The following is a 57,671-nucleotide window of genomic DNA, read 5'->3' as shown; positions in this document are numbered from 1 at the left end:
CTTTTTGAATATGTATAATACTCAAACAAATAATTAATATCATTCTTATTAAACTCCTCAAAAAAAACATCTATAAATCGAGAGTATTTACATATCCCTTTTTGATATACACTTGTGGATATTCTTGATAACAAATAAACCATTTCCTGATTATTAAGAGTAATATTAACATTATTACCATCATCATCCTTAGTCTTATAACATCCATATTTTTTTATTTTTGTTTTCAATGCCTCTGATTCTTCAACCTCACTATCAGTAACAATCAAATATGGCAAACGCTTAGGCTTGTTTAAAAAAATATTCTGTAACTGGTAAACATACTTAAAAATGACCTCTTTTGGATATTCATAACTACCTACCAAACATGTGTTATCCTCACCATCTAGATTTGAAGATTGTATCAAATTAAAATCATAATTAAATTGATTAAAAACATAATCAATCTCTTCTGCTTCTTGAACATATTTATCATTATCAACGTCAAACATATCAACTACCTCTAAGGTTATTAATTACTAATAATATTAATAACCATAAATAAAACAATAAAAATGGACAAAAATTATTGACTCAATAATCATAAAACCCAGTTATTTAGCCAATAATTATCAATTTTCCTCGTATAAAGAGTGCTTTATCACGATAAAAATATAAATCACAAAAGTACAAGTTAGGATTAAATATTGTTGAAAAACTTAGGATTAGACTTTTTTTCAATCCAATCGTAAACTTCATCAGATCGCCATCTAACACCTTTCACACCAATTTTTATTTGTTTTGGAAAATCAGGGTCGTAATAGTTTGACTGAGCATTTAACTTATCATAGATCGTAGATCTTGATATACCTGTCACTTGTTCGACCTCTTTTCTAGACATAAAAGTAACCATTTCCGATAACCTCGAATAAACACAGCAACATCACATTAAACATCCATCTGGATTACCATTGACTCATTTAAAAACTCAGATAAATCCAAGCAATAGACAAGACTTCAGTAGTCCAAATAGAAACCAAAATTAATAAGTTTGCACGGATAGTCGGTCGTTAGTTATGACTAAAAGAATTAGGTCTTTTAAAGACTCAAAGAAGATAAGAATATGACTAATTAAAACAAAGAAAAGTATTCAGATAATTCACAAAAATAGTTTATTTAGATACACCTCTCTATAATGCTCACTAAGATGGAAAAGTAAAAAAGCTATGCTTAAAGCAGAATGATGCACTCTAGGGCAACATTAGGCCACAGTATCATTTTCTACGATTAATACGTTATCATTTAACGTCTGCAAAAGCACAAAGGCTTGGTCTTACTATGTTCAATTTATTAACAACTCGCACAACAACTTCGGTGCGATTCTCACACTTAATCTGCTTTATTAAAATAATAAATATATTAAGCCCCTCAAAAAAACAATCTTTTTTCATCAGTTGAAATCTTTTGTAACACACAAAGAATACTCTTAATCTTCATGCTGACTCAACTTAAAATAAAAACTATAATATTCAAAAAGTTAAACAATTTTAGACTCCAAAAAATCAGCCCAGTACTGCATCATTTTTCGGCGTTCAGGTAAATACTCTGCATGATTATAGGCTGCTCTCACACTATCCCTTTCACTGTGAGCAAGTTGACGCTCAATAACATCTGCTCTAAATCCATGCTCATTCAGAATGGTACTCGCCAATCCCCTAAAGCCATGCCCAGTCATTCGTCCATGATAGCCCATGCGATACAATGCAAAAAGTATAGTATTATTACTCATGTGTTTTGAAGGGACTCTTGAACTGGTAAACAAATATGTTCTTGCTCTTGTATAAAGAGCAAGCTCTTCTAGAAGCGAAACAGTTTGTTTGGCTAACGGAACAATATGTACAGTTCTCATTTTCATACGTTCAGCAGGAATACGCCATTCAGCTTTATCCAAATCAATCTCATCCCATTTGGCACCAATCATTTCGCTGGTACGTACAAAAGTTAAAGCCATAAACTGAATAGCCAACTTAGTGACTATTTCACCATCATAATTTTTAATTTTAGATAACAATTCAGGTATTTCTTTTTCATTGATGCGTGTCATATGTTGAACGGGACGTGTTTTTACTGCACCTCGGCAAGCTGGCGTAGGATCAACATCAGCTCTACCTGTAGCAATTGCAAAGCGAAAAATTGCACCAGTCCATTGATATACTTTACTGGCCGTTACGTAAACACCTCTTTCTTGAGTAATACGAATCATCTCTATTATTTGTAGTGCCTTAATGGTACGTATCGGATATTTTCCTAAGATTGGAAAAGCTTCTTTTTCTAATATTCTTGTTGTCTTAATCAAATGTTTTGAGGTCCATTCCTCTGACATATGGTTTAACCATTCACGAGCAATAGCTTCAAAAGTATCTTCTGTTAAAATGATAGTCTGTCGTTTTTGCTCTTTACGTTGCACAGCTGGATCAATATTATCAGCCAGTAATCGTTTTGCTTCGTCACGTTTTTCTCTTGCCGCTTTCAAACTTACATCAGGATATGTGCCAAGAGACAAACGTTTCTCTTTACCACCGAAGCGATATTTCCAACGCCACCACTTACCACCTTTGGCAGAAAGTTCGAGATACATACCGCCGCCATCTGTTAGACGCTCAGGCTTCCCGTCTTCACGAGTGTATTTGGCTTTTTTGATTTGAATGTCTGTGAGGGGCATGGGGGCAACTCTAACATGTGGGCAACTCTGTTGCCCCCAATGTTGCCCCCATTCACTATCGGATTGCAATAGTTAATCTCGGATTATGTCGGACACAAAAAAGCCCCAATCCCTTGAGAATTGAGGCTTTTTGGACTTCTTCGGATGACTTCGGAAGTGAATATGGTGCGCCAGGAGGGACTCGAACCCACACCCTTTCGGACTGGAATCTAAATCCAGCGCGTCTACCAATTTCGCCACTAGCGCAAGTGAATAGGTTTGTTATTGATAATTTTGGTAGACGTAACTGGACTCGAACCAGCGACCCCCACCATGTCAAGGTGGTGCTCTAACCAACTGAGCTATACGTCTAAAGAGGCGACAATTCTATGGTGACGCTCTCTGCGATGCAAGTCTTTTTTATAACAGCTGCGTCTTTTTTGGCCGATATGCGGGCCAATTGCGCACTAAATAATCCATTTCACGAATTTTGTATGACGCTACGTGCTGTGGCTGGTACCGAATTGCCGTATATTGCGCTAGTAACAGTGTCGTGACCTCTTGCCAATGTGGTTGTGCTTCGTTTAAACGTTGTAAATAAGCCAACACTCCCTCTCCATACTGACGCGCCAAACCACGTTTCTCCAATTTGCGTGATAACATAATAATTGCTTTATCTGCTGGATGAATGATTTTACGCGCACGATAAATCGTCCAAAAGGCTAAGCCTGCGACGATAAATAAGAGTACGGCAAACATGATACCCAGTCGTTTCCAGAGGTTATTATCCCCTAACAAACGATATAAGAAGGCTTCTTGCTGCTCTGAATCATAACCAATAATATCTTTTTGCCAACGATAGTTCAGATAATCCGCCATATTACGGAGCTGGCTGAGCCACTTATAATTGTTATATTTAATCACACTTAGGGGGGTATCGCCCCATACAGCTTGATTATTCGCAACGTTATTCATGCCTTTTTCAATGCGCTCTGGCGCAACGGCACCCGTTGGGTCTAAGGACACCCAGCCTCGTTGTGGTAACCAAACCTCAGCCCAAGCATGAGCATCTAACTGTCTAACTTGCCATGAATCCCCTGTGGGACTTAGCATGCCACCCTGATAACCAACAACCACACGTGCTGGAATCCCTGCTGCGCGTACAAGGAAGGTAAATGCCGACGAATAATGCTCACAAAAGCCTTTCTTAGTGCGAAATAAAAAGTCGTCAATACGATTAGCACCTAAGGGAGGCGGCTCTAGCGTATAGAAAAAATTGCTGGTTCTAAACCATCTCAATAAGGCATTCACGTAAGCCTCATCACTACCGTAATATTGACGCCATTTTGTCGCCATTGCATGGGCAATCGGATTACCTTCTTCGGGTAGTGCTAAGTTTTCTGCTAATAGCCATTTGGGTAGCTGCGGGTCGAGCATGACTGGGCTCAAACGAATGGCTTGATACTGAAATCGTTCAAAGATAGGTCTATCATGTACCAAGCGAAAGTCTTTGGTTAAGCCCACGTCAGAAGTAGAAGAATAAGGCACGATTAAACTGTATAGCCACTTCTGGTCTGTCGGCTCTAAAATCACTTTGTAACGCAGCGTATTTTGTTGGTTAATTTGAATCTGTGAGTTCACCCATAGAGGCAGTTGCATACCACTCCATGCCACAGCGGCTTCGTTGAATTGTGCACTTTGACTTGGTCGCCATGTTTGACCATCAAACTCCGAAAAGGTAAGTCCGCGCCAATAAAGCTCTGATTGCGGGGGTATTTGGTTATTCTCAAATTCTACTCTAAAAGCTAATTCGTTCGACTGGCTCAATGAGGCAATATCACCTGGCGACATACTATCTGACATGCCAGTTTTAGCACTACCCTGCGTGAGCTTCATTGTCCATAACGGCGGTAAGCGTGGAAAAAAGACATATAATACAATCATCAGTGGCAATGCTTGTGCCAACAAAATTCCTGCCTTACGAAAGGCAAGTGTCGTCTTCATCGTCGTATTGGTAATGCCAACATATGCGGCAATAATAATAAAGACACCTAAGATGGCATAGACACTCACCGCCAAGCCTTTGCCAAATAAAAAATTACTTGCTAAGACAAATAAAGCAACCGTCAAAACAATATAGTTATCACGGTCTGCTTTAACCTCTAATACTTTTAATAATACACATAATAATAAAAATGCTGTCCCCGCTTCAGGGCCAAAAATCGTGTTATAGCTTTTCTTTATCCCTACTAAACCAATCGCAAGCATCAGCGCCTTAACCCACGTATTGGGTAAGGGTAGACGCTGCTCGACGGCAGGAATACGCCATAAGATGACTAAAGCCAATAAGGCATTAAACCACCACGGCAAACGTTCTATATGAGGGATGAACGAAATCAACAGTGCGGCTAGCAACCAATAACGCCAATTCATATTCGTCATTGCGTTTCCTCAAACAATGCCAATGCTGTCAAACACGCTGTTTGATGACTGTGACCACTGCCAACACTGATGGTTTTGTGGGGTAATTTAAGCGCAAATGGCTGTTGGTTTTGGGTCAGTCGTAAGACCCACCATGTTAAATGCTGTAAACGCGTTTCCTTGTCTAATCCGACAAAGGCTTGATAATCCAAACAGTTACTACCTGTGACTGGCTCACTGTAGGTCTTGACTAACATCCCCTGCCCACGCGCTAAGTGTTTCCAAGATACATGCGCTAACGGGTCTCCTGCATGAAAGCTCTTTAAGCCTTCAAAATCCTCAATGCCGACGCGCCGTTTGTGGCCGTGTTCTGTGTCGTCTTTATCGCCTGCCCCTGCAGGTAATTCATCATATGGCATAGGTTGAGGATAAATAATGGCATTCATATCCAGTGCCAACCATGTCCAAGCACGTAAAAGTCCTAAGGGATAGGTGGTGACAATTTTAAGACGCGGCGGATAAAAACGTCCGCGCTGTTGACTACGTAAAAATAACGTGACTTCTTGGCCTTGTTCTAAGACAGCCACTCGCTCGCTGGCATCCGCCCATTCTAACAATAAATTATAATACGTTCGTCCATTAGGATTAGACAGCCGAATGGTAAAACCCGCCACTTCACCAGCAAAAGCAGCTTGCGTCGTCACCGTTGTAATGCGCAGTCCTGATAAATTAGCAAAGGTATGATGCATGGTAATGACTAATAAACTACTCAGAAAGAAGCATAACCCGAGTAGTAAATTATTCGCATAATTAATACCTGCAATAAATAACGACAATAATAAGCACGACATTAAGCCGCCGTGCGAACTTAGGAAGATAAAGACACGTCGTTGATTTAATACAATATCCTGTGTAGGCGGGATACGTCTATTTAACCATTTTATCCAACGACCGCGCGCAAAACCTTGAACAGCAGCAGAAATGGGCATGATTTATTCCAACACGTCAACCGCATTCAATAATTGACTGGTTAAAGAATGCATACGGTTTTGGTCTTCGATACTGCCACGTAAACGATGTTCGGCTACTGCGGGAAGCACGGCTTGTACATCCTCAGGCACGGCATAATTACGCCCTTCAATAAATGCCCACGCTTGGGTTGCACGTTTAAGTGCCAACAGACCACGGGGTGACAAACCGTGTGCAAAATCACGACTTTGACGTGTGTGTGTGACTAAGCGCTGTAAATAACTCAATACGGCATCGCTGAGATGCACTTTATCAATTTGCTGTTGCCATGCGGCTATTCGTTCATCATCTGCAAAGGCTTGTAGTGTCGTTAACATTTTTCGACGGTCTGTACCTGTCAATAACTCACGCTCTGCGCGGGGGTCAGGATAGCCCAACTGAATACGCATTAAGAAACGGTCTAACTGGGACTCAGGCAAAGGAAATGTTCCCATTTGATGACTGGGATTTTGTGTCGCAATGACAAAAAAAGGTTTAGGTAGTGGACGGGTTACGCCATCTATCGTGACTTGCCCTTCCTCCATGGCTTCAAGTAACGCACTTTGCGTTTTAGGGCTAGTCCTGTTGATTTCATCCGCTAACAAGACCTGTGTAAAGACAGGCCCTGCTCTAAAGACAAACTGTTGTTCCGCAGGATTAAAAATAGATACCCCGATGATATCGGCAGGCAACATATCACTCGTAAACTGTAAACGTTGATAACTTAAACCCAAGGTACGGGCTAGAGACTCCGCTAACGTGGTTTTTCCCATCCCAGGCAAATCTTCAATAAGGAGATGACCTTTTGCCAATAAACATGCTAATGCTAATTTTATTTGATTCGTTTTACCCAAGATAACCGCATTAATTGCCGTCAGTACGGGCTGTACTGCTGATGTCATTATATGATTCCTTATACTTATCAATAAAAAGCAGAGACGGTGTCATATCAGTGAAATACGCGCATTTTCATTAAAAACGGGGAATGCACTGTCTAAGCCCTAAATTATCAAATAGTTAGAGAACATAACATTGACTATCAATAAGCGGAATGAAACAACGGTTTTTTTTATTCGCTTTTTTAGAATATATACAAAAAATTACATTGAAAACACGTTGACCCTGTTTCAAACACGGTCAACTGACATCAAAAGTGGTCTAACCCATGTTAGCAAAGCCACGCTCGCAATCGGCTTTGAGGTCGGCAATATCTTCCAACCCGACCGCAATCCGAATTAAACCTTCCGTAATACCTGCGGCGGCTTTGGCTTCTGGACTTAAACGCCCGTGTGTAGTCGATGCGGGATGGGTAATTGTTGTTTTGGCATCGCCTAAATTTGCGGTAATCGACATGACTTGAGTGCCATCAATAAAACGCCATGCCCCTTCACGCTCGCCCTGTACGACGAAGGATAAAACACCGCCAAAAGCACGTTGTTGTTGTGCTGCTAACTGGTGCTGAGGGTGACTGGGCAAGCCCGTATAATTCACCGCTACGACTTGAGGTTGTTCAACTAACCATGTTGCTAAAGCCAAGGCATTGGCAGAGTGGGCTTCCATCCGCAAACGTAAGGTTTCTAAGCCTTTTAAGAATATCCATGCATTAAATGCACTCAGCGAAGGGCCACAGGTACGAATCACCCCATACACTTCTTCTAAGAGTTTATGGCTACCCACAACAGCACCACCTAAGGCACGGCCTTGACCATCTAAATACTTAGTTGCCGAATGTATAACCAAATCTGCGCCCAAGGCCAACGGCTTTTGCAAGGCGGGGGTACAAAAACAATTATCAACGGCCAATAAAATATGATGTTGACGGGCAAGTGCGGCTAAAGCTGCAATATCTGCAACTTCACACAAAGGATTACTGGGCGTTTCTAAAAAGAACAGTTTCGTCTTAGGCTGAATCGCTGCTTGCCATTCATTAATATCCGTCAAACTCACAAACGTCGTTTGCACACCAAATTTTTTTAAATATTTTTCAAATAAGACATTGGTTGTACCAAAGACGGCGCGTGAACAAACAACATGGTCGCCTGCACTGAGAAATGCTAGTGCAGTCGCTAAAATTGCCGCCATGCCTGAACTTGTGGCAACCGCACGCTCCGCGCCTTCGAGAGCCGCTAAACGCTCTTCAAAGGTGCGTACCGTTGGATTGGTAAAACGCGAATAAATATTCCCTGCTTCTGTACCGCCAAAACGTGCTGCTGCTTGTGCCGCACTACCAAAGGCAAAAGACGAAGTCAAAAACAAGGCTTCACTATGTTCTCCTTCTTGCGTACGCGTCATCCCCGCACGCACAGCAAGTGTATCAAAGGCCAAATCGTCCCATAACTCTTGCGGTAAAATAGACATAGTGAGTTTCCTTCGTTCTTAGCCCTGTACATTGGGCAAGTCAATCGTGACATTTTCAATTTTACGTTTAGCACCGTCATTGCGTGAGCGTTCTAGACGTTCTAAATACGCGTCATCAATATCGCCCGTCACATATTCACCGTTAAACACCGAACAGTCAAAACGGGTAATTTCGGGATTGCCTTCACGCGCAGAGGCAATTAAATCGTCTAAATCTTGATAGATTAAGCCATCCGCACCAATCAAATCACAGACCTCTTGTTCGGTGTGACCGTGTGCAATCAACTCACCTTTAGCAGGCATATCAATGCCATAGACATTTGGATAACGTACTGGCGGTGCGGCTGAGGCAAAAAATACTTTACGCGCGCCGACATCACGCGCCATTTGAATAATTTCTTTACAGGTTGTCCCCCGCACAATAGAGTCGTCAACTAAGAGTACATTTTTCCCCTTAAACTCTAACTCAACTGGGCTTAATTTTTGACGGACAGACTTCTTACGCTGACTTTGACCTGGCATGATAAACGTACGGCCAATGTAACGGTTTTTCATAAAACCTTCGCGATACTTCACATTTAAGTTGTTCGCTAACTCTAAGGCTGCCGTACGGCTCGTGTCTGGAATGGGAATGACGACATCAATACCGTGATTTTCGCCCCATTCACGTTTAATTTTAGCCGCTAGTTTTTCGCCCATACGCAAACGCGATTTATAGACAGAAATATTATCTATTCTAGAATCTGGACGAGCAAAATAGACATATTCAAAAATACACGGGGCAAACGTTGTGGCCTGTGCACATTGTCGCGTAAAGAGCTGGCCTTCGTTATTGATAAAAATCGCTTCACCTGGTGCTAAGTCACGCACGACTTGATAACCTAAAGAGGTAATTGCAACAGATTCTGAGGCAATAATGTACTCTTTGCCATTTGGGGTTTCACGTTCGCCATAAATAATGGGACGAATACCGTGCGGGTCTCTAAAACCCAATAAACCATAACCTGTAATCATGGCTACTACCGCATAAGCACCACGACAACGCTGATGTACGGCGGCCACTGCCTTAAAAATATCGTCTTCTGTGGGCTGTAATTTGCCTAAGTCTTGTAATTCGTGAGCAAATACATTGAGTAAGACTTCGGAATCGGAGTCGGTATTAATATGGCGCAAATCGGTACGAAATAAATCCTTAGCAATATCATGCGCATTGGTTAAATTACCGTTATGCGCCAAGGTGATTCCATAAGGTGAATTCACATAAAAAGGCTGTGCTTCCGCTGAGCTAGACGACCCTGCAGTCGGATAACGGACATGACCAATACCAAAATTACCAATCAAACGCAACATGTGACGGGTATGAAACACATCCCGCACCATGCCATTGTCTTTGCGTAAAAACAAACGCCCATCTTGGACTGTCACAATCCCTGCCGCATCTTGACCCCGATGCTGTAACACGGTCAATGCGTCATAAAGTTCTTGATTGACTGGCGACTTACCGGCAATGCCGACGATACCGCACATAATACACCTCAATGTAACGAGCTTTTACTCGACTCAACCGACGGTTGGGTCTGTGGATTAGGAAGTTGCACCTTGATTTTGGGCAAATCTTGCCGAATATGTTGTTTTATCTCATCGGTTAACTGATGAGCAACAGGCACATACGGTAATAAGGTATTTGGTAAACTGGCTTCATGCCACCACGTATCTTGCTGTAAAAATGGCGCTAACAAACCAATGGCCAACAAGACGATTAACACGCCGCGCACCACACCGAACATTGCGCCCATCAATTTATCGGCGGGGCCTAAAGCTAAGGCTTTTAGTAACTTTTCTAGCATTAAGGCGATTAAATAACTCAATACCACCATGCCCAAGCATAACATCACAAAAGCAGCGGCTTTTTGTAAAGAAGGTGTTTGAATAAAAGGTGCTAACACCGTTGCAAAACGTTCATACCCGTTAATGGCTAATACTAAACCGACAAGCCAGCCCATGAGTGCCATGGCCTCACGTACCAAACCACGACTTAGACCTTTCCACAACGAAAAGGCGATAACAATCAGAATAATAATATCGGCTAAAGGCATAAAAGTTGCTTGCGTAGCAGATGAGGTTTAGGTGCGCTATTGTAGCAAATCACTTGCTATTAAACAGACATTTACGGCCTATTTTTGCAGCTTTTAAGCCATCCTTGGGTCGAGTCACTCCACAACCTGCTAAATGCTGACTATTTTTAGCGCATCTCATGGTTTATGCCTGTACTGCTTGAATAGCCTGTACAGAATCCGCTATTAACTGTGGCCCTGCATAAATGAAGCCCGTATATACTTGTACCAAACTTGCACCCGCCAATATTTTGTCGGCCGCACTCGCACCATCCATAATGCCACCTACGCCTATCACAGGAATACGTCCATCTAAGGCTTGACACAAACGCGCTAAAGTATAATTAGCGAGAGATTTTAAGGGCTTACCACTCAAGCCCCCTGCTTCATTGGCTAGACTTAAACTTTCAATACCTGAACGACCAATGGTGGTATTCGTAGCAATTACCGCATCAATTTCGTAATCGACTAACTGTTCAGCAATGTATTCAATGTCTTCATCTTGCAAATCAGGTGCAATTTTGACGGCTAAGGGCACATAAAAACCATGCTGCTCGGCCAAGCGCTGTTGCGTGTTTTTTAATTGCTGTAACAAATCACTAAAAGCGCTACCTGTTTGTAAAGAACGTAAGCCTTGGGTATTAGGGGATGAAATATTGACAGTGACATAGTCCGCATATTCGTAGACACGTTCTAAACAGTAAATATAATCGTCAGCAGCATTTTCGACAGGCGTATCAAAGTTTTTACCAATATTGATACCGAGCACCCCTTCAAACTTCGCCTTTTTAACTTGGTTAACTAAGTGCTCTACGCCCAAATTATTAAAGCCCATACGGTTGATAATCGCTTGTGCCTCGGGTAAACGAAATAAACGCGGCTGAGGATTACCTGCTTGCGGGCGCGGTGTGATGGTGCCAATCTCAATAAAACCAAAACCTAAAGCGGCTAAGGCATCAATATAGTCACCATTTTTGTCCAGTCCTGCGGCCAACCCCACAGGATTAGGAAAATCAATTCCCATCACACGCACAGGTGCCTGTGGTGTACGATAAACCAATGAAGAGAGACCTAGTTTTTGACTAATGGCTAAACTGCGTAGAGCCGCATGGTGAGAGGCTTCGGGAGATAAACGAAATAAGAGCTGTCGAATGAGCGGATAAAACATAATACACCGTTGCAAATCGCAAGGCGCGAATTATACACATTTTAAGGCACTGACTCTGTGCTATGTGTTTAATTAGCTCATTTTATCGGCAAAAAGTGTAAAAAAGATGGTCTACGCTGTACGAATGCTGACTGTTTAATCTATAGACTGCCTCTATAGAGGCAAAGGGCACCGAGGAGATGCCCTTTGAAACAGATTTAGCTATTACGGCGACTCATAAACGCTAAGCGTTCCAGCAAATGTACATCTTGTTCGTTTTTTAATAAAGCACCGTGTAACGGTGGAATTGCACTGCGTGTATCGCGGTTACGGAGTACGTCCTCTGGCATATCGTCAGACATCAATAACTTCAACCAATCTATCAGTTCTGAAGTCGATGGACGTTTTTTGAGGCCTGGTACTTTACGTAAATCAAAAAATATATCCAGTGCTTCTTTAACCAAACTTTGCTGAATAGCAGGATAATGAACCCCAACGATTTTCTTCATCGTATCGGCATCAGGAAAGACAATATAATGAAAGAAACAACGACGTAAAAATGCGTCAGGTAAATCTTTTTCATTATTGGAGGTAATAATCACAATCGGACGGTGTTTGGTCTTAATGGTTTCACCCGTTTCATAGACAAAAAACTCCATTTTATCTAATTCGGTGAGCAAATCATTAGGAAACTCAATATCTGCTTTATCAATTTCATCAATCAATAAGACTACGCGCTCTTCACTCGCAAAGGCTTCCCATAGCTTGCCTTTTTTGATGTAGTTATTGATATCAAACACACGATTATCACCTAACTGTGAATCGCGCAGACGCGAAACAGCATCATATTCATACAAGCCTTGTTGGGCTTTGGTGGTGGATTTAATGTGCCATTGAATGAGTTTAAGCCCCAAAGAAGAAGCGACTTGCTCTGCTAACAAGGTTTTGCCTGTACCTGGCTCGCCTTTAATCAATAAAGGTTTTTGAAGTTGAATGGAGGCATTAACTGCCAACGTTAAGTCATCGGTGGCAACATAAGCCTCTGTACCAGCAAAACGCATAGGGAATATCCTCAAAATGAACGCTTGCGAGACATCCACCATGCCACAAAACAGGACAGGCTAGAGACCACAAGTATCGGAAACAAACTTTTTAATGCCGCCACCGTAAAGCCCGATAGTAAATGAAATAGACTCGCTACAATTGCAGGCGCAAGTATCCACGTTTCACTGTCAATTGGCCACGGTGTGAGCATCATCGTTAAAAATAATAAACCAAGTACTGGCCTAACGGACTCAGGCAAATAGGTCGCTAAACTTCGATGATAGAGTTTAAACAACGCATATACACTGACAATATAAACAATCCAAGCAATAAGATAACTAAACACAGGCTATACCATTTACTAGAGAAAAAAGGCTTACTGATATTTACTCTCATCAGGACGATATAAATCCAGCATGTAGTCTTCGCGCGGGGGTGGCATTTGTAAATAAAAGCCTTTTTCCGCAATATCCGACAATACTAACGCAACGTCTGCCCGTGCGAGTTTTTTCTCGGGGGTTAACAACAGTGTACCAAATAATTTTGGTGTGCCAAACATTGACAACAACACGGGCGGGACACGACTAAAGCCCTCTGCTTTACGTACATACAAATACATTTCATCTTTTTTAAGACTTTTGTAAATATTGCATACTTCTGGTTTTTGACTCATCTTAAACTCGCTGGCGTCAGACTGTCATCGTACGACGATGACGATAATCTCGCCATTTTAACAGTTGTGACTGCTGACTGGCTAATATTTGCAATAGAGGCTGCGTCAATATCTCATAACGCCAGCCTGTTAAAGCTGAAGGCAGTACTAACGCCTCGCCATCGTCAATATAGCCGAGCACTAAACTGTCTAACCAGCGTTTACGCAATAGGACATCCGCAGGAATCTGATGGGCGTGTGCGACTTGCTCTGTGGTTTGTCTTAATTGGTCAAATAACCCTTTTGCTTGTTTAGGCAAAGGTAAAGGCAATAGCGGTGGACATTGTGCGTCTGTTTTATCATTCGCTTGTTTGACAATTTCTAAAATCATCGCTCCATGTTTTTGATACGTACGGGGGTGCAAATCTTGGATACGTGCCAAACGGGCAAGCGTTTGTGGCGCCTCTTGCACAATCGCCAATAAGGTATGATTTTTGAGCACAAAGGTTCTAGGGATATTATGAATACGCGCTGAGCCTTCACGCCAAATGGCTAGCATTTGTAACAACGATAATTGCCGACGATTAAATTGCCATGCATTACTAAACTGTTGATAAATACTTTTTAAGACAGGCGACTCTGATGCCTCTACCAACATTTGTTGGCAGTCTTGCTGACAATAGGACAATAAATTGCGCGCCGCTAAACGTTCGACCACAAACTGATATAACTTGGGCAAATGTTCAACATCTGAGGCCGCATATTGCAGTTGTTCGGGGGACAGTGGACGAGCCAACCAATCTGAGCGTGTTTCCGCCTTGCTAATTTCGATATTCAGGCATTCTTTTAAGGCTTTTTGATACCCGACCTGTAAACCATAGCCCAAAAAAGCTAAACCAACTTGGGTATCAAAAATATGACTAATTTTATGTTGCGGGTATTGATGATAAAAAACTTCGATGTCTTCGGAACAGGCATGTAAAATTTTTAGGCTATTTTGATTAGCAAACACTGTCCCCATGGCCTTGGTATCTAAGGCAATCGGGTCGATTAAATAAATTGATTGATTAATATTTAATTGTATTAACGCTGTTTGCGGATTAAAGGTATTGACCCGAATAAATTCAGTATCGAGGGCAAGTACCTCTGCACTTGCCCACGTTGTTAATAACTCATTAAAACGGCGTTGATCGGTTATTAATTCCCAGCTCATCACAATCCCAGTTGTTTGGCAATCACCTCATTCATAATTTCATGGGTGCCGCCACCAATTGATAAAATTCGATTATCTCGATATAGGCGCTCAACTAAACTTGCGCGCATAAAACCCATACCGCCAAATATTTGTACTGCTTCGTAGGTTAACTTATCACTGACTTGCGTCGCAAAGTTTTTAGCCATCGATACCTCTTTAACCGCAGGGATACCGTCCGCAATCTGTGCCGCTACACGATACGTGAATTCTCGGCTAGCCTCAAGCTCTGTGGCCATATCCGCAAGTTTATGACGAATAACCTGCATTTTAGCGAGGGGTTTACCAAAGGCAACACGCTGCTGTACATAGCTTAAACATTCTTCTAGTGCTAATTGCGCTGTCATATTTGCCATGACGGCTAAGTTTAAGCGTTCTTTTTGAAAGTTACTCATGATAACAAAGAATCCTGCATTTTCAGCACCTATTAAGTTAGATTTTGGTACTAAAACATCATCAAAGAACAATTCTGCGGTATCACTTGCCCACCAACCCATCTTTTTTAAGGGTTGTCCTACGGAAAAGCCTGCACGTTCACGCTCAATTAACAATAAACTAATCCCGCCATATCCCTCACCGCCTGTACGCACAGCGACCGTGTAATAATCGGCACGATGTCCTGAAGTAATAAAGGTTTTACTGCCATTGACTCGATAATAATCCCCTTCGCTGACAGCTCGCGTTTTAAGATTCGCGACATCAGAGCCACCCGATGGTTCGGTGATGGCTAAAGCCGCAATTTTTTGACCGCTGAGTACACTCGGTACAATACGCGCTTTCATCTCTTGGCTACCCCAGTTTTCGATGGGTGGTAAACCAATATCTAAAGAACCTAAACTGGCGGCTAACCCACCAGAACCTGCGCGCATAATTTCTTCACTAGCGGCAATTTTCATAAAAATATCACTACCACTGCCCCCCAAATCTTCGGGATGGTCAATACCTAATAATCCTGCTTCACCTGCTAACAGATATAACTCACGCGGAAAAGTCCCCGCTTCTTCCCAGTCATTGATATAAGGACGGATGTGTTGGTCAACAAATTTACGTGCTGTTAAGCGAACTTGTTGGTGGGTTTCATTAAAATACGCAGTATAGAGTGACATGATGAGATAGTGCCTTGATTAAAAATTAAGTTTCGCTCAGGACTTCGGGTGGTATGGCGCAAGTCCAAATACGCGGCTTTTACGTCAGACAATACTGGCATATTTTCAAAAAACAACCAAGCGATTGCTTGGTATTTTTTGTACAATTGTATGGTAAATTAAATAAGATGATGTCTGTTGACGTTTTTATTGTGCTTGCAAAAGTCATTATTTTTTAGAGAATACAAGGTGTGAAGCGTGTGATTTGGTATGCCACACAAACGATGAACCACATATCGCTGGAGCTTTTAGTTATCTATCACATTGACGAGCACGGTTAGGCATAACGTTGACGTTGATTGAGCGCGCGTGCCAAGGTATGGCTATCTACCGTTTCTAGCTCGCCACCTAAGGGTACGCCGTGTGCAATACGGCTGACTTTGACACCAAAGACCTTACTAGATTCACGAATGTAATGTGCTGTTGCCTCGCCTTCGACCGTGGCATTGGTAGCCAAAATAAGTTCCGTCACTTCTTTATTTTTTAAGCGGTTTATCAGTTGCGGTATCCCCAACTCATGCGGGCCAATACCGTCGATGGGCGACAAATGTCCTCCCAATACAAAATATAAACCGTTAAAACTGCCACTTTGCTCAATGGCTAAAATATCCGCAGGTGATTCCACCACACACAATAATTGTGTATCGCGGGCGGTACTTGCACATAATTGGCAGAGGCTTTGTTCGCTGAAGGTTCGGCAAGATTCGCAGTGTTGCACGTCTAACATAGCGCGTGCCAAGACATCTGCCAGTTGTTGCGCACCTTGCCTATTACGCTCTAACAAATACAACGCCATACGTTGCGCCGATTTAGGCCCAACACCAGGTAATACGCGCAAACCTTGAATCAATTCAGCAACAAGAGGACTAAACATAGCGATTATCAATAATCTGTGTGGTCAGGCAGAAAATACGCTCTTAGGACGTATTTTCTGATAGGCATACTTAGAATGGCATCTTAAAACCAGGGGGTAGGCCTAAGCCTGAAGTTGCACCTGATAATTTCTCTTGCGATAAGGCTTCTGCTTTACGTACCGCATCATTGACCGCAGCAGCGATTAAATCTTCTAAAATTTCCTTATCTTCTTGCATTAATTCAGGACTAATGACGACACGTTTAACATCATGTTTACCAGTCATCGTAATTTTGACTAAACCTGCGCCTGATTCACCTTGCACTTCGGTATTAGCCAATTCTTCTTGCGCTTTTTGCATTTGCTTTTGCATTTGCTCTTGCATTTTTTGCGCCTGCTGCATAAGGGCATTAATATTCATCGTTTATCTCCTACGATTAAAGAGTCTGGCACAAGGTGTGCGTTAAAGGTATGTATTAAAGCCTTTACTGTTGGGTCGGCTAAAAATTCTTGCTCGGCACGTTGTTTTAATTCTGCCAACAAACGTTCCTCTATCTGAAGCGGTGTTTCCGCGACTGGTTCTACTAAAGTTAATTGTAACTCTAATTTAGGAAAATCTTGCAAAACACGCGCTTTGAGCGTGTCGTAAGATTGTGTCACCAGCACATCATAACGTGGTGATACTTCCAGTACTGCGACTCCTTGCTGCTGTCCCTGTAACAAAGCATGTTTGGCGAGTGTTAGTACCATACCCGTCAAACCACTCTTCATCACCCACGCATACCAGCGCTGCGGTGTCCATAATACCTCGGGGACGGGTGCGGGTTGAAAAGGCAGAATGGTTGCTGTAGTGGTCGGAGTGACAGGCGCTGGCAGGTCACTCTCAAGACTTGCAACCGAAGCCACACTGACAGGGTTGGCAAGCACGGTACTCACGACGGTCTGTGTTTCTTGTGCACGTACAGCTAATGATGCTGAAGGCACAGCATGACTCGCTTTAGGTAAACTGGCTTTAACCTGCGCTAACGCGGCAGAGGCACTGTGTTGGCTTTTGGCTAAACCTGTCGGCTTGGTTGGCACAGGCTTAAAGGTCAACATGCGTAGCAAGCACATTTCAAAACCTTGCCTTGGCGTGATGGCTAAGGGTAAATCTCGACGACCATGTAAAGCAATTTGATAATAAAGCTGTATATCTTCTGGACTAATGTCATCTGCCAATGCTAGCACGTGGTCTTTATCACCTTCACTATTGTCTATGGCATCGGGTAATAACTGAGCCAAAGCAATACGATGCAAATAACTAATCAATGCTGCTAATGCACCTTGAAAATCCACGCTTTGCTCGGCCAATTGCTGAATAACATGCAGAACGTGGCTGGCATCTCCCGTATGAATAGCCGTCAACACCTGATAGACCAACTGTCTATCAATACTCCCCAACATGTCTCTCACTTCGGACTCTAGCAACGCCCCTTGTCCAAAGGCGATTGCTTGGTCTGTGAGGGATAAAGCATCTCGCATCGAACCATTGGCCGCACGGCCTAGCTCCCACAATGCGCCCATTTCGAAATTTATCGTTTCCTGTTGTAACACAGACTGTAAGTGTGTCACTACTCGTTCGGGTGACATGGGTTTGAGAGCAAATTGCAAACAACGCGACAACACAGTGACTGGAATTTTTTGTGGGTCAGTTGTCGCCAATAAAAATTTAACATGGGCTGGTGGTTCTTCGAGTGTTTTTAAGAGCGCATTAAATGCTGCCTTTGATAGCATGTGCACTTCATCAATTAAATAGACCTTATATTGACCTCGCGAAGGCATATATTGTGCGTTTTCAATCACTTCGCGTACATCATCAACACCCGTATTACTGGCCGCATCAATTTCAATTAAATCAATATAACGCCCTTGGTTGATTTCTTGGCAGCTCTGACACACCCCACATGGCTGTGCGCTAATACCCGTTTCACAATTTAAGCATTTGGCTAAAATGCGAGCGATGGTGGTTTTACCTACGCCTCGCGTACCTGTAAATAAATAAGCATGGTGTAAACGATTTTGTATTAAGGCATTACTTAAAGCGCGGGCAACGTGTTCTTGCCCCACTAATTCAGCGAAGTTTTTGGGGCGATACTTACGGGCTAAGACTTGGTAACTCATGGTTTTTACAGGCACCCAATACGCTTAAATAGTCAGATGACAGACATCACTTAGTAGTTAACAGCAAGATTATTTTAATCCGTCCACACAGAATGTTATAGTGTTCTATGTTGCTTCTCGCTATGATGAAGCACAACAAATGTATTTACTGATGTTGTCCTGTTGTGGATGATAAAATAATTTTTATAAATTGCGCTATGTGCAAGCATATTTACAATTAAAACAGTGTAACAGCCCACAAACAGATAATCTATGGAACTGTCCTTTAAGACCGAATATTGATGAAAACTAAGACGATTTTAATTACAGGTGGTGAAAGTGGTGTCGGTGCAGCAACGGCACGGGCATTGGCTGCACAAGGTCACAAAGTGCTATTCACATGTCGTGATTTAGACGAAGGCAATCAACTTTGCCAAGATATTAAAACCGCTTTTCCACGCGCCAGTGTCAAAAACATGGCCCTAGACCTCGCCTCTTTTTCTTCAATTCGCCTGTTTGCCGATAAACTACAACGCGAATATGACCAAATAGATGTCTTAATTAACAATGCTAGCCTAGCACCACTGACCAAACAAAAAACGCGTGATGGTTTTGAGCTACAATTTGGGGCTAATTATTTAGGTCATTTTTTATTAACACAACTGTTGTTAGATGTCTTGAATGAGGCAGGCCGCGCACGGATTGTACATACCTCCTCGATGATGCACTGGTTAGGCGGAATAGACTTTGGTAGTTTTCATGGTGAAAAGTTTTACGACCCCATTCGTGCTTATGCGCAATCCAAATTAGCCATTTTATTATTTAGTAATGAGTTAGCACGTCGTTTACGACGCACCAAAATCACCAGTAATACTTTTCATCCTGGCGGCACACCCCAAGAAATATATTTTAACTTACCGCGTGCAGCCTATCTCACCGTTAAACCATTTTTGGCTGCTCCCGAAGAAGGTGCACGTACAGCCGTGCTGTTAGCAACCGCACCGCACTTAAGTGATAGCACAGGCAAACATTTTAGCAAAGGCGAACCCGTGTTAATGTCGCCACGCGCACGTAATGAAGATTTAGCATTGAAATTGTATGAAGTCAGTGCAGGCTTATGCCAAGTAGAAGCACTGTAATTTGAGAAAAGTACAGACAGGAGATTTAAGGTGGTGACTCTACCAGCTCACCCTCGGCACACGCATCATAGTTACCGTTGCTACCTTCCGGTCCTGGCGGGGTTTACTACTTAGCGTTGCGAGGAAACCGATAGAGTCACCATAACGCGCGCTTGAGAGCAGACAAGCTCTGTAAGCGGACGCGTAGTATAGGCTACTATTTTACCTTTTGGAACAGGGATTTAACACAATATGAGCACTATTTATACAAGTACTTTATCTAGCCCACTAGGATTGCTGTATTTAGCACACGCAAACGACATATTATATGCGCTCGATTTTGTTGAGTTTCCTGAACGTTTTTTGGCACAACGTGATAAATATGCCCATCAGGCTCATTTTGAGGATGGTGAACTGAGCACGCCCATTCGCCAACATTTGCAAGATTATTTCGCGGGCGAACTCAGTGTCTTAAATCAAATCCGTGTGCATACACAAGGAACTGCTTTCCAACAAGGTGTTTGGCATGGCTTACGTCAGATTCCTGTCGGTGACGCATGGTCATATAAACAGTTAGCACAGCAACTGCATCATCCCCAAAGTCAACGTGCAATTGGCATGGCCAACAGTAAAAACCCCATCCCTCTCGTCATTCCTTGTCACCGTGTGATTAATAGTAATGGCCAACTGGGAGGTTACAGTGGTGCGTTATGGCGTAAAGAATGGTTATTACGCCATGAGGGTTTTTATAGCAAAACTAAATCATCATACTAGGGGCTGTTGAAGTTGTGTCGTCAACCCTGCAGATACTTTTATTGTGTTTCAAGTTGCCGATACATGGGCGCAAGCACAGCTAATACCTTATGCTGTGCTTGTGTTGGTATCTGACGCTCATCCATTGCCGACTGTAAGTGTGCCACTAAGGCATTAAAATGCTCCCGTTTAATCACTTGCCCTTGATGTGACTCCGCCATCGTCCGCCCTTGATATTGACAACCACCCCCCATCACCACACAAAGCTGGTCAGTTAGATGCTCAACTAATTTTGCTCTATCACTATCCTGAAAAAATGGCCGCATACGTTCATCAGCCATCAGCTTACGCATAAACACTTGCATCACTTGCTGTATGCCCTCTCGCTCGCCAAATGCCAAAAAAACGCGGTTATCGCCTTGACAACACAGTGGAATTTCACGCTGGGCATCAGCCATGACCGATAAAGGCGAACACAATAAGCAGGCCATGACACCTAATCGTTTTAATCTCATCATTTGTATGCTCCCTCTGGTGTTAAAAACTGTATTGTGTTGACAAATAAAAACCACGTTGTGTTTTAGAACCACCCACCGCCGTTGAGGCATAACTGACAATCTGTCCAAGGTCAACATAAGCTAAGGTAATGGCATTATTTTTTGACAAGGCATAGGCCATAAACACATCAAAGGCATCCTCTTCTGCTAACACCCGTTGCCCTGATAAACTAAAGCCTAAATTATCAGGTTTGGTTCTAAACTCTGCACCAATCGCCAAATTATTACGCAATAAGTAGGCAATAGAGCCTTCAACTTGCATTTGATAACGATTATTTTTATCGCCACCAAAGCCTAATAAACCAAACTGATTGGCTTTAGTCGCCCGTAAGGTGAGATTAGTTAAGATACTTTGCGCCAAATATAATTTGGTAGCGCTCAGATAAATATCGGTACCTTTACCCGAATCGGCACCCACGGCTTTTGCGACTGTTTCAGTGGTGCTATTAGTTTCTTTATGTTGCATCCCCACAGAAATCTGGGGCAGCCAACGGTCTTGGTCTAAAATGGCGTCACCCATGACACGCAGTTTAAGACCGTAAATCGTTTGCTGTAAGGCAAATGCATCATCTGTAGACACGCCCAATAATCCGCGAACGGCCACACCTGGTGCACCTGTATCAAAACGCTGTTGGCTAATTGATAGTTCCAACCTGTCGTATAGGCCAAACAGTGCACCATAACTATCCAAATGATAATCATTGACATTCACTCGGGTATAAAATGCAGCTGCCCCCAATTGGTCTTGTGTACCTGCGCCACCAATCACTGCCCACGGGGTTAAACCACCGCCTGCACTGCCTTCAATTTGGCTAACACCTCCCGTCAGTAACAGTTTAGAACCACCAAACAGATAAGATGGCGCAGAGACAGGTGATGCAATACTGGTATGGCTATAACATAAAATTAAGCAACTCATCGCCGTTAAGCGCGTCATGGTAAGCATAGATGCATCCTTGAATAATAATTATTACCCAAATGCTAACTCCCTGTGTGGGTGAAGAATCCTTGTAACCTGAGCTTGAGGCAGCAACTAAGCTAATTTTGTCAATTAACTCAGTGACCACGGTTTATTTATGATGACATAGTCTGTTGATATCTATTAAGGGCGACCTAGATTTTTTATCAGCCACATTGTGCATACACACCGTATCAACTGCGTCTAAACGCGTGTTTTATGCAGTCTATAATATCGACTATAAAGCGCTGACAAACACACGACAACCTCAATCTTATACGTGTTAATAGCACATTTTCCAAGCTAATAGACAGTAAAAATTTCATAATCCACTTAGGGTCTATTGACATTTTGCGTGTGAGCCGCGTTGCTGATAAAAATGGACTCAGGCAAGGCACAAAACGCAGCGAATAGTGATTCTATTGGCCAGTTTTGTCACGTAGAATGAGCCAATTTTTAACGCAACCCACAGGGAAAAAGCTATTTTTTGAGACTACTTTGTTGTTCATCGCTGATTTGGAATCACCAAATCACGTGATTCACGCCGCGTATCCTCTAAAAAATAGTCTCTTTCGCAACCACAATCAAAACGTCAACAGACCCTAATCATTTAGGCTGATTAGCCTACCCTTATCTTGCAAGTTATCTTAAAAATGGATTATCCCCAAAATACAACCAATAGAGTACAGATTTACTAGGGCTTGTCATGTTGCGCAAGCCTGACCATAATCCAAAAATTAATATGCCATCCTCAACGAGCTATAAACATGACAGACCATCAATTAGCCCAAGGCATTTGGGATGATATTTTTTTATTAAATCAACAACTAAGTTCTGAAGAACGACAAATTCAAAGCCTCGCACAACGCTACTGTGAAGACAAATTGCAACCCAGAATCCGTGATGCATTTCGGCATGAATCTTTTGACCGCGATATTTTGAGAGAAATGGGTGACTTAGGCTTTTTAGGTTGTACCATCGACGGTTATGGCTGTGCAGGCTTAAGCTATGTCAGTTATGGTTTAATTGCCCGTGAAATTGAAAAAATTGATTCAGGATATCGTTCTGCAATGAGTGTGCAATCCAGTTTAGTCATGTACCCGATTGCTGCCTTTGGCTCTGAACAACAAAAGCAACTTTACTTACCTAAATTAGCCACTGGTGAATGGGTGGGCTGTTTTGGTCTCACTGAACCTGATTATGGCTCCGACCCTGCTAGCATGAAAACACGCGCCACTGCTGTGGAGGGTGGTTGGCTACTCAATGGGACTAAAATGTGGATTACTAATGCCCCTCTTGCTGATGTCTGTGTGGTATGGGCGCGTAAAGACGATGGCAAAATGGCAGGCTTTTTAGTAGACAAAGGCAGTAAAGGCCTCTGTACACCAACTATTGAGGGTAAATTTAGTTTGCGCGCCTCTATTACTGGTGAAATCGTTTTAGACAATGTCTTTGTTCCCGAAGAAAAACGCTTAACATTAGCCAACAGTATTGCTGCACCTTTTGCGTGCCTAAATCGTGCCCGTTACGGGATTGCATGGGGAACAATGGGCGCCGCTGAGTTTTGTTTTCGAGCCGCACGCCAATACAGCTTAGACCGCAAACAATTTGGTCGCCCTTTGGCCGCTAATCAATTGATTCAAAAGAAATTAGCAGACATGCAAACTGAAATTGCACTCGGTTTACAAGCAGCACTGACTGTGGGTCGCGCCTTAGACAACGGTACCGCCAGTCCCGAAATGATTTCATTGATTAAACGTAATAATGCAGGCAAAGCACTGGATATTGCACGCCAAGCTCGGGACATGCATGGTGGAAATGGTATTGCTGATGATTTTGGCGTGATTCGCCATATGTTGAACCTAGAAGCTGTTAATACCTATGAAGGCACGCATGATATTCATGCCTTAATTTTGGGGCGATTGATTACCGATATCCCAGCGTTTAGTACCTAAGTAGCTTCTATGAAACAATTATTGATTGTGGGACATACCCCTTCTGCAAACACCGAACAACTGCGTGAGGCGTTAGTGCAAGGGAGTCAGCATCCTGATATTGTCGATGTAGCCTGCGTTTATAAATCGGCATTAGACGCCTCTGCCGAAGATGTACTGGCTTGCGATGGCATTATTTTGTTTACGACCGAAAATCTGGGTTATATGAGTGGCGCACTCAAAGACTTTTTTGACCGTTGTTATTACCCTGTCTTAGAAAAGAAGCAAGGCTTAGCATGTGCTATTTTAATTCGTGCAGGCCATGATGGGACAGGCACACAACGGGCATTAAACACCATTTTGACAGGGCTGCGCTGGAAAATTGTACATGATATCGTTATCTTGCGCGGCCAATGGCAATCCTCTTTTGTAGCGGAAGCTGAGGAGCTGGGCTTGCATATGGCTGCGGGTTTAGAGGTAGGGATTTGGTAGTAGCGGCAGTTCGACTACCGCTAGATTTTATACAACAGATGCGCGGTGCTTAGAGTAATTTCTCAATATCCTTTGCGATATCTTCTGGCGCAGTTTGTGGCGCATAACGGTCAATGACATTGCCATTGCGGTCAACCAAAAACTTGGTAAAGTTCCATTTAATCGCATTCATCCCCAACAAACCAGGCGCAGCATCTTTAAGATGCTTAAATAACGGGTGCGTATCATCACCATTCACATCAATCTTGGCAAACATCGGGAAAGTCACCCCATAGTTTAGTTCGCAAAACTGACTAATTTCCTCATTGCTAGCGGGGTCTTGATTTAAGAATTGGTTGCACGGAAAGCCTAAAACAATAAAACCTTTATCTTTGTACTTTTCGTAAAGTGCTTCTAGCCCCTTAAACTGCGGGGTAAAACCGCATTTACTGGCGGTATTAACCACCAAAATGACTTGGCCTTTATATTCTGAAATAGGTTTATCTTGGCCTGTAATAGTTGTTGCTGAATAATCATAAACGCTTGGCATATTTTCACTCCTATTAAATTGTCAACACAAATGCCGTACATGCTTATAGCATGACTTTTAATGAATAGCGATGTTACTCTTTTGTCTGCAAAGACAAAGACGCCGAATTGACACAATACCTCAAGCCTGTTGGTTTGGGGCCATCAGGAAACACATGGCCTAAATGGGCATCACACTGTTTACAAACAATTTCGACCCGAATCATGCCATGACTCAAGTCACGGTGTTCAGCTATCGCCTCTTGGTTAATCGGCTGATAAAAACTCGGCCAGCCCGAACCCGACTCATATTTAGTCTGCGACGCAAATAAGGGCGTCCCACAGCAGCGACAGAGATACGTTCCTTCGATATGACAATTCCAATATTGGCCTGTGAATGCTCGCTCTGTCCCCTTTTGCCGACAAATTCTAAATTCTTCAGGCGATAACTCAGCCTGCCACTCGCTCTCTGACTTTATCACGTTGTTCATCATTTCACTCCTAATGACCTTGTGTTTGTTTATTTAGCGAAATAAAGCACGCTTGCCTACTGAACACGTCTGCTTTTTTCGTTAGAATCGACAGTCTAGCGCCACCATTAAACTGAATCTAAGGTGGGCTAAATGCGGTATCATTCAAAAAACGCGTCATTTACATGCCTATTCACGACATAACATGGGGTGTTTATTGGCATATTTGCCGTATCAGTGTATTTAGATTCTCAATCAATGAGTTTGTTACTATGGAAATTGCTAAATCTGCAAAATTACAAAATGTGTGCTATGACATTCGCGGCCCTGTGTTAAAAGCCGCCAACGCGATGGAAGAACAAGGCCATCGTATCATCAAACTGAATATTGGCAATCCTGCGCCATTCGGTTTTGAAGCGCCACAAGAAATTTTAGCGGATGTGATTACCAATTTACCAAACGCCATTGGTTATTGCGACTCCAAAGGCTTATTTGCAGCACGTAAAGCCGTCGTTCAGTATTATCAACAAAAAGGTTTATTTGTTGATGTGGGCGATATTTATATTGGCAATGGCGTTTCAGAATTGATTGTGATGGCGATGCAGGCTTTACTCAACAATGGCGACGAAATGCTGATTCCTGCGCCAGACTACCCGTTATGGACAGCCGCCGTGACGCTAGCTGGTGGCTCACCAACACATTACTTGTGTGATGAAAATAATGGCTGGTATCCTGATTTAGCCGATATTGAAGCCAAAATCACCCCGCAAACACGCGGGATTGTAGTCATTAACCCCAATAACCCCACAGGTGCGGTGTATCCCAAACCTATTTTAGAAGGGATTGTTGCACTCGCCCGCCGTCATAACTTAATTATTTTCGCTGACGAAATCTACGATAAAATTTTATATGACGGTGCTGAACACACATCAATTGCCACCTTATGCGACGATTTGTTATGTATCACCTTTAATGGTTTATCTAAATCATATCGGGTTGCGGGGTTTCGCTCAGGCTGGTTAATGGTCAGTGGCAATAAAAAAGCCGCCAAAGACTATATTGAAGGTTTAGATATGTTGGCCTCCATGCGTTTATGTGCCAATGTCCAAGCGCAATTTGCGATTCAAACCGCGTTAGGCGGCTATCAAAGTATTAATGATTTAATCTGTAAAGGTGGTCGTTTATATGAACAACGCGAAATTGCATGGCAAATGTTAAATGCTATTCCTGGCGTCAGTTGCACTAAACCCGAAGGCGCATTGTATTTATTCCCCAAGTTAGACCCCGCTATTTATCCTATCGAAGATGACCAAGCCTTTATCTTAGAGTTCTTACAAGCCGAAAAGGTGTTATTGGTACAGGGAACAGGCTTTAACTGGCCACATACCGACCATTTCCGTGTGGTATTTTTACCGCATATTGACGAACTTAAAGAAGCGATTAATCGTTTAGCGCGTTTTTTGGCAAATTATCGTAGCCGTTACAATTAACTCGTCAGTCAGCGTAGGGCAAATGACCTGTTTGCCCTACACTGCTGATGTTTATGCTTTGTATCAGTCATAAATTACATCAAAACAGCCTTCTATTTACAAAGCTACAATACTCCTGTCTTGTAAATCCTACCGTTTATCCATACCTTATTCATTGGACGTTTTAGTTCTAAAAAAGACTTTTAGGCTACCGTCGCTGATAAACCAATTCTTGAGTCTGCATAGTATTTTTATGCTTGCTCTATCGACTGGAGTATAAAAAACCATGTTTCGTATCGTGTTATTCCTGCTCACCAACTTGGCTATTGTGCTAGTCGCAGGCATTATTTTGAGTGTGTTGGGTGTTGGTGCGACACATAGCGCAGGGAATACGCTGAATCTTGCCAATTTATTAGTCGTCTGTTTTGTGTTTGGTATGGTCGGCTCACTCATTTCTTTATTCATGTCTAAATGGTTAGCTAAGCGCACCACAGGCACTGAAATTATTGAAACACCACGTACTGCCGAAGAACGCTGGTTGATGGATACCGTTGCCGAATTGTCCCAAAAAGCCGGGATTAAAATGCCAGAAGTCGGTATTTTCCCCAGTTTTCAATCCAATGCCTTTGCAACGGGTTGGAACAAAAATGCCGCTTTAGTCGCTGTTTCTAGTGGCTTGCTTGACCGTATGAATCGTGATGAAGTACGCGCAGTCTTGGGTCACGAAATCGGTCACGTTGCCAATGGTGACATGGTGACATTAAGTTTAATTCAGGGTGTAGTAAATACCTTTGTCATGTTCTTCTCCCGTATTATTGGTAACTTTGTTGACCGTGTGATTTTCAAGAATGAAGATGGGCCTGGTATTGCTTACTATGTCACCAGTTTGATTGCCGATATTGTGTTAGGTATCCTAGCTTCTGCGATTGTCATGTGGTTCTCTCGTCGTCGTGAATTCCGTGCCGACGAAGCAGGTGCTCGCTTAGCAGGCAAACAGTCTATGATTAACGCCTTACGTCGTTTACAAGCTGAACATGACATGCCAGACCAAATGCCAGCCGAAATGACTGCATTAGCCATTGCCGAAGGTAAGCGTGAAGGCTTCAGTTTGGCTGCATTATTTGCATCACACCCCGCGATTCCAGACCGTATTGCTGCCTTAGAAGCCTTATCTATTCCCAATGAAGTTCCACAAAATCAGTCTTTGTGGGGACACCGTTAAACTCCGATAAAAAAGGCGACTATCCGTCGCCTTTTTTATGCCTGCTTTATTCGAGATAATATAATTGCTGTTGCTGATACCCCGTTATCACGGTGATTAAACCTCGCCACGCCGCATTTAGATGCATATCGCCTGTATCTAAACGTAAAGCTCGTCCCATCAACCCCTGTAATTTATGGGGGGTTAATACAATCATTAGATTTTCTCGACCCATTTGACGCAAGATAGTCGGTGATAATTGTTGATTACCCCGCCCTAAAATAATGCCTTGCCCACCCGTTGCCGTTAAAATGACTTTACAAGGATAGCGTGCCATTAAATCGCCAATGTCTGTTTCGGTTAAATCTTGACCTATAAGCTGCTGATTTAAGAGCGCATCAAAACCTAATAAGGTATGAACATAACCTAAATTTGCCATAATGGCAGCACATGTACTGCCAACACCCAATAAATACACCACATCTGGCTCTAATAGCTCAATAACGTAAGCCGCAATGTCCATTTGCGCCAATTCGTCTGATTCAATGGTGGCACACTTCACTTGCTGCACTAAACGAATATCAACGGGCACGTTTAATTCGCCATAAAATCGGGTTTGTACTTTAGCTTGCTGTAATAATTGTTCATCTAAATCACGTACTTCGGCAGACTCAATCACTACACCCCCGCCACTAATGAGTTTTTCTATTAATGAGGCAGCGCTTTCTGGATTGATTGCAAAGACACCAGAGTGCATCTTCACGCCAGAGGGAATACCTAAAACAGGTACCGTTAAATTCAACTGGCACAAATCGCGTGCAGTACCATCACCACCTGCAAAAAGAAGTAAATCAATACCTTGCGCCACAATCGCTTGGGCAGCCAAATGGGTATCTTGTGCATTAGTTGTCACATCTGTCTCATAAACGACGGTGTGCTTCATCCCTAAGTCTGCTAATAATGCGGCTCCCATCAAATCGGATACCGTAAAAAAAGTCAGTTGCTCGACATACGGTTGTAACAGTTTTAGGGTTTGATACGCACGTTGATAGGCACGCGAATGCTGGGCAGTGAATATGTCTGGCCATAAGACTTGGTCACTGCCCTTCAACGCGATGGCACCGCCTAAGCCTGCAATCGGATTGATGATTAAACCGATACTTAACGAATGCAAGCAAGAATTATTCTCATGTTTCATAGATGGTTACAGATTTAGGCAAGTTTTTGAATACATTTGTAGTTGGCTTTCTTATACTGACTACATCAAGAAGCCAATACCCCGCAAACGCGCTAGGCAAGTGAGGTTGTTATGCAAATCGTCGACATGAACAAAAAATTTGACAACAATTTAGTTGACCTGCAAGCATTCCAAGGTGCAACCCTGCTCGACGAGCAAGGTCACGAAATTCCAATTACCGAAGAAATGATTGTGAATGCCTGTGATGAGTTAATGAAACTCTGGCATTTCCCTGCTAAAAAAGCAGCTTAAGTTCTATTATACGCCTATCTCTCTCTAGGTGATAATAAAAACCCTGTCTAAATAACAGGGTTTTTTATTGCTTATTAAAATACAACTGTCTTTTTATGCTATAGTCATTCTTTAGTTTACTGATATATAACAAGACCGACTATGCTCGCTAAATTTATTGCCAAAGGTACATTTGCCTTTACAGGTTGGACATTCAAAAACCAACTCCCTGCCGATATTAAACAATGTGTCATGATTGCCGCACCGCATACCAGTAATTGGGATGCACTATATACCCGTACGGCATTTGTGCTGATGGGTATTCCTGTCAAAATTACCATTAAAGACAGTTATATGCGTTTTCCTTACGGCCCCTTTGTCCGTTATTTGGGTGGGATAGGTATTAATCGTCGGCCTAAAAAAGCAGGTGAAGAGCGCGAAAGCATGGTGCAGTTAATGGCTGATTTATTCAAGACACATCCCGATTTAGTGATGTTAGTTACCCCTGAAGGCACACGCTCTTTACGCACGAAATGGAAAACAGGCTTTTATCATATTGCTGTCACAGCCAAGGTTCCGATTGCTTTAGGCTATTTAGACTACAACAAAAAGGAAGCTGGCGTAGGCAAAGTGGTTTATCCTAGCGGTAATATGCATAAAGATATGCACGAAATTATGGCATTTTATAAGCATATTGCTGGTAAACATCCCGAAAACTTTAGCGTAGATTTAGATTATCACGACTAAAAACTGCCGCATTCTCCCCCATTCCCTCTCTTAGCCTTGTTTCAGTCTAAGCGAATGGGGGATGACGTAGTATACGGCTTGCTTTAATCAGCCGACTTGCTAGCAAATAAGCGGGCACAACGCTGTTTAATATCATCCAAATAAGTATAGACCACAGGGACAACGACTAAGGTTAATAGTGTCGAGGTGATAACTCCACCAATAATAGCGTGTGCCATCGGTGCACGTTGCTCCGCCCCATCGCCTAAACCTAAAGCCAAAGGCAGCATACCCATGACCATTGCCATCGTTGTCATTAAAATCGGTCTTAATCGTGTTTTGCCTGCCATAATTACAGCACGGGTACGGTCTTCGCCTTTTTCTAGGGCTACCTTGATAAAATCAATTAACAAGATAGCATTTTTGGTCACTAAGCCCATTAACATAACCACCCCAATAATCGAGAATAAATTTAAGGTGCTGTTAAATATAAATAAGGCTAAAAATACGCCAATTAGCGACAATGGCAATGAGGTCATAATCGCGACAGGGTATAAAAAGCTGTTAAATTGCGAGCCTAAGACCATATAAATAAAGATAACCGCTAATAATAAAGCTGTCATCGCATACCCTGCAGATTCAGCCATATCTTTGTTAGCACCTTCTGTTTCAAAACGATAGCCTGCAGGCAATTTAATACTGTCTTGTAGTTTTTTAACATCGACACCAATATCGCCCGCAGGACGACCATCGGTGTTGGCCTGAATTAAAACTTCACGCATTAAATTACGCCGATTGATTTGTGCGGCACCTTCGCTAGCTTCAAAAGTCGCTACCTGCCCCAAGGGAATCATATAGGGCGCGTCGGTAATAGGATTCTTTTTCGTGCTGGCTAAATAAAGCTGACTCAAGTTTTCGAGGTCTTGACGTTCGCTTTCGGGTAAGCGTACACGGACATCATAATTCTCACCTTGACTGTCTTGCCATGTCGTTACCTCGTCACCTGCCAATAAGGGACGCAAGGCATTCCCAATACTGGCGACACTTAAACCTGCATCACTGGCTGCCTCTCGGTCAATATTGACAGCAATCGTGGGCTTACTGGCTTTTAATGACGACTCTATATCAACAAGTCCCTCTATTTTGCCCATACCTGCGGCAATTTCTTGCGAAATACGTTGTAGCTCTTTTAAGTCTGGCCCTTGTACACTGAGCATAATCGGCTTTAGCCCCCCCGAGACGGACTCTTTAGCAGCCGCCACCGAGGTAATACTAATGCCTGCGACTTGTGTTAAACGCGCTCTAATAATATTGATAAGCTGTTTTTGACTGAGTTGGCGTTGTTGTTTTGGCTTCAGTAATACCCGAATACTGGCTTGGTTACGGCCTGGGTCGGCACTGGTATTTACGGTGGCATAGGTACTAATCACTTCGGGGTAATGGCGGATAATCGCCTCTGCTTGATGCACTTTACTGAGGGTATATTCTAAAGACGCATCTTGCGCTGTTTCAAAGCTGACACCAATTTCGCTTAAGTCGGGCTCAGGAACAAACTCTTTACCGATTAAACCTGCCAACGAAAAAGCTCCTATTAAACTGGCTACAGCAATCCCCATTGTGATGCGACGATGACGCAATGACCATGCAATAACACGTGCATATACCTCACCTAACCAGTCTAAAAACAGGCCAAATTTATCCAATAGCCCGCCAAAACCTGTACGCTTTTCTCCGTGTTTATGTTTATCTGGCCATACGGATGACAACATCGGGTCTAGGGTAAAACTGACAAACATCGACAACAACACGGCGGCACTGACAGTAACACCAAATTGGTAAAAGAAACGACCGATAATACCGCCCATAAAAGCGACAGGCAAAAACACGGCAATAATACTTAGCGTGGTTGCCAACACGGCTAAACCGATTTCATTGGTGCCATCTAATGCGGCTTGATAATGATTTTTCCCCATCGCTGCATGACGTACAATATTTTCTCTGACTACAATCGCGTCATCGACTAGTAAACCAATACAGAGCGATAAAGCCATTAGGCTCATTAAATTGATGGTAAAACCAAAATAATAAATCGCAAAAATAGTTCCTAAGAGAGAAATCGGCAAGGTCAATCCCGTAATAACCGTACTGCGCCACGACCCCAAAAATAATAAAACAATTAAAATCGCTAAGGCGGCTCCTTCGAGTAAGGTTTTTTCGACATCTGCCAACGAGGCGCGAATGGATTTGGAACTGTCTGCAACCACGGTCATCGAGACGCCTGCGGGTAATTGCGGTCGAATTTCTGCCAACACATCATTGACTTTATCTACAACTTCAATGACGTTTGCACCTGAGCTTTTAATGACATCTACCGATACTGCAGCTTGACCGTTAATCAAGGCCGCCGACTCTAAGTCTTGCTCACCATCTAAAACATCAGCCACTTGCTCTAAATAGATAGGCTGACCTTGACGACGTGCAACAATCAGACGCTTAAATTGTTCAGGTTGCGCAATACGGCCTTTAATTTGTACAACTTGTTCTTGATTCCCTGCTTTTAAAGTGCCTGACGGCAGTTCTGCATTTTCAGCAGCTAATACGCGTAATACTTCATCCACACCAATACTGTAGGCTTGTAAGGCTTGTGGCTTTAAGTACACTCGAATTTCGCGTTTGACTTCACCTAAAATTTCAACCTTACCCACGCCCGATACGGTTTGTAAGCGTTTACTCAATTTTTGGTCGATATAGGTACTCAACTCCCGCAGCGGCAAGGTGTTGGATGTAAACGCTAAAGAGACGACGGGCACAGAGCCTGGGTTATAACGCTCAATAATCGGGTCTTTAATTTCGTCACGAAACTCAGTTTTTAAGACTGCAATTTTATCGCGTACATCTTGAACAGCGACACTGACTGGCACATTTAAGTAAAATTCAATCGCGACAAAAGAGCGGCCTTCATAAGAGGTTGAAATAACCCGTTTTACCCCTGAAATGGTGTTGACTGTATCTTCGATTTTACGAGTGACATCTGACTCCACAACTTCGGGCGATGCCCCTGGATAGTTGGTGGTGACAATCACAAAAGGAAATTCCACATTCGGAAATTCTTCCACCCCCACATCTTTGTAGGCAAATAAGCCCACAACCATTAGGGCAAACATCATCATCGCTGCAAATACAGGATTTTGCACACTGACGCGCGTTAACCACATAATGTATTACTCCGCTAATTTAACAGGCATATTTGCTGCCTGCTCGGTCAGCTGGACTAAGACAATCATGTCACCTGCTGCAAGCCCTTGTTTAACGACGGTTTTTCCTTGTCGACTATCGGTTGTGCCTAAAGTTACTGCTTGTTGTTGTAATTGTTTCCCTTGCACACGCCAGACATAAGGTTGCTGCTGTTGATAATGAATGGCTACCGTAGGTACTACGACACCTTGTTCGGCCTGCCCCAATTGCAGCCGTCCTTGCGCAAATAAACCCGCTTTTAATAATTGTCCCTGTTGATTCACACGGGCATAAAAGGTGACAGCACGTGTCGCACTGTCTGCGACAGGGTTAATCCGTGAGACTGTGGCATTAAACGTGTCGGTAAAACCTTGTATCGTAAAATCTACTCGTTGCCCAATCGTTAATTGTGCAACATGTTCGGCAGGGACAGTCGCAACCAACTCTAATTCTCGTAAATCAATCACATCTAATAATGGCGCATTCATGGCAACGGTTTGCCCCGTTTGGACATAACGCTTGGCAACAATACCCGTCATAGGGGCAGTAATGGTCGCATTGGCTAATGCTTTTTTAGCAATCAACAACAAGGCTTTTTGTGCTTTGACATTCTCAGCTTTGGCATTTGCCTCGGCAATGCCACGTTTATAATCAATATCCGATACATAACGCTGTTGGTGTAGTTCTTCATTACGTTGTTGTACGGCATTGGCTAACACTGACTCTGCATTTGCCGCGGCTAACGCCGCTTCTGCTTGATGTACGCGCGCCTCTAAATCTTGAGTAGCTAACCGCACTAATATTTGTCCTTTAGTCACCGTTTGACCTTCACGAACCAAGACTTCTGCTACAGCCGCGCCCACTTCTGTTTGTACCGTCGTAAAATTAAGGGCTTGTAATTGCCCTGTGATAGCCACATTCGACTGTACCGTTTGTATCTCTGCCTTCGTAACATCTGTGGCTGCCAGCTCTAAACTCGCCACCTCTTTTACTTGTGCAACCGTTGCTTGTGGCGCTTGTCCGCAGCCTGTCACCACTAAAGCCCCACCAATAATGGCGAGTACATGAATAAAGTAAGGTTTCATAATTGCCCCTGAGCAGATGGCGCAATCCCTTGCCATAAAATAGGAATAATTTGCTGTGCTAATTGCTTGATATCTAAATGCGGATTTGCTGTAGCAGCCGCCATCACACCATCAAAAATGACGCACCATAATACGGCCATATCTTGAGGATTGACTTGCTGACGGACTAAACCTCCCGCTTGCATGCCCTCGACAAATTCAGCCGATAATTGCCAAATATAATGATACAAGCCTTGTAAACGCTGGGAGATTTCTGGCTCTTGTGCCTGACTCATCACCTCTAAATATAAACGCAACCACTCTCTGTCTACCGCACAACGTGACCACGATTGGGCAAATAAGTGCATCACTGCCGCCTGTGCTTGCCCTTGTTGTGCTTGTTGAATGGCATACTGAATTTCGGCTGTCAGCGGAGAGGTATCTCGTTGCAAACGTGCATCTAATAGGGCAAAAAACAAGTCGTTTTTATTGCGAAAATGCCAATAAATTGCGCCTTTAGTCATACCTGCTGCTGCTGCTACTTCATCTAAAGAGGTTTTTTGCCAACCTTTTTGTGCAAAAACAGCCATTGCCGCACTTAAAATACGGTCACGGGTAATATTGGGCTGTTCATAGGCAAGTAGAGCGGGATAGTTTTCGGCAGAGCCTAAGGTTTGTAAGACATTTTCTACAGAGACATTGGCTAACTGTGCCAATAGCTCTACAGTCATCTCTTGAACAGCCATGTGTTGGCTCTGTTGTTTTAGGATAGCTATCAGTTTGTCACGCATAAAAACATACTCACTAGTATGGGCATACCATAGAGTATGTGATGGCTGCTGTCCATAGCACGCACTTAGATTTTTACACGCCAGACAGCGTATTCTGCCAATTGTTTTGCGGCGATACCGTGTTCATCCATCACATCAATCTGCACAGCAATGCGTACACGTCCTTTTTGCGCCAAGACTTGTGCACTTTTCACTAAAACATCGGCTGTAGGTAACGTTGCTTGAGCATAAAAATCGGTCAACACAGGCTTTTTATAATGAATATCGGCATGTACAACAGCCACCTGATAATCATACCGACCTTGTTGCCGCGCCCATAACATTAATAATGCCCATGCTGTGACCGTGGCTAAACTACTGATGCTGCCTGCAAATGCCGTCTGCTTATCATTATGATTGGCGACTAATGGTGCTGCCAAACTGAGATGCTGACCATCATAATGCCGTACACTTAACTGCATTGCCTTTGCCAAGGGAATATGTTCGCATAAAAACGCTTGCACAAACTCCCTAGCCTGTTCGTACATTAGGGCGCTTGCCATGTTTTCACAAACTCATCTACCGCCAATAACACGGTTTGTTTGGGTGGATTAACAGGTGTACCTAAGTAGATAAAACCTGCAATTTGCTCATGCTCTGTCACTGACAAAGCATTTTTGATGATTTTATGTTCTGTGACCCAACCCGTACGCCACATACTTGCAAAACCTTGTGCATGGATGGCCAATAAAAAATTTTGTACGGCCGCACCTGTGCTTAAGGTTTGTTCGACTGGAGGGACTTTATCGTCTTGTTTGAAGCTAGTAATTGCCACCACAATCATTGGCGCACGTAATGGCATTTTTAATAAGCGTTGCTGCTCGACGTCGCTTAGTGCAGGATTTTCCGCTAAACCTGCTTGTAAAAAATATTCCCCTAGTTGCTCGCGTGCCTTGGCTTCAATCACTAAAAAACGCCAAGGACGCAATAAACGGTGATCTGGTGCACGTAATGCTGCCTGAAAAGCCTGTTGTAATACTGAGTTTGCGGGTGCTGGCTCAGTTAATGCTCCTTGTGAGCTGCGGGTCATAAGGGCGGTGAGAGTATCCATGACTGTCCTATGAGCTAGAATGAACGCATCGGACAATAACATTTTCGGTTCAAGGTGTCAGCGCAAATTATTTACGCATATAAACAACAACGCTGTTAAATAAAGACTCAAATCAAACACGATATGAGTCTCTATCCACTAAACTTAAACGTGTAAACCACATTCGGTTTTGTTTTTACCCTGCCAACGCCCTTCTCGTCCTTCCCCTTTGGCCGTACAATGCGAACAACCGATGGAGGCATAGCCCTCTGCTACAAGTGGATGAAACGGTAAGTCATGCGTTTTTATATAGTTATCGCGGTCTTCACGACTGACATCAATCATGGGGTTAAACTTAATAATTCCTCGACGCTCTTCAAAAATCTCCAGAGTAGCACGGTGCTCAGACTCCCAGCCCATCAAACTAGAGACCCAAATATCGTATTGTTCTTTAATTAAATCTAAAGGTTGCACTTTGTTGACCGAACAACATAAGTCAGGGTCAGTCTCCCAAAGACGCTCATTGACGGCATATTGATAGTGATGCGGGTCTGGATGAACGTCTATCACGTCTAAATTAAATTTTTGCTGCAAAAAGTCACGATAGGCCAGTGTTTCTGGAAAATGAAAACCTGTATTGATGAAGTGAATTTTTTGCTTCGGATTAATACTGGCAATTATGTGCAGAAAATAGGCAGATGTGGCGGCAAATGAAGATGTGACCAAAATTTTATTGGCATCAAAGTCCTGATAAAGTTTGCTAATTCTTTGTTCAAAACTTAATTGTTTATACTGAGAATTCAAGCGATTAATTGTTTCCTGTGACAATCCTGCTCGGTTGGTTGTGCTCGTGATGAGCGATTGCGTACTCATAAAAACCTCGGTATTAGCTAATGCCTGTCAGTTAAGCCATTTTTGCTGACTTCGACTCCGCTCAGTCAACGCAAAAATGCGCCCTGAGCTTGGCCAGCCCTGAGCCAGCCGAAGGGTCGAAGGGCAGTTTTTAAGTGCCAATTTTTCTTAACTGACTGGCATTATCGGTATTAGCCCCACTACTTTCGATACTCTGCTAACGTCATATCTTATACAGTTTTAGGCATTTTTACATTTTTTGAACTCTTCTTCTATTATTGGGGGCAAATCTACAATTTTCATCTATTTTGTCTGATTTCTTTTGGTTTATAACTAGAAAATTGATTTTTTAATCTACAGTGTGTGAGTTATGCTCAAAAAAATACTATTTGCCCTTAGCTTTGTACTTGCACTTATCCTCAGTAATTATTGGGTGACTCATTTACCTATCAAAGTCAATACCATCAAACCTCAAACAGGTTCCTTGCAAGTCACCATTTTAGCGACAGGTCAAGTTCAATCCCCAAGTGCTAGTCTTATCAATCATGAAATAGCAGGCGTTGTCGTTGCTATTGCCAATGAAGGGCAAGCTGTTAAAAAAGGGGCGTTATTAGCCCGTACCGAAGACCCCGAAAATAGTGCCCTGTTGGCACAAGCGACACAAGCCGAAAGCCAAGCACTGTTACGTTTAAATCGACTCAAACGCATAGAGCGTAAACAAAGCCAGCATAATGCAGACAAGGCTACTCTGTTATGGCAACAAGCCGTACGTCAACATCAAGATAATCTCGCTCTCGCAAACACAGGTCAAATTAGTCCCGAACAACTCAGACTATCTGCCGAAAATATGGCACTCAAAGAACAGGATGTCAAAATAGCTACCCTACAACAACAGGCTTTACTTACGAATGGTATAGACGAAAAACTTGCCTTTAGCCAATGGCAACAAGCACAAGCACACGTTGCGCAACTACAGGCAAAAATCGACAAACAAACCAGCATAGCGCCTTTTGATGCCATTGTTTTAGAACGTAACGTGTCTGTAGGTCAGTATATAAAACAAGGGGATAACCTCTTAAAGATTGTTCCAGTGGGGCAACAGCAAATTATTGCGCGTTTAGACGAGCGTTGGTTATCCGAATTACACCTGCAACAGGAAGCCACCGTCGTTGCTGATGCCTATCCAGAACAAAAATTTATCGCCTATATCACTTATATTGCCCCCCAAATCAGTGATACACGGGGTACTGTTGAGGTTCGTTTAACGAGTAAACAATGGCCTGAGTTTTTGAGAGAAGGCATGACGGTTTCATTGGAGTTGAGCACACAAAAAATCAATCAGGCAGTTATTATTGACAGTAAGGCGATACAGCAAACAGGCAATCAATACTGGGTTTGGGTGGTAGACCAACAAAAAGCCAAAAAACAAACTATTCGTCTAGGTGAACGGAGTGGCAATCAAGTTCAGGTACTCTCAGGCTTGCGTGTAGACGCCCAAGTTATTATCACTGACCAACTATTGACTGATAGCCAACGGGTTACAGTCGCCGCCTCTGCGGAGTAATGTGTTATGGCATTGATAGAGTGGCAACTGGCCATTCGCTTTTTACGCGAAGGCAAAACACAAACCGCCTTAATTACGAGTGGTATTGCGTTAGGTATTGCTGTGATTATTTTCATCAGTGCCTTAGTTACAGGTTTGCAGGCTAATATTATTGAGCGAACCTTAGGAACACAGGCACATATTGTGCTGAGCGCACCAGACCGCACCTTATTAAGCGGCGTTGATGCACCCCTTATTTTTAGACAAGAACAAGCACGACCACAAAAAATAGAACCCATTTTGAATTGGCCACTGATTCTTAATGACCTCAAACAACATAGCGAGCTGAAAGCCATTTCGCCGTTTACGTCAGGGGCAGCTTTTGCCTTACGTGGCCAAGCCGAAAAAGCCGTCGCCCTGATTGGGATAGACCCTGATGCCTATCGTCAAATCATTCCACTTGAAAACTATATTAAGGCAGGACAAATCCAACTGGCCAGTGACGAAGCCATGGTGGGTGAACGCTTGGCGACCGACTTAGGCTTAAAAGTAGGTGATAAATTGACCTTAGTGACAGCGAGTAATCGCTCACTGATTGTACGTATTACCGCTATTTTTGCATTAGGCGTGAAAGACCCAGACCAACGCTGGGTATACTTATCGTTACGCTCTGCTCAAAACCTACTCAATCTGACGGGGCAAGTGACAGGTATTGATTTACAAGTTAAGACGCTGTTTGCCGCCGAAAATATTGCTCAACAACTGCAACGGCAATATGGTATTCGTGCCGATAGCTGGATGGCCTCCAATCAGCAATTGATGACAGCTCTCAAATCACAAACAGCATCAACGACGATTATTCGATTTTTTGTCCTCATTTCTGTCGCGTTTGGTATCGCTAGCGTGTTGGCAATTGCTGTCGTACAAAAGCAAAAAGAAATTGGTATTTTACGTGCTATGGGGCTAAGTCAACATGCAGTATTAATTAGCTTCTTAATTCAAGGCGGGTTATTAGGCTTATTAGGGGCGATTATTGGGACTGTCGCAGGTATTGGCTTAGGGCAATTATTTTCCTTGTTTGCGCGCAGTCCTTCGGGTGAGCCACTGTTTAACTTAGCCTTGACCAATGAGTTAATTGCCAGTTCCATGTTGGTTGCCACTGTGACAGGTTTGTTAGCGGCGGCTGTTCCCGCCTATCGCGCCGCCAAATTAGACCCTGTACAAGCGATTCGTTACGGATAAATTATGACTAGTCCTCTACTGGTGATTGAACAACTTAATCGTATTTATGGCTCAGGTGATACGCAAAGTCATATCCTAAAAAATATTAGCTTTAGTGTTGCACAAGGAGAATTTAGCGCCTTGATTGGTCAATCGGGTTCAGGTAAATCGACATTACTCAATCAAATCGGTCTATTAGAGCAAGCCTCTAGTGGCAGTATTAGACTGGCTGGGCAATATACAGAAAATTTACAGGACAATGAGCGTACCGCACTCCGTAATCAAACTTTGGGTTTTGTTTTTCAATTTCACCACTTAATTTCGGCGTTTAACGCTATCGAAAATGTGATGATGCCCATGAAGATTCGTGGCATCCCCGAAGCTCAACTCAAAAAACGGGCATTCTATTTATTAGATAAAGTGGGTTTAGCCGAACAGGCTTACCGCTTTCCACAACAATTATCAGGGGGACAACAACAACGTGTTGCTATTGTTCGTGCCTTGATGGCACAGCCGTTATTAGTTCTAGCCGATGAGCCAACAGGGAATTTAGACTCGCAAACCGCAGACCAGATTTTTGCACTATTACGTACCATTAACCAAGAAGACGGGACGAGCTTTTTAATTGTCACCCACGATATGCAATTGGCCAAACGCTGTGACCGTCAATTAGTATTAAAAGATGGGTATTTGGTAAGTGATAGTTATGCTGCCTTGCCCTAAGCTGTCCCGTGCTTGACCGCTTTACACCTCTTTTTTTACACCTCTTTTTTTGGCATCAATAGACAATTCGCCTGATTGCACTATCCTGTAAGGTAAGTACTCATCCCTGCACCGATATGAGACCTGTTTATGGCGTTACACTCCCCTTTATCGGCACTTGAGCCACTTATTGACAATGGCAAACCCCGTTTTGGTTATTTTGACGATGCCTTATCTATCATCAATAGCCATGACTTTTCTTTTCAGAACCCTTTTGGCGAACAGCGTTCATCGCTAGCACGCTGGCTGAGTCATAAAGAATTTCAATATTTTGGTGGCATGAGTGAACGGTATATTTTTGGTTGCGCATTGGCTAACTTAGCTTATGTGGCCATGGCATTTGTTTATGTATATGACATTCAACATCAGAAATTATGGTCAAGGTCATGGCGTAGTCCATTAGGCGTAGGGTTTCATTTTGCAGACAATCCCTGTGAAGGTGAGACTCGCTTCAAAATTCCATTGATTGTCGATATTTGCTTAGGTTATCAAAAACAGCCTCGTCAAAAAACCTTACTTATACAGTGTAAAGAACTCACGCTCGAAGCGCGTATGACTGAAGATAACCTTGAACCGATGTCTATTTGTACACGCACAGGTTATAACGGTTGGGCGTATACCGCTAAATCTGCTGGTCAACCGCTCTTTGGTTTTATTAAGCTCCATCAAGAACAAAGTGATTTAGCCAGCATCGGTGCCTATGGCAGCTTAGATTTTTCGACAGGTTTTATGCGTCGCGAAACGTGGTGGAACTGGGCGTGCTCGGCAGGCGTAGTCCAACGTGGCGATTTTACAGGTCAAGCTCTTGGTCTTAATTTATCTACAGGGGTCAATGAAACCAGTTTTAGTGAGAATTGTTTTTGGCTAGGTGGGATTTGTTATCCTTTAGCACAAACACAGTTTGACTTTAACCAGAAGAATATTAACGAGCCGTGGCGTATTCGTACGCATGATGGTGTGGTCAACTTACAATTTAGCCCATTGGGAATGCACCGCGAAAAAGTACGCGCTGGTCTGCTAAATACCCATTTCCGTCAACTGTTTGGTGAGTTCAGCGGTTGTATTATATTAAATCAACAAGAAATATGCTTAGATGGTTTAAAAGGCTTTGTTGAAGACCAATATATCAAGTGGTAAAACCAGACTAGTCTTTTAATGGTGAAATATAAGTTAAGTAAAGGTGTGCTTATGCGTTTGTTATCACTCGTCTTCGGACTGCTGTTAAGTGTCAATGTCATGGCCGCAGAATGGGTAGGCTCTCCTGCACCTGCCTTTGCTTTGCCTGACCAAAACGGAAAAATTCATCGTTTGGCTGACTACAAGGGTAAATGGTTAGTGTTATATTTTTATCCTAAAAACCATACAGGTGGCTGTACAGAAGAAGCCAAACGCTTTAGAGACCAATTCACCACTTACAAACAACGCGGTATTGCCATTGCGGGCGTTAGTGTTGATAGTGTGGAATCACACAAAAAATTCTCTGATGACTTAAAACTACCCTTTACTCTTTTATCAGATAGCGGCAAAGTTTTATCAAAACAACTCGGCGTACTCAATGGTTTTGGCCCCATGAGCTTTACTAGTCGTGAAACTTTTTTAATCGACCCCCAAGGCAATATTGTTTACCACTACGATAGTGTCAGCCCACACAAACATGCCACACAAGTTTTAGAAGATGTGGCACGTTTATCGAAGTCTTAGTAAAATAAAAATGCGAGCGTGTTCTTCCATAAAGTCAAGACTTTGATGCTAGTAAGCGCACGCCTCTTGGGATGGTTTAATTGCTATATTCTCTCTTGCTCATTCATTCTCGGCTAACCCCCACAACAAATGACTATCAACCAATAATCGGCTGTAATCTTCGGCCAAACTTAATTTTAGCAAATCACGTTGCTGACAGGCCTCGACATACTGACGCATACTTAACAGCCAATCATTAATACTCACTTCGCCCAACTGATAGGCTTTAACAAATAACTGACTATTGGCTTGTTGCTGTGTGACTAAGTCTTGTGCCTGTTGTAGTTGCTGTTGTGCTGCCGACAAACTCAATAAGCGTTGTTTGGTTTCTTGTGTCAAACGTTGTGCCGTTTGTTGTTGTTGATAATGGGCTTGACTGGCTTGAGCTTGTGCCATATTCACTAAGGATTTAAGCGCAGGATTAAACAACGGCACACTGACACTTAAGCCGATAATATTTTCTTGGCCAGCTTGCTCACGGCTATAAGTAATCCCTAATGTGGGGTCAGGTTTTTTTTCTAAAGCCACACGCTGTGCATGTAAATCCTGACGTTTACTATGCTCTTCGGCCAGTTCTAATTCGTGGTTTGCGGCTAACACTTGTTTAATCCATGTTTGCTCATCGCCCAAATTTAATTGACTGGGTATTTGACTTAAATCTATATGGCTTAACGGTTGGCCACGATAATAACGCTGTAAATTTAACTGTTGTTGTGCTAATTCGGCGTGTTGCTGTTGACGTTGCAAGGCCAACTTTGCCCGCTCTTGCTCAACCAATAGTCGCTCTAAACGAGGTGCATCACCTGCACTAATGCGTTTATTAATCACTGCTAACTGTTTATCTAATAAGGCTAATTGCTCATCTATACGTTGTAAATTCGCTTGCGCTTTGCTAACCGCAAACCAATCAGCCAATAATATTTTTGCTGCTTCGTGCCACGCATCACCACGACTGAGCTGAGCGATGCTTAGTGCCGTTTGTGCCAGTTGTTTATCCATCGCTACTTTGCTGGGCAAACGTAGACGTTTTTCTAAACCCATAGTTTGTTCTACACTATTTAAATTAGCTTGATTATTACGGCGTTGTTGTAAGGCAAACCTTGCTTGCCAAGGGTCTTCACCCTGAATTAAACGCTGGGCATTAGCTCGTTCATAGTCCATGGTTGCTTGATTGGCTTGTACCATCGGATGTTGCTCTAGACTTTGACGCACCTCATTTTCGGGCGGTAATAAAGCACTAAATGGCATCTCCACTTGCGCCCACATCACATTCGGCAACAAAGCACTCAGCAAAAGTATTTTTTTCATCTTAGACCTCACTCAAACGGCCATTCGCCAACACAGGTGTTAACCAATATTGAATATCAGGCGAGATAAATTGTTGACGAATATGGGCTAATACCGCAGACACATTGTCTTGGGCTAATACCATCATCACCAATTGTCGTTGGGTTTGACCTAAGACTTTTTCTAAGGCTGAACCATAGTGTTGTTGTGCACCAAAACCTGCTGCATCGACAATGGTACAACCCGAGACTAAGTGTGGCACTAAGCGTAAATGATCTAAAAATTCGGCACGAATCCGCGCGCTAATGTTCAGTTGTAATAACACTTGCTGATTCATGATTAACGCTCCACGCCAAAGCGACGAAATAAATTAGGCAACAACACCAAGGTTAATAAGGTACAACTGACTAATCCGCCAATCACCACCACCGCTAAAGGTTGTTGAATTTCCGAACCCGGCCCTGTGGCAAATAACAACGGCACTAAACCAAAAGCAGCGATGCTAGCGGTCATCATCACAGGCCGTAAACGGCGCATAGCTCCTTGTTTAACCACAGTAGCGACGTCTAAACCACGCGCCAATAATTGATTAAAATAACCAATCATCACCAAGCCATTGAGTACGGCAATGCCCATTAAGGCAATAAAACCCACTGAGGCAGGCACAGACAAATATTGTCCTGTGATCGCTAAAGCCACTACGCCACCAATCAAGGCAAAAGGAATATTGACGAACACTAAGGCGGCTTGGCGTACTGAGCCTAAGGTGGCAAATAATAAGAAAAATATCATCGCTAAGGCGGCAGGAATCACCGTCATTAACCGTGCGGCGGCACGTTGTTGATTTTCAAATTGTCCACCCCATGCCAAACGATAACCAACAGGTAATTTAATCTGTTGTTGGACTTTGGCTTTGGCTTCGTCGACAAAACCCACCAAGTCACGGCCTTTGACATTGGCGCGAATCACTGACATCCGTGAGGCATTTTCACGCTCAATTTTGACTACACCTTCATCAGCTACTAACTTGGCCACTGAGGACAACGCAATGCTTTGGCCATTGGCTAAAGGCAGTTGCAGTTGACTAAAGGTTTCGGTGGATAAACGCAGGGCCTCTGCACCTCTCATCACTAACGGGGTGGGTTTGCCTTGCTCTAAAACACTGCTAATGGTTTGTCCTTCGACTAAGGTTCTTAACATCGCCTGAATGTCTTCACTGCTTAAACCCACCCGACCTGCGGCCACACGGTCAATTTGGACTTGTAAATATTGCACACCCGAATTTTCTAAGGTCATTACGTCTTCGCTGCCCTGAATGCCTTGTAAAATGTTGGCAATTTGCTCAGCAATTTGGCTTAGCTCGGCCAAGTCTGAGCCATACACTTTAACCGCCAAATCACCACGCACCCCTGACAACATTTCTGAGGTACGCATTTCAATGGGTTGGGTAAAACTAAAATTTACCCCTGCGACATCAGCAATCACTGCACGCACTTGGTCAATGATTTGTTCTTTATTTTTGGCTTGCCATTGCTCTTTGGGTTTTAACACCAAAAAGGTGTCAGTTTCATTTAAACCCATGGGGTCTAAACCCAATTCATCTGAGCCTGTTCTGGCGACAATACGTTGAATATCAGGCACTTTGGCTAAAATACGTTGTTGTACATCTAAATCGATGGCTGTTGAGCTATTCAGTTGAATGGATGGCAGTTTTTCCAATTGCATAATAATGTCGCCTTCATCCATGGTTGGCATAAACGATTTACCAATAAACGGAAACAAGGCTAATGCGCCAACTAAAGCGAGTGCTGCTCCTGTATAAACCCATTTGCTATGCACAAACGACCAGTCCAGCAAACGTTGATAACCCGCTTCTAAACGTGCAACTAGCCACGGCGTATGATGAACTTGAGCCTTTAACACAAAAGAAGCCAACACAGGAATCACGGTTAAGGACAACAACAACGACGCAGACAAGGCAAAGACAATGGTTAAGGCTACAGGTGCAAATAACTTCCCTTCTAAACCTTGTAACGTGAGTAAGGGTAAAAATACCAACATGATAATCACCATGCCTGCGCTAACAGGCACAGCCACTTCTTGCACCGCACGATAAATCACATGCAAAGCTGGCAGCATCGCTTGTTGTTTCTTTTCGATAATCTCGGCTTGATGCGCTTCGATGTTTTCTACCACCACCACAGCCGCATCGACCAATAAACCAATGGCAATCGCCAAACCACCCAGCGACATTAAATTGGCCGATAAACCAAAATAACGCATCAACAAAAACGTGCCTAATGCCGATAATGGCAAAATCACCGCCACCACTAAAGCTGCGCGTAAATTGCCTAAAAACAACATCAACAACACTAACACCAAGACAATCGCTTCGGCTAAAGATTTGGTGACGGTATGAATCGCACGATTGACCAAATCGCCACGATCATAAAACGGTTTTAAGGTCACCCCTTTGGGCAAACTGGCTTCAATTTCTTGCAGTTGATGACGGACTTCACTGACCAATAAACGGGCATTTGCGCCACGTAAGCCCAAAACAATGCCTTCGACAGCTTCACCTTGACCATTTTGGGTGACTGCACCATAACGCGTTAAACTACCAATCTTAACCTCAGCAACATCAGCGACAAAAATCGGCACACCGTTAACACTCGCCACTAATAATTGTTTGAGTTCGTCTATACTGCGAATACGGCTATCACTGCGCACTAAAATCGACTCTTCGTGTTGCACCAAACGGCCTGCACCATCACTACGATGATTGGCCTCAATCGCCATTTGTAATTGTGCCAAGCTCACACCACGCGCCGCTAAAGCGGTGAGATTCGGTGTTACCTCAAAGGTTTTCACATAACCGCCCAAGCTATTAACATCGGCAACCCCCTCAATGCCACGCAAGCGAGGTCTAATCACGCGTTCTAATAATTGGCGTTTATCCATTGGCGATAAATCACCTTCAACGGTAAACATAAACATTTCGCCCAACGGTGTGGTCATTGGCGCAATACCACCACTGGCATTGCTGGGTAAAACATCCATTACCCCTGCTAAACGTTCATTGACTTGTTGTCGCGCCCAATAAGGGTCTGTACCTTCGGCAAAATCTAAGGTAATCACCGCAATCGCGTATTTTGATTGTGAACGCAACATGCTTTGATGAGGAATGCCTAATAACTCTTGTTCGATGGGGGCAACAATACGACTTTCCACTTCTTCGGGTGTCATGCCTGCGGCTTTCATAATAATTTGTACTTGGGTGCTGGAGACATCAGGAAAAGCATCAATTGGCAATTTACTAAACGCAAAATAACCCGAAATTAACAATGCGACACTGAGCAAGATAATCAGCACACGTTGTGCTAAGGCAAAAGCAATCAAACGGTTTAACATGGTTTATTCCCCACCCATGCCCGACCATGCGGCTTTAATTTGCACCAAACCTGTGATCGCAATCGGCATATTGGCTTGTAGAGCTTGACCATCAATCAGCGTTTGCTTATTGCTTTGGCTCAATATGTTGACGGCGATTGGCTCGAAACCCTGTGCCGTTTGTTTAAACACATACCATTGATTATTTTGTTTAACGAGAGCTTGGCTAGGTACTGTCCAACCTTGGCTATTGCTTGACTGAGCCAAAACTTGGGCGCTGACATACTGCAACGGTTGTAGGCATTGTTGTGCTTGTGGCACTGACACCTGAATAATACGGGTTTGGGTATTGGCGGTTAAACCATTGGCTAAACTTTTGACTTGGCCTGTGGCACAGCCTGCCACTTGCACCGCATTACCGACACGAATTTGTTGGGCTTGAGCTGGCGTAGCTTGTAATTGCAACCATAATTGACCATTACGCACCAATTTTACTAAAGGCGTACCTGCTTCAACTTGTTGACCTTGACTGACTAAAACTTCACTCACTACCCCACTTTGATTCGCTTTAATGGTTAATTGTGGGTCTAGTTGTTTACCAGCAACTTTGCCGACTAACTGCATCAGTTGTTGTTTTTGTTTAAGACTCACATCCGCCATGGTTAAGGCATTACGCGCTTCAAAAATGCGCTTTTCGGCAATAATGCCTTCGTTAAATAATTGTTGTTCACGTTGTAGATGTTGAGCAGCGAGATCACGTTGAGCTTGGGCTTGTAACAACTCGCTTTGCCACGTTAACAGTTGTGGGCTATGCAAGGTGGCTATGGTTTGCCCTGCACTAATGGTTTGTAAATTTTCAATACTGAGTTGTTGAATAATGCCCGAGACAGGCGCAGCAATGGTGCTTTGTGCTTGGCTTGACCAAACCGCTTGACCATTCAAGGTCAAATTGCTGTGTGCTTGTGTAGCAGGCAGCAGTTTGGTGGTGGTAATTTTGGCTTGGCTAAGTTGTGTAGGGCTAAAATTAATGGTTTCGGCAAAGGCCACTGTACCTATTACACTATGGCCTAACAAAAAACAGGCTAAAATTTGCTTGTGAACACGCATCATAACATCCAAATTTATGAAATTTGGAGGTCATACTAGCTGTGATAGCTTAAAAGAAACTTAAAACCTGATAGATTTAGTCAACTATTGGGATGAAAGCGGAGTGATTATAAATATTGCTTGCATAAAATATAGCGGCACTACCATCTGCATGAAACATAATAATTTCCTCATTCTGTCCCCAAATCACATATTTTTGTCCCGAAATCACCTTTTACCGTACGCTCGTAATGTAATTTAATAGTCTTGAAGTTGTAACCACATCTTGGCTTAACCGCCACTCACTCCATGTTCAGATTGCCAGACTGCCTGCAAGGAGTGCCGTCATTATCGCTCAAGGCTTGAGAGCATTTATACATCGTTATCCGGATAAAGGTATCCATCATGATTGTAACTAGTTTAAAGAATGCCACTCTCAAAAAATTTCCACTACGTAAGCACATCAAAATCTCTGACTATGTCAGTACTGGTACCATGCCAATTCGCCATTTCAATTTTAATTTTGATGCCAAAGATTTTGATAATAAATTTTATTTACAAAAGGAATGGGCAAGCGCTTACTTTTATGCCCTTTCCATTTTTTTAACCTATGGCGAAGAATTAGTTATTGAAACGGCACGTTATCACCGTGACTTTATTACTGACCCTATCTTAAAACAACGTGTCTCTGCCTTAATTGGACAAGAAGCGTTACACTCTAAATTCCATAATGAATACAATGACATGCTGATTGAGCATCATTTGCCTGTCAAACTATTTCGCTTTTTAGCAGAAAAAGTTTTTGAACACACTTTCTTAAAGTTTCCACAACCGCTCAAATTATCGATGATGGCAGGCATTGAGCACTTTACTGCCGTGCTTGCTGAATACATGATGAAACATGAAGACCATTTTTATTATTCAGATGATGTTAAATCGCGTGGTTTGTGGATGTGGCACATGTTAGAAGAGTCTGAGCATAAAGATGTGGCTTATGACGTTTATCAAATTTTATCGGGCAATTATGCCTTACGTATTTCGGGTTTTGCCATTGCATTTGTCACCATTTTAGGCGGTGTTTCTTTAGGTGCGTTAGCGCTACCCTTTTTCCGCAAGCCGAGTAATTTAGTCAGTTTGAGTTTTTGGAAAGAAGCAAGCACCAGTGCTAGTTTATTATTTGGCAGAAAAAATGGGGTATTTGGTAGCACGATGGGACATATTTTTGATTATTTCCGTCCAGACTTTCACCCCAATGACCACGATACAACGGCCTACTTAAACTACTACAAAAAGAAACTATTTGACCCAGAAATAGGTGCATTGACTCCATTTTTTGTCAAAGAGTTTACCCCTGCTGTACGTGCAGCCTAAACAACACAACTTTTATTACCTTTCACCCCCTATACCATCAAGGTTTGGGAGGTGAATAGGCTAAAACTGATAGAGAGAATGATATATGGGCTTATTTAGCAAAAACAGCAAACCTAGTCAGCAGGCTTATGCCGTGGTGACAGGTGCAGGCAGTGGTATTGGTCAAAGTTTTGCGTTGGAATTAGGCAAACGCGGTGGCACGGTGGTTTGTGCCGACATTAACCTAGCGGCTGCCGAAAAAACTGTTGCCTTGTTAGCCGAACACGGTGCAAAAGCCTATGCCGTTGCCTGTGACGTAGGCCAAGCTGAACAAGTTGCTGCCCTAGCTGAACAAGCCGAACAGTTAATGCAACACCCAGTCACCTTAGTGATTAACAATGCAGGTGTGGGTTTGGGTGGTAAATTTGATGAGTTATCCCTCGAAGACTGGCAATGGGTGACACACGTGAATTTATGGGGTGTGATTCACGGTTGCCATTATTTTGTCCCTAAGTTTAAAAAACTTGGACATGGGGCAATTATTAACGTCGCCTCAGCCGCAGGTTATACCGCTGCTCCTGAAATGACCGCTTATAACGTCACCAAATCAGGGGTTTTGGCTTTATCAGAAACCTTATTTGCCGAATTAAAAAAATCCGACATTAAAGTAAACGTACTTTGCCCAACTTTAGTACCAACAAATATCATCAAAAATGGCCGTATTCCCAGTCGTTATTCGGGCTTAGCTGACCATGCTTTGATGAACTTTGCCATGACCACCAGTGAAGCCGTTGCCAAGCTGACGTTAAATCGTTTGGATAAAGGCAAGTTGTACACCATTCCGCAATTAGATGCGAAATTATTTTGGTTAATGAAACGGGTATCGCCGAATTTGTACACCAAATTTTTAGGCTTTTCCTATTCGTTTTTCAAATAACTCACTGATGATTTAGAGACTTAACATGACTAATCAAGCCCATATTTATGACACCTTCATTGTCGGTGCAGGTATTTCTGGTATTGCTGCCGCGATTCGTTTACAAAAAGTTGGCTATAACAACTTCAAAATCATCGAAAAAGCTAGTCGTGTCGGTGGTACATGGCGTGAAAACACTTACCCTGGTTGTGGCTGTGATGTGCCTTCCGCCTTATACTCTTACTCGTTTGCGCCCAGTGCCAAATGGAGTCACTTGTTTGCTAAACAGCCCGAAATTTTGAGTTATTTAGAAGAAGTCAGTGAAAAGTTCAATATTAAATCGTTGATTCAATTTAATACTTCTTTAGAAAATGCCGCTTGGGATGATAGTCGTCATTTATGGGTTTTAGACACCAATCAAGGTCAATATTTAGCAAAAACCTTGTTGTGTGCAACAGGCCCAATTACCGAACCACAAACACCACGTTTGGAAGGTTTAGAAACATTTACAGGCGAAATGTTCCATTCAGCCAAATGGAATCACGATTATGACTTAACAGGCAAACGTATTGCCGTGATTGGTACAGGGGCATCCGCCATTCAGTTTGTGCCACAAATTCAACCTAAAGCCAAAGAACTGTATGTTTTTCAACGTACCGCACCGTGGGTATTACCCAAACCAGATATGAATTTGAACGATTGGGGCAAGTCGATTATTGCCAAATATCCTGCAATTCAACAAACATGGCGTAACAGTGTTGCTAAGTCATTAAATGCGATTAACTTTGGTTTACGCAACCCAATTGCGCTTAAACCCGTCAATGCTTTAGGTAGACAATTACTCAAGCTACAAATCAAAGACCCTGTATTACGTAAAAATGTCACACCTAACTTTACTGTCGGCTGTAAACGTCTTTTATTTGCCAACAATTACTACCCTGCTTTGCAAGCGGCGAATACCCGTTTGATTCCTCACGGTTTAGTCAAAATTGAAGGCAATACTGTCGTTGCCGCTAACGGCGAACGCCATGAAGTCGATGTGATTATTTGGGGTACAGGTTTTGAAGTATCTCACCCACCCATTGGTAAAAAAATTCACAATGCCGATGGCCAACGCCTGTCTGATTTATGGAAAAACAGTTCACCCGAAGCCTATTTAGGGACAAGTTTAGAAAATGTCCCCAATGCCTTTTTAATGCTTGGCCCAAATGTGTTGGTCTATGATTCATTTATTGGTTTAGCCGAAGCCCAACTCGACTATATTGTCGATGGCTTACAACAAGTCAAAGCCAAAGGTATTAGTAAATTTACCATTAAACCCACAGTGTTACGTCGTCATAATGAAGAAGTGCAGAAACACTTGCAAACTACCGTATTTAATAGTGGTGGTTGTAAGAGTTATTACTTAGATGCCAATGGCCGTAACTTCGCGGCATGGCCGTGGTCATTAGCCACGCTTAAACAACGTTTAAGCAGCTTAAAATTGCCAGAGTACGATGTCGTGTATGGCAATACAGCTAACGCACCAACCAAAGCCAAAAGCAAAACAAAAACTGTTGCCGCTTAGTTTCTCTTAAAGCTAAAGCCTCTTCGGTATCTCACGGAGAGGCTTCTTGATTTCCCCTTCCACTTCGCATCACTTCCCATTATTTTTCGTGTTGCATATTTGTTGATATGCTAGCCCTATACTATCGTTGGTAGACATTCATTCTTATAATTTGTTCTATTCTATACCGATTTAGGGACTCATCATGGCTAAACGACTACACGCTTTGTGGTTATCGACAAGTCTTCTACTCGTCAGTGCTTGTACTTCTGTACCTCAAAGTACCTATTATGTCTTTGAAAAAAATACTATTTGGCAACTGAGTGCAAAAGCCAAGTTAGAAGCAGGCCAAGACAAAATTATGATTTATGTCAATCAAGAACTCGCTATCACAGGTTTACTGAGTCCACAAAAACCCAAAGCCACCTTTCAAGGCGCGTATCGGCAATATCCTATGACGGCTGAATGTGAGTTGGTTGCTAATGGATTAGTATTTGACCATCATTGTGCTATTCAAGCACAAGGAAAGTCGGTCACTCATTTGACGTTTTAACGCCGCATCTATCTAAGCCAATCTGAGTTCGGGATAAAATCAGGTTAGAGTATGTTCCATAAAAAAAGCCACGGTTAACGTGGCCTTTTTATCATGCAACTTGGCATTACAGAATGAATTTTCCTATTTGCCAAAACACAGCCGAAATTAAGGCACTACAAGGAATCGTTAATATCCAAGCCCACACAATAGAGCCTGCAATCCCCCAACGTACTGCCGAAAAGCGACGTGTCGCCCCTACGCCCACAATTGCCCCTGTAATGGTATGCGTGGTTGATACAGGCACACCTAACGCAGTTGCGGTAAACAACGTCACTGCGCCACCTGTTTGCGCACAAAAGCCGCCCACGGGACGTAGCTTGGTAATTTTTTGCCCCATCATTTTAATAATGCGCCAACCACCAAAGGCAGTTCCCAAGCCGATAGCGGCATAACACGCAACCACGACCCAATAAGGCACATGTTCATCTTGCCCTGTAATACCTGCCGCAATCAATAACATCCAAATAATACCAATGGTTTTTTGCGCATCATTACCACCATGACCAACAGCATAAGCAGAGGCGGATATTAACTGTAAACGCCGCGACCAACGGTCAACTTTACGTGGGGTACTCTCTCTGAATAACCAAGACATTAACAATAACATCAAGGAACCCAATAACATGCCCAATAAGGGGGATAATAAAATAAAGGAAACCGTTTTCACTAAACCGCTAGAAATTAGCGAAGAAAAACCCGATTTAGCCACGGCTGCACCGACTAAGCCGCCAATTAAAGCATGTGACGATGAAGAGGGAATACCGAAATACCATGTAATAATATTCCAGACAATTGCACCTACCAACGCGCCAAAAATCACATAATGGTCAATCACCGAAGGTTCAATCGTACCTTTACCAATCGTTGCCGCGACTTTCAGCTCAAAAATAAAAATCGCACCAAAATTACAGACCGTGGCTAACATCACCGCTTGATATGGCGTTAATACACGTGTCGAAACAACCGTCGCAATGGCATTTGCAGCATCATGAAAGCCGTTCATAAAATCAAATGCTAACGCAAGGATGACAAGAAAAATTACGACACCCAGTGTCATCTGTACATGTTCCATCAGTGCATCCTCTTAGGAATTTTCTAAGACGATGGCTTGCAATAAATTACCTACATTATCGCAATAATCGGTCACACTCTCTAAACGCTCATAAATGCCTTTCAGTTTAATGAGCTCTTTGACATTGTCTTCTTCACGAAATAATTTGGACATGGCGGTACGCAAGACCTCATCAGCTTCATTTTCTAGACGGTCTATGTCTCGACAAACGGCTAATATTGCGGTGGCATTATCCATATTGCTTAATAACGCAACGCCTTCTGCTACTTTCGCCGCCGCTAACTGAATAATTCGACCAAACTCAATCGCTTCTGGGGTTGCCGTACGTACATTATAAACACGCATGGTTCGCGCTGCGTTTTGAATCATGTCTAAGACATTATCGAGTTGAGTGGTCAACTGATGGATTTCGTCACGGTCTAAAGGGGTAATAAACGTAGAATGCAGCAAAGCGACCGTTTGATAATTGATTTTATCGGCACGGTCTTCAATGGTATCTATTTCTTTGGCAAAAATATCAGCTTGTGCTTCTGAGTGATTTAATGCAGACAGCATAGCCACTAATGCCTCTGCACCCAGTTTAATTTCGTGTGCTTGTGCATTAAACAAATCAAAAAACTTGACTTCTTTAGGCATAAATCGAGCAAACATCAGGATTGACCTACACAGTTGACAATGAGGGCGCTAAGTTTAACATTAGCTGTCATATTATTGTCATAATAATGTCATCTTAATGTCATATAAGGCTTGAGGCTTCGTGTAAGCTCTCGCCACATACGCGCCTCAAAAACGCCATTTGCTGATAAAAACTCCATATCCTCGGTCTTAAGGTAGATTTTTTAGCATAATCAAATGTTAGACGTTTTAGAAAACAGGCGTTAATTTTGATTAAAATCAGCTACGATAAATCGTGGCTAGATGGTGGGATGGCAGCTCACAATACAACACTCATCAGAGGAATATGAGCGGCGGTGTTTTTTCTCCTTATGCGTCGTTGGGGAGTCCTACTGTCTACATAGCCGACTCGCCTCAACGTTGCCAATAGCTCACGCTATAGATTCCTAACACTGTCATTAACAAAGAACCGCCCACATGACTGAACATTAATAGACACATCCAGCCCCAACGCTGTTGCTGTACTAAGGTTGTTAGCTCTAATGAGAACGTTGAAAATGTGGTTAAGCCTCCTAAAAAACCTGTCATCACAAATAAACGCCACTCTGGACTCAACTGAGGCAACTGGCTAAATAATGCAAAAAATACCCCGATTAAATATCCGCCCAGTAGATTCGCCAGCAAGGTACCTAAAGGGATATAAACAACGATATGATTGAATGCCAGACCCAACAACCAACGTAACACGGCACCTAGGGCTGCTCCCAAACTAATAGCGAGGATAGAATTCAACATAAGTATAGTTCTCCAATCGCTCATCATACACCGTGCTGACAAAAGCTCGCTATACTGCTTAAGCAGAATCCGATTTTTGATAGGTTGATTATGGCCTTACATCACCCACATGACCATGACCATAAATTAAATGACACTCAACACCTCAATCGAGCTTTTTTGACGGGAATAAGCCTGAATATGAGCTTTGTTTTTATTGAGGTTTTTTATGGTTGGCAAGCGAATTCCTTGTCTTTGTTAGCCGATGCTGGGCATAACTTTAGTGATGTCTTCAGTTTATTATTAGCGTGGTTTGCCTTATGGTTAAGTCAATTCGCTAACACACATCAGCGCAGTTATGGTTGGCGTAAGTCATCTATTTTAGTTGCACTGTTAAACGCCTCATTACTGATAATGGCAATGGCGATGATGGCAATTGAGGCGATTCAACGTTTACAACACCCGACACCTGTTGCTGGCCTGACGATGATGATTGTGGCTAGTATAGGCGTATTGATTAATGGCCTGAGTGCCTTACTGTTTTTAGGTGATAGTCAACATGATATCAATATAAAAGCTGCATTTTGGCATTTGCTCAGTGATGCCCTGATTTCTTTGGCGGTTGTTGTCGCGGGTTTGGCGTATTTAGTTTGCGCGTGGACATGGATAGACGCCGCGCTGAGCTTGTTAATTGCACTGGTGATTGTGATTGGCACTTGGCCATTATGGCGTGAATCCTTACATCTCGCTCTTGATGGCGTACCTAGTCAAATTGACTTCGATGATATACGTCACTACTTATTGACTTTAGCGAATGTAGAAGCCGTCACCGATTTACATATTTGGGCTATCAGCAGTTCAGAAATCGCCTTAACCGCCCATCTCGTCGTCCATAAATTGGAGAATCCAGATGACTTTTTACGTACGATTCATCACCAACTACAAACCGACTTTGCCATAACACATATTACGATTCAAATGAGTCGCCAAGCCTTCGCTGCTTGTAAGGCTGAGTGCTGATGATATCGTCGTGACGGTTTGCAAAAAACCGTATTTTTAGCCTAAGATGTATTAATACAAAAAAACATCAGCAACCTTAGGGTCTGTTGACGTTTTGCGTGTGAGCCGCGTTGCTGATAAAAATTGCCTCAGGCAAGGCACAAAACGCAGTTAATAGTCGTTCTATTGGCCAGTTTTGTAACGCAGAATGAGTCAATTTTTAACGCAACCCACAGGGAAAGAGCTATTTTTTGAGGCTACTTTGTTGTTCGTCGCTTATTTGGAATAACCAAACTACGCGATTCACGCCTCGTATCCTCTAAAAAATAGTCTCTTTCGCAACCACAATCAAAACGTCAACAGACCCTATAGGTTATGTGGGATTATCTTTTTATATATAAAGCATGTTATTAACCCCTATTTTTAAGGAGAAGAGCGATGCCTAAACAATTATTAGGTGAAAAAATCGCCGAAGCACGTTCCATCTTAGCGTTACATCCCCTGCCACCACCCCATATCGAAAACTTACAAGCACAGTTATGTGACTTAGAATTGCATTTACAATCACACGAACAAGCTGACTATGAGCGTTTGGCGAATCTATTACGTGCTGCTGAGGCCGAATTGGAGGTTGACCATCCTATTGTCGCGCGGGTGATTGGCAGTATTGTCAAAACGCTGATGGATATTGGTATTTGAATATAGGGTCTTGCCCAAACAGATACCGTCAACCCTACGTGGTGAGATATCAAAAACGTGATTGATACCACGTAATCATCGCTTTTTTCTATGAGTGCCTTATGAATCTTATCGAGTTTCACTTTGATAGTTAGAGTAAATACTCTACAATCGTGCCATTTTCTTGTGTGACATTCAGGACTGCTAATTTAGGCGGTGACGTTATGTCCCGCCCGATGATAACGATAAGAGTACACATTAATGAGCATAAACTATCAACACCTTGCGATTTCTCGACGTTCCTTTTTGCGCTTAGGCGTCGTGGGAGCGGCCACTGTAGCTAGCGTGGGTACAGTCGCCAGTCTTTCAGGTTGTAGCCAACAACCCACGACACTAGCGAAAGGTTTTTCCTTTTTACGCACCGAAGATTTAGCCCTTTTTACAGCCCTCATTCCTGTGGTGTTGGGTAATTTAGTGCAAACAGATAGCCATAATTATCAGGCTTTAGTTGTCAATATTCTCAAAGGGGTTGACGGTGCTTGTGCCAATTTAGGTGTCAAAGCACAAGGTGAAATTTACAAATTGCTTGACTTATTAGCAGGTCGTATCACCCGTTGGCTC

General features: G+C 42.9%; 56 protein-coding genes, 2 tRNA genes and 1 other RNA gene (2 of these 59 cut by a window edge). 20 read left to right on the top strand and 39 right to left on the bottom strand.

The features are described from left to right. The 20 genes from C8N29_RS12195 to dnaX form a co-directional block, all read right to left on the bottom strand. Positions 1–491: the 5' end (the start) of a YagK/YfjJ domain-containing protein gene (locus C8N29_RS12195; protein WP_107866341.1), read on the bottom strand. Its footprint begins 1,909 nt before the window's first position; only the first 491 of its 2,400 coding nucleotides appear in the window; the start codon lies at positions 489–491; its stop codon lies beyond the left edge, outside the window. A gap of 188 nt (positions 492–679) precedes the next feature. Then, the gene (locus C8N29_RS12190; RefSeq protein WP_239987147.1) at positions 680–880 is read right to left on the bottom strand and encodes a helix-turn-helix transcriptional regulator; all 201 of its coding nucleotides are present in this window, start codon (positions 878–880) and stop codon (positions 680–682) included. A 636-nt stretch (positions 881–1,516) separates the two neighbouring features. Next, positions 1,517–2,701, bottom strand: a complete 1,185-nt coding sequence (locus tag C8N29_RS12185; RefSeq protein WP_107866339.1) for a tyrosine-type recombinase/integrase — start codon at positions 2,699–2,701, stop codon at positions 1,517–1,519. A gap of 163 nt (positions 2,702–2,864) precedes the next feature. Further along, positions 2,865–2,947: transfer RNA gene (locus tag C8N29_RS12180), tRNA-Leu, on the bottom strand. Between the two features lie 28 nt (positions 2,948–2,975). After that, positions 2,976–3,052: transfer RNA gene (locus C8N29_RS12175), tRNA-Val, on the bottom strand. 48 nt (positions 3,053–3,100) lie between these two features. Continuing rightward, positions 3,101–5,122 carry a transglutaminase TgpA family protein gene (locus tag C8N29_RS12170; RefSeq protein ID WP_107866338.1) on the bottom strand — a complete coding sequence of 674 codons (2,022 nt, stop codon included), beginning with the start codon at positions 5,120–5,122 and terminating at the stop codon, positions 3,101–3,103. Then, positions 5,119–6,090, bottom strand: coding sequence for a DUF58 domain-containing protein (locus C8N29_RS12165; protein ID WP_107866337.1), 972 nt, complete (start codon positions 6,088–6,090; stop codon positions 5,119–5,121). Before C8N29_RS12165 ends, C8N29_RS12170 begins: the two co-directional genes overlap by 4 nt. 3 nt (positions 6,091–6,093) lie before the next feature. Continuing rightward, positions 6,094–7,011, bottom strand: a complete 918-nt coding sequence (locus tag C8N29_RS12160) for an AAA family ATPase (protein WP_107866336.1) — start codon at positions 7,009–7,011, stop codon at positions 6,094–6,096. Positions 7,012–7,267: 256 nt separating this feature from the next. Beyond that, on the bottom strand, positions 7,268–8,467 hold the full coding sequence (locus tag C8N29_RS12155; protein WP_107866335.1) for an O-succinylhomoserine sulfhydrylase: 1,200 nt from the start codon (positions 8,465–8,467) through the stop codon (positions 7,268–7,270). A gap of 18 nt (positions 8,468–8,485) precedes the next feature. Then, entirely contained in the window at positions 8,486–9,994 is a 1,509-nt protein-coding gene (purF, locus tag C8N29_RS12150; RefSeq protein ID WP_107866334.1) for an amidophosphoribosyltransferase, read from the bottom strand. Positions 9,995–10,002: 8 nt separating this feature from the next. Continuing rightward, positions 10,003–10,563, bottom strand: coding sequence for a CvpA family protein (locus tag C8N29_RS12145; RefSeq protein WP_107866333.1), 561 nt, complete (start codon positions 10,561–10,563; stop codon positions 10,003–10,005). 163 nt (positions 10,564–10,726) lie between these two features. Then, on the bottom strand, positions 10,727–11,749 hold the full coding sequence (locus C8N29_RS12140; RefSeq protein ID WP_107866332.1) for a quinone-dependent dihydroorotate dehydrogenase: 1,023 nt from the start codon (positions 11,747–11,749) through the stop codon (positions 10,727–10,729). Between the two features lie 197 nt (positions 11,750–11,946). Beyond that, positions 11,947–12,789: an AAA family ATPase gene (locus C8N29_RS12135; protein ID WP_107866331.1), complete on the bottom strand. Its 843-nt coding sequence runs from the start codon at positions 12,787–12,789 to the stop codon at positions 11,947–11,949. An 11-nt stretch (positions 12,790–12,800) separates the two neighbouring features. Next, positions 12,801–13,118, bottom strand: coding sequence for a hypothetical protein (locus C8N29_RS12130; RefSeq protein ID WP_107866330.1), 318 nt, complete (start codon positions 13,116–13,118; stop codon positions 12,801–12,803). 30 nt (positions 13,119–13,148) lie between these two features. Further along, positions 13,149–13,445 (bottom strand): YcgL domain-containing protein, encoded by a 297-nt coding sequence (locus C8N29_RS12125; RefSeq protein ID WP_107866329.1) that lies wholly within the window; start codon positions 13,443–13,445, stop codon positions 13,149–13,151. A gap of 16 nt (positions 13,446–13,461) precedes the next feature. Further along, the gene (gene rnd, locus C8N29_RS12120; RefSeq protein ID WP_107866328.1) at positions 13,462–14,637 is read right to left on the bottom strand and encodes a ribonuclease D; all 1,176 of its coding nucleotides are present in this window, start codon (positions 14,635–14,637) and stop codon (positions 13,462–13,464) included. Beyond that, on the bottom strand, positions 14,637–15,782 hold the full coding sequence (locus C8N29_RS12115; RefSeq protein ID WP_107866327.1) for an acyl-CoA dehydrogenase family protein: 1,146 nt from the start codon (positions 15,780–15,782) through the stop codon (positions 14,637–14,639). The genes rnd and C8N29_RS12115 overlap by 1 nt, the downstream gene beginning before the upstream one ends. 316 nt (positions 15,783–16,098) lie before the next feature. Beyond that, a complete protein-coding gene (gene recR / locus C8N29_RS12110) occupies positions 16,099–16,695 on the bottom strand; it encodes a recombination mediator RecR (RefSeq protein ID WP_107866326.1) in 597 nt (198 codons plus the stop codon). Between the two features lie 70 nt (positions 16,696–16,765). Beyond that, the gene (locus C8N29_RS12105; protein ID WP_107866325.1) at positions 16,766–17,095 is read right to left on the bottom strand and encodes a YbaB/EbfC family nucleoid-associated protein; all 330 of its coding nucleotides are present in this window, start codon (positions 17,093–17,095) and stop codon (positions 16,766–16,768) included. After that, positions 17,092–18,834 (bottom strand): DNA polymerase III subunit gamma/tau, encoded by a 1,743-nt coding sequence (gene dnaX, locus C8N29_RS12100; protein WP_107866347.1) that lies wholly within the window; start codon positions 18,832–18,834, stop codon positions 17,092–17,094. Before dnaX ends, C8N29_RS12105 begins: the two co-directional genes overlap by 4 nt. A gap of 281 nt (positions 18,835–19,115) precedes the next feature. Here dnaX and C8N29_RS12095 point away from each other — a divergent pair, with 281 nt between their 5' ends. Further along, entirely contained in the window at positions 19,116–19,952 is an 837-nt protein-coding gene (locus C8N29_RS12095; RefSeq protein ID WP_107866324.1) for an SDR family NAD(P)-dependent oxidoreductase, read from the top strand. A gap of 37 nt (positions 19,953–19,989) precedes the next feature. Here C8N29_RS12095 and ffs read toward each other — a convergent pair. Beyond that, positions 19,990–20,085, bottom strand: an RNA gene (ffs, locus tag C8N29_RS12090) — signal recognition particle sRNA small type. A gap of 98 nt (positions 20,086–20,183) precedes the next feature. Here ffs and C8N29_RS12085 point away from each other — a divergent pair. Further along, positions 20,184–20,705, top strand: coding sequence for a methylated-DNA--[protein]-cysteine S-methyltransferase (locus C8N29_RS12085; protein ID WP_107866323.1), 522 nt, complete (start codon positions 20,184–20,186; stop codon positions 20,703–20,705). 38 nt (positions 20,706–20,743) lie between these two features. Here C8N29_RS12085 and C8N29_RS12080 read toward each other — a convergent pair whose 3' ends face one another. After that, positions 20,744–21,202 (bottom strand): group I truncated hemoglobin, encoded by a 459-nt coding sequence (locus C8N29_RS12080; protein ID WP_170106976.1) that lies wholly within the window; start codon positions 21,200–21,202, stop codon positions 20,744–20,746. Positions 21,203–21,221: 19 nt separating this feature from the next. Continuing rightward, positions 21,222–22,187, bottom strand: a complete 966-nt coding sequence (locus tag C8N29_RS12075) for a DUF3034 family protein (protein WP_107866321.1) — start codon at positions 22,185–22,187, stop codon at positions 21,222–21,224. Between the two features lie 779 nt (positions 22,188–22,966). On the opposite strand from C8N29_RS12075, the gene C8N29_RS12070 reads away from it, so the two are divergent. Next, a complete protein-coding gene (locus tag C8N29_RS12070; RefSeq protein ID WP_107866320.1) occupies positions 22,967–24,154 on the top strand; it encodes an acyl-CoA dehydrogenase in 1,188 nt (395 codons plus the stop codon). A 9-nt stretch (positions 24,155–24,163) separates the two neighbouring features. Further along, positions 24,164–24,625 carry a flavodoxin family protein gene (locus tag C8N29_RS12065; RefSeq protein ID WP_107866319.1) on the top strand — a complete coding sequence of 154 codons (462 nt, stop codon included), beginning with the start codon at positions 24,164–24,166 and terminating at the stop codon, positions 24,623–24,625. 49 nt (positions 24,626–24,674) lie between these two features. Here the strand turns inward: C8N29_RS12065 and C8N29_RS12060 are convergent, their stop codons facing one another. Further along, positions 24,675–25,154, bottom strand: a complete 480-nt coding sequence (locus C8N29_RS12060; RefSeq protein ID WP_107866318.1) for a glutathione peroxidase — start codon at positions 25,152–25,154, stop codon at positions 24,675–24,677. A 73-nt stretch (positions 25,155–25,227) separates the two neighbouring features. Beyond that, entirely contained in the window at positions 25,228–25,623 is a 396-nt protein-coding gene (gene msrB / locus C8N29_RS12055) for a peptide-methionine (R)-S-oxide reductase MsrB (protein WP_107866317.1), read from the bottom strand. Positions 25,624–25,874: 251 nt separating this feature from the next. On the opposite strand from msrB, the gene C8N29_RS12050 reads away from it, so the two are divergent. Further along, positions 25,875–27,092 (top strand): pyridoxal phosphate-dependent aminotransferase, encoded by a 1,218-nt coding sequence (locus tag C8N29_RS12050; RefSeq protein ID WP_239987146.1) that lies wholly within the window; start codon positions 25,875–25,877, stop codon positions 27,090–27,092. A 265-nt stretch (positions 27,093–27,357) separates the two neighbouring features. Continuing rightward, complete coding sequence (gene htpX / locus C8N29_RS12045) at positions 27,358–28,293, top strand: protease HtpX (RefSeq protein WP_107866315.1); 936 nt, start codon at positions 27,358–27,360, stop codon at positions 28,291–28,293. Positions 28,294–28,339: 46 nt separating this feature from the next. Here htpX and C8N29_RS12040 read toward each other — a convergent pair whose 3' ends face one another. Beyond that, entirely contained in the window at positions 28,340–29,470 is a 1,131-nt protein-coding gene (locus tag C8N29_RS12040; protein WP_107866314.1) for an ATP-NAD kinase family protein, read from the bottom strand. A gap of 111 nt (positions 29,471–29,581) precedes the next feature. Between C8N29_RS12040 and C8N29_RS12035 the strand changes: the two genes are divergently transcribed. Beyond that, positions 29,582–29,761, top strand: coding sequence for a PA1571 family protein (locus tag C8N29_RS12035; RefSeq protein WP_107866313.1), 180 nt, complete (start codon positions 29,582–29,584; stop codon positions 29,759–29,761). 141 nt (positions 29,762–29,902) lie between these two features. Then, positions 29,903–30,487, top strand: coding sequence for a 1-acyl-sn-glycerol-3-phosphate acyltransferase (locus tag C8N29_RS12030; protein ID WP_107866312.1), 585 nt, complete (start codon positions 29,903–29,905; stop codon positions 30,485–30,487). A gap of 83 nt (positions 30,488–30,570) precedes the next feature. Here the strand turns inward: C8N29_RS12030 and C8N29_RS12025 are convergent, their stop codons facing one another. The 6 genes from C8N29_RS12025 to C8N29_RS12000 all read right to left on the bottom strand — a co-directional run bounded on the left by C8N29_RS12025 (position 30,571) and on the right by C8N29_RS12000 (position 37,497). Beyond that, positions 30,571–33,681, bottom strand: coding sequence for an efflux RND transporter permease subunit (locus C8N29_RS12025; protein ID WP_107866311.1), 3,111 nt, complete (start codon positions 33,679–33,681; stop codon positions 30,571–30,573). 6 nt (positions 33,682–33,687) lie between these two features. Further along, a complete protein-coding gene (locus C8N29_RS12020) occupies positions 33,688–34,785 on the bottom strand; it encodes an efflux RND transporter periplasmic adaptor subunit (protein ID WP_170106975.1) in 1,098 nt (365 codons plus the stop codon). Next, on the bottom strand, positions 34,782–35,555 hold the full coding sequence (locus tag C8N29_RS17325; RefSeq protein WP_107866309.1) for a TetR/AcrR family transcriptional regulator: 774 nt from the start codon (positions 35,553–35,555) through the stop codon (positions 34,782–34,784). Before C8N29_RS17325 ends, C8N29_RS12020 begins: the two co-directional genes overlap by 4 nt. A gap of 65 nt (positions 35,556–35,620) precedes the next feature. Further along, positions 35,621–36,097 (bottom strand): YiiD C-terminal domain-containing protein, encoded by a 477-nt coding sequence (locus C8N29_RS12010; RefSeq protein WP_107866308.1) that lies wholly within the window; start codon positions 36,095–36,097, stop codon positions 35,621–35,623. Then, positions 36,082–36,645 carry a nitroreductase family protein gene (locus C8N29_RS12005; protein ID WP_107866307.1) on the bottom strand — a complete coding sequence of 188 codons (564 nt, stop codon included), beginning with the start codon at positions 36,643–36,645 and terminating at the stop codon, positions 36,082–36,084. Before C8N29_RS12005 ends, C8N29_RS12010 begins: the two co-directional genes overlap by 16 nt. Before the next feature lie 144 nt (positions 36,646–36,789). Continuing rightward, entirely contained in the window at positions 36,790–37,497 is a 708-nt protein-coding gene (locus tag C8N29_RS12000; protein ID WP_107866306.1) for a phosphoadenylyl-sulfate reductase, read from the bottom strand. 349 nt (positions 37,498–37,846) lie between these two features. On the opposite strand from C8N29_RS12000, the gene C8N29_RS11995 reads away from it, so the two are divergent. From C8N29_RS11995 to C8N29_RS11975, 5 genes are all read left to right on the top strand, one after another. Continuing rightward, entirely contained in the window at positions 37,847–39,040 is a 1,194-nt protein-coding gene (locus tag C8N29_RS11995; protein ID WP_107866305.1) for an efflux RND transporter periplasmic adaptor subunit, read from the top strand. A gap of 6 nt (positions 39,041–39,046) precedes the next feature. Then, positions 39,047–40,261, top strand: a complete 1,215-nt coding sequence (locus tag C8N29_RS11990) for an ABC transporter permease (RefSeq protein ID WP_107866304.1) — start codon at positions 39,047–39,049, stop codon at positions 40,259–40,261. A gap of 3 nt (positions 40,262–40,264) precedes the next feature. After that, positions 40,265–40,963 (top strand): ABC transporter ATP-binding protein, encoded by a 699-nt coding sequence (locus C8N29_RS11985; protein ID WP_107866303.1) that lies wholly within the window; start codon positions 40,265–40,267, stop codon positions 40,961–40,963. Between the two features lie 129 nt (positions 40,964–41,092). Continuing rightward, positions 41,093–42,139, top strand: coding sequence for a DUF2804 domain-containing protein (locus C8N29_RS11980; protein ID WP_107866302.1), 1,047 nt, complete (start codon positions 41,093–41,095; stop codon positions 42,137–42,139). Between the two features lie 51 nt (positions 42,140–42,190). Further along, a complete protein-coding gene (locus C8N29_RS11975) occupies positions 42,191–42,703 on the top strand; it encodes a peroxiredoxin (protein ID WP_239987144.1) in 513 nt (170 codons plus the stop codon). A gap of 99 nt (positions 42,704–42,802) precedes the next feature. Here C8N29_RS11975 and C8N29_RS11970 read toward each other — a convergent pair whose 3' ends face one another. Genes C8N29_RS11970 through C8N29_RS11955 form a run of 4 tightly spaced genes read right to left on the bottom strand, consistent with a single transcriptional unit; the run spans position 42,803 to position 48,529 of the window. Next, a complete protein-coding gene (locus C8N29_RS11970; protein WP_107866300.1) occupies positions 42,803–44,050 on the bottom strand; it encodes a TolC family protein in 1,248 nt (415 codons plus the stop codon). 1 nt (position 44,051) lies between these two features. After that, entirely contained in the window at positions 44,052–44,366 is a 315-nt protein-coding gene (locus C8N29_RS11965) for a DUF3240 family protein (RefSeq protein ID WP_107866299.1), read from the bottom strand. Between the two features lie 2 nt (positions 44,367–44,368). Beyond that, on the bottom strand, positions 44,369–47,440 hold the full coding sequence (locus C8N29_RS11960) for an efflux RND transporter permease subunit (RefSeq protein WP_107866298.1): 3,072 nt from the start codon (positions 47,438–47,440) through the stop codon (positions 44,369–44,371). A 3-nt stretch (positions 47,441–47,443) separates the two neighbouring features. After that, complete coding sequence (locus C8N29_RS11955) at positions 47,444–48,529, bottom strand: efflux RND transporter periplasmic adaptor subunit (protein WP_107866297.1); 1,086 nt, start codon at positions 48,527–48,529, stop codon at positions 47,444–47,446. A 381-nt stretch (positions 48,530–48,910) separates the two neighbouring features. On the opposite strand from C8N29_RS11955, the gene C8N29_RS11950 reads away from it, so the two are divergent. The 4 genes from C8N29_RS11950 (at position 48,911) to C8N29_RS11935 (ending at position 52,870) form a co-directional block, all read left to right on the top strand. Beyond that, positions 48,911–49,876 (top strand): metal-dependent hydrolase, encoded by a 966-nt coding sequence (locus C8N29_RS11950; protein ID WP_107866296.1) that lies wholly within the window; start codon positions 48,911–48,913, stop codon positions 49,874–49,876. Between the two features lie 85 nt (positions 49,877–49,961). Then, entirely contained in the window at positions 49,962–50,792 is an 831-nt protein-coding gene (locus tag C8N29_RS11945) for an SDR family NAD(P)-dependent oxidoreductase (protein WP_107866295.1), read from the top strand. A gap of 25 nt (positions 50,793–50,817) precedes the next feature. Further along, positions 50,818–52,338, top strand: coding sequence for a flavin-containing monooxygenase (locus C8N29_RS11940; protein ID WP_107866294.1), 1,521 nt, complete (start codon positions 50,818–50,820; stop codon positions 52,336–52,338). A 184-nt stretch (positions 52,339–52,522) separates the two neighbouring features. Continuing rightward, complete coding sequence (locus C8N29_RS11935; RefSeq protein ID WP_107866293.1) at positions 52,523–52,870, top strand: hypothetical protein; 348 nt, start codon at positions 52,523–52,525, stop codon at positions 52,868–52,870. 106 nt (positions 52,871–52,976) lie between these two features. On the opposite strand, the gene C8N29_RS11930 is transcribed toward C8N29_RS11935, so the two are convergent. The 3 genes from C8N29_RS11930 to crcB all read right to left on the bottom strand — a co-directional run bounded on the left by C8N29_RS11930 (position 52,977) and on the right by crcB (position 55,394). Then, positions 52,977–53,984 carry an inorganic phosphate transporter gene (locus C8N29_RS11930; protein ID WP_107866292.1) on the bottom strand — a complete coding sequence of 336 codons (1,008 nt, stop codon included), beginning with the start codon at positions 53,982–53,984 and terminating at the stop codon, positions 52,977–52,979. Positions 53,985–53,996: 12 nt separating this feature from the next. Beyond that, positions 53,997–54,635: a DUF47 domain-containing protein gene (locus tag C8N29_RS11925; RefSeq protein ID WP_107866291.1), complete on the bottom strand. Its 639-nt coding sequence runs from the start codon at positions 54,633–54,635 to the stop codon at positions 53,997–53,999. A gap of 378 nt (positions 54,636–55,013) precedes the next feature. Further along, on the bottom strand, positions 55,014–55,394 hold the full coding sequence (gene crcB, locus C8N29_RS11920) for a fluoride efflux transporter CrcB (RefSeq protein WP_107866290.1): 381 nt from the start codon (positions 55,392–55,394) through the stop codon (positions 55,014–55,016). A 90-nt stretch (positions 55,395–55,484) separates the two neighbouring features. Here crcB and C8N29_RS11915 point away from each other — a divergent pair, with 90 nt between their 5' ends. The 3 genes from C8N29_RS11915 to C8N29_RS11905 form a co-directional block, all read left to right on the top strand. Further along, a complete protein-coding gene (locus C8N29_RS11915) occupies positions 55,485–56,393 on the top strand; it encodes a cation diffusion facilitator family transporter (protein ID WP_107866289.1) in 909 nt (302 codons plus the stop codon). Between the two features lie 417 nt (positions 56,394–56,810). Further along, entirely contained in the window at positions 56,811–57,071 is a 261-nt protein-coding gene (locus tag C8N29_RS11910) for a DUF4404 family protein (protein ID WP_107866288.1), read from the top strand. 240 nt (positions 57,072–57,311) lie between these two features. Continuing rightward, on the top strand, positions 57,312–57,671 hold the 5' portion of the coding sequence (locus tag C8N29_RS11905) for a hypothetical protein (protein ID WP_107866287.1). It continues 213 nt past the right edge of the window; 360 of the gene's 573 nt are visible here — the first part of the coding sequence; it begins with the start codon at positions 57,312–57,314; its stop codon lies beyond the right edge, outside the window.

This window comes from Agitococcus lubricus, assembly GCF_003051055.1.
Taxonomy (GTDB): Bacteria; Pseudomonadota; Gammaproteobacteria; order Pseudomonadales; family Moraxellaceae; genus Agitococcus; species Agitococcus lubricus.
Note: the sequence above shows the minus strand (reverse complement) of the source record. Positions and strands in the feature narration are given on the sequence as shown.

What these genes read in the sequence shown, in the direction of transcription:
- C8N29_RS12185 (WP_107866339.1), bottom strand. Translation starts at nt 2,701, where the DNA reads ATGCCCCTCACAGACATTCAAATCAAAAAAGCCAAATACACTCGTGAA.
- C8N29_RS12155 (WP_107866335.1), bottom strand. Translation starts at nt 8,467, where the DNA reads ATGTCTATTTTACCGCAAGAGTTATGGGACGATTTGGCCTTTGATACA.
- C8N29_RS11990 (WP_107866304.1), top strand. Translation starts at nt 39,047, where the DNA reads ATGGCATTGATAGAGTGGCAACTGGCCATTCGCTTTTTACGCGAAGGC.
- C8N29_RS12030 (WP_107866312.1), top strand. Translation starts at nt 29,903, where the DNA reads ATGCTCGCTAAATTTATTGCCAAAGGTACATTTGCCTTTACAGGTTGG.
- C8N29_RS11945 (WP_107866295.1), top strand. Translation starts at nt 49,962, where the DNA reads ATGGGCTTATTTAGCAAAAACAGCAAACCTAGTCAGCAGGCTTATGCC.
- C8N29_RS11995 (WP_107866305.1), top strand. Translation starts at nt 37,847, where the DNA reads ATGCTCAAAAAAATACTATTTGCCCTTAGCTTTGTACTTGCACTTATC.
- C8N29_RS11925 (WP_107866291.1), bottom strand. Translation starts at nt 54,635, where the DNA reads ATGTTTGCTCGATTTATGCCTAAAGAAGTCAAGTTTTTTGATTTGTTT.
- C8N29_RS12070 (WP_107866320.1), top strand. Translation starts at nt 22,967, where the DNA reads ATGACAGACCATCAATTAGCCCAAGGCATTTGGGATGATATTTTTTTA.
- C8N29_RS12080 (WP_170106976.1), bottom strand. Translation starts at nt 21,202, where the DNA reads ATGATGAGATTAAAACGATTAGGTGTCATGGCCTGCTTATTGTGTTCG.
- C8N29_RS12020 (WP_170106975.1), bottom strand. Translation starts at nt 34,785, where the DNA reads ATGAAACCTTACTTTATTCATGTACTCGCCATTATTGGTGGGGCTTTA.
- C8N29_RS12140 (WP_107866332.1), bottom strand. Translation starts at nt 11,749, where the DNA reads ATGTTTTATCCGCTCATTCGACAGCTCTTATTTCGTTTATCTCCCGAA.
- C8N29_RS11975 (WP_239987144.1), top strand. Translation starts at nt 42,191, where the DNA reads ATGCGTTTGTTATCACTCGTCTTCGGACTGCTGTTAAGTGTCAATGTC.
- C8N29_RS12075 (WP_107866321.1), bottom strand. Translation starts at nt 22,187, where the DNA reads ATGCTTACCATGACGCGCTTAACGGCGATGAGTTGCTTAATTTTATGT.
- C8N29_RS11970 (WP_107866300.1), bottom strand. Translation starts at nt 44,050, where the DNA reads ATGAAAAAAATACTTTTGCTGAGTGCTTTGTTGCCGAATGTGATGTGG.
- C8N29_RS12160 (WP_107866336.1), bottom strand. Translation starts at nt 7,011, where the DNA reads ATGACATCAGCAGTACAGCCCGTACTGACGGCAATTAATGCGGTTATC.
- C8N29_RS12145 (WP_107866333.1), bottom strand. Translation starts at nt 10,563, where the DNA reads ATGCCTTTAGCCGATATTATTATTCTGATTGTTATCGCCTTTTCGTTG.
- C8N29_RS12025 (WP_107866311.1), bottom strand. Translation starts at nt 33,681, where the DNA reads ATGTGGTTAACGCGCGTCAGTGTGCAAAATCCTGTATTTGCAGCGATG.
- C8N29_RS12035 (WP_107866313.1), top strand. Translation starts at nt 29,582, where the DNA reads ATGCAAATCGTCGACATGAACAAAAAATTTGACAACAATTTAGTTGAC.
- C8N29_RS11960 (WP_107866298.1), bottom strand. Translation starts at nt 47,440, where the DNA reads ATGTTAAACCGTTTGATTGCTTTTGCCTTAGCACAACGTGTGCTGATT.
- recR (WP_107866326.1), bottom strand. Translation starts at nt 16,695, where the DNA reads ATGTTTAGTCCTCTTGTTGCTGAATTGATTCAAGGTTTGCGCGTATTA.
- C8N29_RS12190 (WP_239987147.1), bottom strand. Translation starts at nt 880, where the DNA reads ATGTCTAGAAAAGAGGTCGAACAAGTGACAGGTATATCAAGATCTACG.
- htpX (WP_107866315.1), top strand. Translation starts at nt 27,358, where the DNA reads ATGTTTCGTATCGTGTTATTCCTGCTCACCAACTTGGCTATTGTGCTA.
- C8N29_RS12050 (WP_239987146.1), top strand. Translation starts at nt 25,875, where the DNA reads ATGGAAATTGCTAAATCTGCAAAATTACAAAATGTGTGCTATGACATT.
- crcB (WP_107866290.1), bottom strand. Translation starts at nt 55,394, where the DNA reads ATGTTGAATTCTATCCTCGCTATTAGTTTGGGAGCAGCCCTAGGTGCC.
- rnd (WP_107866328.1), bottom strand. Translation starts at nt 14,637, where the DNA reads ATGAGCTGGGAATTAATAACCGATCAACGCCGTTTTAATGAGTTATTA.
- C8N29_RS11950 (WP_107866296.1), top strand. Translation starts at nt 48,911, where the DNA reads ATGATTGTAACTAGTTTAAAGAATGCCACTCTCAAAAAATTTCCACTA.
- C8N29_RS11940 (WP_107866294.1), top strand. Translation starts at nt 50,818, where the DNA reads ATGACTAATCAAGCCCATATTTATGACACCTTCATTGTCGGTGCAGGT.
- dnaX (WP_107866347.1), bottom strand. Translation starts at nt 18,834, where the DNA reads ATGAGTTACCAAGTCTTAGCCCGTAAGTATCGCCCCAAAAACTTCGCT.
- C8N29_RS12085 (WP_107866323.1), top strand. Translation starts at nt 20,184, where the DNA reads ATGAGCACTATTTATACAAGTACTTTATCTAGCCCACTAGGATTGCTG.
- C8N29_RS12125 (WP_107866329.1), bottom strand. Translation starts at nt 13,445, where the DNA reads ATGAGTCAAAAACCAGAAGTATGCAATATTTACAAAAGTCTTAAAAAA.
- C8N29_RS12105 (WP_107866325.1), bottom strand. Translation starts at nt 17,095, where the DNA reads ATGAATATTAATGCCCTTATGCAGCAGGCGCAAAAAATGCAAGAGCAA.
- C8N29_RS12165 (WP_107866337.1), bottom strand. Translation starts at nt 6,090, where the DNA reads ATGCCCATTTCTGCTGCTGTTCAAGGTTTTGCGCGCGGTCGTTGGATA.
- C8N29_RS11985 (WP_107866303.1), top strand. Translation starts at nt 40,265, where the DNA reads ATGACTAGTCCTCTACTGGTGATTGAACAACTTAATCGTATTTATGGC.
- C8N29_RS12065 (WP_107866319.1), top strand. Translation starts at nt 24,164, where the DNA reads ATGAAACAATTATTGATTGTGGGACATACCCCTTCTGCAAACACCGAA.
- purF (WP_107866334.1), bottom strand. Translation starts at nt 9,994, where the DNA reads ATGTGCGGTATCGTCGGCATTGCCGGTAAGTCGCCAGTCAATCAAGAA.
- C8N29_RS11930 (WP_107866292.1), bottom strand. Translation starts at nt 53,984, where the DNA reads ATGGAACATGTACAGATGACACTGGGTGTCGTAATTTTTCTTGTCATC.
- C8N29_RS11935 (WP_107866293.1), top strand. Translation starts at nt 52,523, where the DNA reads ATGGCTAAACGACTACACGCTTTGTGGTTATCGACAAGTCTTCTACTC.
- C8N29_RS11910 (WP_107866288.1), top strand. Translation starts at nt 56,811, where the DNA reads ATGCCTAAACAATTATTAGGTGAAAAAATCGCCGAAGCACGTTCCATC.
- C8N29_RS12040 (WP_107866314.1), bottom strand. Translation starts at nt 29,470, where the DNA reads ATGAAACATGAGAATAATTCTTGCTTGCATTCGTTAAGTATCGGTTTA.
- C8N29_RS12135 (WP_107866331.1), bottom strand. Translation starts at nt 12,789, where the DNA reads ATGCGTTTTGCTGGTACAGAGGCTTATGTTGCCACCGATGACTTAACG.
- C8N29_RS11915 (WP_107866289.1), top strand. Translation starts at nt 55,485, where the DNA reads ATGGCCTTACATCACCCACATGACCATGACCATAAATTAAATGACACT.
- C8N29_RS12000 (WP_107866306.1), bottom strand. Translation starts at nt 37,497, where the DNA reads ATGAGTACGCAATCGCTCATCACGAGCACAACCAACCGAGCAGGATTG.
- C8N29_RS12115 (WP_107866327.1), bottom strand. Translation starts at nt 15,782, where the DNA reads ATGTCACTCTATACTGCGTATTTTAATGAAACCCACCAACAAGTTCGC.
- C8N29_RS12170 (WP_107866338.1), bottom strand. Translation starts at nt 5,122, where the DNA reads ATGACGAATATGAATTGGCGTTATTGGTTGCTAGCCGCACTGTTGATT.
- C8N29_RS12005 (WP_107866307.1), bottom strand. Translation starts at nt 36,645, where the DNA reads ATGGATACTCTCACCGCCCTTATGACCCGCAGCTCACAAGGAGCATTA.
- C8N29_RS12060 (WP_107866318.1), bottom strand. Translation starts at nt 25,154, where the DNA reads ATGCCAAGCGTTTATGATTATTCAGCAACAACTATTACAGGCCAAGAT.
- C8N29_RS17325 (WP_107866309.1), bottom strand. Translation starts at nt 35,555, where the DNA reads ATGCGTGACAAACTGATAGCTATCCTAAAACAACAGAGCCAACACATG.
- msrB (WP_107866317.1), bottom strand. Translation starts at nt 25,623, where the DNA reads ATGAACAACGTGATAAAGTCAGAGAGCGAGTGGCAGGCTGAGTTATCG.
- C8N29_RS11965 (WP_107866299.1), bottom strand. Translation starts at nt 44,366, where the DNA reads ATGAATCAGCAAGTGTTATTACAACTGAACATTAGCGCGCGGATTCGT.
- C8N29_RS11980 (WP_107866302.1), top strand. Translation starts at nt 41,093, where the DNA reads ATGGCGTTACACTCCCCTTTATCGGCACTTGAGCCACTTATTGACAAT.
- C8N29_RS12095 (WP_107866324.1), top strand. Translation starts at nt 19,116, where the DNA reads ATGAAAACTAAGACGATTTTAATTACAGGTGGTGAAAGTGGTGTCGGT.
- C8N29_RS12010 (WP_107866308.1), bottom strand. Translation starts at nt 36,097, where the DNA reads ATGGCAAGCGCCCTAATGTACGAACAGGCTAGGGAGTTTGTGCAAGCG.
- C8N29_RS11955 (WP_107866297.1), bottom strand. Translation starts at nt 48,529, where the DNA reads ATGATGCGTGTTCACAAGCAAATTTTAGCCTGTTTTTTGTTAGGCCAT.